Source organism: Paenibacillus sp. JT22N12 (assembly GCF_056269365.1).
Map to the genome: position 1 here is coordinate 1208418 of NZ_JBWDNU010000001.1, position 57671 is coordinate 1266088.

57 protein-coding genes and 1 pseudogene (2 of these 58 cut by a window edge) are annotated in these 57671 nt (G+C 52.9%); 5 read left to right on the forward strand and 53 right to left on the reverse strand.

The features are described from left to right. The 3 genes in view from AC0YOA_RS05015 to AC0YOA_RS05025 are tightly spaced (at most 21 nt apart) and all read right to left on the reverse strand, a layout consistent with a single transcriptional unit that may run on beyond the window. A protein-coding gene (locus AC0YOA_RS05015) for an AAA family ATPase (protein WP_475785675.1) crosses the window boundary here: on the reverse strand, nucleotides 1–2514 show its 5' portion. It extends 990 nt beyond the left edge of the window; only the first 2514 of its 3504 coding nucleotides appear in the window; it begins with the start codon at nucleotides 2512–2514; its stop codon lies off the left edge, out of view. Further along, nucleotides 2511–3857, reverse strand: a complete 1347-nt coding sequence (locus AC0YOA_RS05020; RefSeq protein WP_475785676.1) for a metallophosphoesterase family protein — start codon at nucleotides 3855–3857, stop codon at nucleotides 2511–2513. Before AC0YOA_RS05020 ends, AC0YOA_RS05015 begins: the two co-directional genes overlap by 4 nt. Before the next feature lie 21 nt (nucleotides 3858–3878). After that, nucleotides 3879–5021 carry a glycosyltransferase family 4 protein gene (locus tag AC0YOA_RS05025; protein ID WP_475785677.1) on the reverse strand — a complete coding sequence of 381 codons (1143 nt, stop codon included), beginning with the start codon at nucleotides 5019–5021 and terminating at the stop codon, nucleotides 3879–3881. Nucleotides 5022–5255: 234 nt separating this feature from the next. Between AC0YOA_RS05025 and AC0YOA_RS05030 the strand changes: the two genes are divergently transcribed. Together AC0YOA_RS05030 and AC0YOA_RS05035 are read left to right on the forward strand one after the other, a co-directional pair. After that, nucleotides 5256–6458 carry a GGDEF domain-containing protein gene (locus AC0YOA_RS05030; protein ID WP_475785678.1) on the forward strand — a complete coding sequence of 401 codons (1203 nt, stop codon included), beginning with the start codon at nucleotides 5256–5258 and terminating at the stop codon, nucleotides 6456–6458. A gap of 236 nt (nucleotides 6459–6694) precedes the next feature. After that, entirely contained in the window at nucleotides 6695–7954 is a 1260-nt protein-coding gene (locus AC0YOA_RS05035; protein WP_475785679.1) for a stalk domain-containing protein, read from the forward strand. 93 nt (nucleotides 7955–8047) lie between these two features. On the opposite strand, the gene AC0YOA_RS05040 is transcribed toward AC0YOA_RS05035, so the two are convergent. From AC0YOA_RS05040 to AC0YOA_RS05130, 19 genes and pseudogenes are all read right to left on the reverse strand, one after another. Further along, the gene (locus AC0YOA_RS05040) at nucleotides 8048–9370 is read right to left on the reverse strand and encodes an FtsW/RodA/SpoVE family cell cycle protein (RefSeq protein ID WP_475785680.1); all 1323 of its coding nucleotides are present in this window, start codon (nucleotides 9368–9370) and stop codon (nucleotides 8048–8050) included. Beyond that, nucleotides 9367–9699: a PadR family transcriptional regulator gene (locus tag AC0YOA_RS05045; protein ID WP_475785681.1), complete on the reverse strand. Its 333-nt coding sequence runs from the start codon at nucleotides 9697–9699 to the stop codon at nucleotides 9367–9369. The genes AC0YOA_RS05040 and AC0YOA_RS05045 overlap by 4 nt, the downstream gene beginning before the upstream one ends. A gap of 129 nt (nucleotides 9700–9828) precedes the next feature. Continuing rightward, on the reverse strand, nucleotides 9829–10551 hold the full coding sequence (locus tag AC0YOA_RS05050) for a metallophosphoesterase family protein (RefSeq protein ID WP_475785682.1): 723 nt from the start codon (nucleotides 10549–10551) through the stop codon (nucleotides 9829–9831). A 58-nt stretch (nucleotides 10552–10609) separates the two neighbouring features. Continuing rightward, nucleotides 10610–11410, reverse strand: a complete 801-nt coding sequence (locus tag AC0YOA_RS05055) for a PhzF family phenazine biosynthesis protein (protein WP_475785683.1) — start codon at nucleotides 11408–11410, stop codon at nucleotides 10610–10612. Between the two features lie 102 nt (nucleotides 11411–11512). Beyond that, a complete protein-coding gene (locus AC0YOA_RS05060; protein ID WP_475785684.1) occupies nucleotides 11513–11986 on the reverse strand; it encodes a GyrI-like domain-containing protein in 474 nt (157 codons plus the stop codon). Between the two features lie 190 nt (nucleotides 11987–12176). Then, nucleotides 12177–12674 carry a GNAT family N-acetyltransferase gene (locus tag AC0YOA_RS05065; RefSeq protein ID WP_475785808.1) on the reverse strand — a complete coding sequence of 166 codons (498 nt, stop codon included), beginning with the start codon at nucleotides 12672–12674 and terminating at the stop codon, nucleotides 12177–12179. 42 nt (nucleotides 12675–12716) lie between these two features. Further along, nucleotides 12717–13364: pseudogene (locus AC0YOA_RS05070) on the reverse strand (HAD family hydrolase); the annotation flags it as partial. Between the two features lie 17 nt (nucleotides 13365–13381). After that, a complete protein-coding gene (locus AC0YOA_RS05075) occupies nucleotides 13382–13684 on the reverse strand; it encodes an antibiotic biosynthesis monooxygenase family protein (protein ID WP_475785685.1) in 303 nt (100 codons plus the stop codon). Between the two features lie 42 nt (nucleotides 13685–13726). Then, a complete protein-coding gene (locus tag AC0YOA_RS05080) occupies nucleotides 13727–14491 on the reverse strand; it encodes a class I SAM-dependent methyltransferase (protein WP_475785686.1) in 765 nt (254 codons plus the stop codon). A gap of 25 nt (nucleotides 14492–14516) precedes the next feature. Next, nucleotides 14517–14765 (reverse strand): DUF2164 domain-containing protein, encoded by a 249-nt coding sequence (locus AC0YOA_RS05085; RefSeq protein ID WP_475785687.1) that lies wholly within the window; start codon nucleotides 14763–14765, stop codon nucleotides 14517–14519. Between the two features lie 53 nt (nucleotides 14766–14818). Further along, the gene (locus AC0YOA_RS05090) at nucleotides 14819–15622 is read right to left on the reverse strand and encodes a GNAT family N-acetyltransferase (RefSeq protein ID WP_475785688.1); all 804 of its coding nucleotides are present in this window, start codon (nucleotides 15620–15622) and stop codon (nucleotides 14819–14821) included. Between the two features lie 62 nt (nucleotides 15623–15684). Continuing rightward, nucleotides 15685–16182, reverse strand: coding sequence for an NUDIX domain-containing protein (locus AC0YOA_RS05095; protein WP_475785689.1), 498 nt, complete (start codon nucleotides 16180–16182; stop codon nucleotides 15685–15687). A gap of 12 nt (nucleotides 16183–16194) precedes the next feature. After that, nucleotides 16195–16977, reverse strand: coding sequence for a phosphoribosylformimino-5-aminoimidazole carboxamide ribotide isomerase (hisA, locus tag AC0YOA_RS05100; RefSeq protein WP_475785690.1), 783 nt, complete (start codon nucleotides 16975–16977; stop codon nucleotides 16195–16197). Nucleotides 16978–17044: 67 nt separating this feature from the next. Next, nucleotides 17045–17887 carry an HAD family hydrolase gene (locus AC0YOA_RS05105; protein WP_475785691.1) on the reverse strand — a complete coding sequence of 281 codons (843 nt, stop codon included), beginning with the start codon at nucleotides 17885–17887 and terminating at the stop codon, nucleotides 17045–17047. Continuing rightward, on the reverse strand, nucleotides 17884–18612 hold the full coding sequence (locus AC0YOA_RS05110; RefSeq protein ID WP_475785692.1) for an HAD family hydrolase: 729 nt from the start codon (nucleotides 18610–18612) through the stop codon (nucleotides 17884–17886). Before AC0YOA_RS05110 ends, AC0YOA_RS05105 begins: the two co-directional genes overlap by 4 nt. Beyond that, nucleotides 18590–19042, reverse strand: a complete 453-nt coding sequence (locus AC0YOA_RS05115; RefSeq protein ID WP_475785693.1) for a VanZ family protein — start codon at nucleotides 19040–19042, stop codon at nucleotides 18590–18592. The genes AC0YOA_RS05110 and AC0YOA_RS05115 overlap by 23 nt, the downstream gene beginning before the upstream one ends. Nucleotides 19043–19128: 86 nt before the next feature. Beyond that, a complete protein-coding gene (locus AC0YOA_RS05120) occupies nucleotides 19129–19914 on the reverse strand; it encodes a GNAT family N-acetyltransferase (protein WP_475785694.1) in 786 nt (261 codons plus the stop codon). A 98-nt stretch (nucleotides 19915–20012) separates the two neighbouring features. Beyond that, nucleotides 20013–21989, reverse strand: coding sequence for a dihydroorotate dehydrogenase (locus AC0YOA_RS05125; protein WP_475785695.1), 1977 nt, complete (start codon nucleotides 21987–21989; stop codon nucleotides 20013–20015). Between the two features lie 104 nt (nucleotides 21990–22093). Continuing rightward, complete coding sequence (locus tag AC0YOA_RS05130) at nucleotides 22094–22576, reverse strand: TcaA NTF2-like domain-containing protein (RefSeq protein ID WP_475785696.1); 483 nt, start codon at nucleotides 22574–22576, stop codon at nucleotides 22094–22096. A 315-nt stretch (nucleotides 22577–22891) separates the two neighbouring features. Here AC0YOA_RS05130 and AC0YOA_RS05135 point away from each other — a divergent pair, with 315 nt between their 5' ends. Continuing rightward, nucleotides 22892–25156, forward strand: coding sequence for a stalk domain-containing protein (locus AC0YOA_RS05135; RefSeq protein ID WP_475785697.1), 2265 nt, complete (start codon nucleotides 22892–22894; stop codon nucleotides 25154–25156). Nucleotides 25157–25298: 142 nt separating this feature from the next. Here AC0YOA_RS05135 and AC0YOA_RS05140 read toward each other — a convergent pair whose 3' ends face one another. Both AC0YOA_RS05140 and AC0YOA_RS05145 read right to left on the reverse strand, forming a co-directional pair. Beyond that, a complete protein-coding gene (locus AC0YOA_RS05140; protein WP_475785698.1) occupies nucleotides 25299–26498 on the reverse strand; it encodes a GTP-binding protein in 1200 nt (399 codons plus the stop codon). 161 nt (nucleotides 26499–26659) lie between these two features. After that, complete coding sequence (locus AC0YOA_RS05145) at nucleotides 26660–26917, reverse strand: AbrB/MazE/SpoVT family DNA-binding domain-containing protein (protein ID WP_210039594.1); 258 nt, start codon at nucleotides 26915–26917, stop codon at nucleotides 26660–26662. A gap of 305 nt (nucleotides 26918–27222) precedes the next feature. Here AC0YOA_RS05145 and AC0YOA_RS05150 point away from each other — a divergent pair, with 305 nt between their 5' ends. Next, nucleotides 27223–27471, forward strand: coding sequence for a type B 50S ribosomal protein L31 (locus tag AC0YOA_RS05150; RefSeq protein ID WP_210039595.1), 249 nt, complete (start codon nucleotides 27223–27225; stop codon nucleotides 27469–27471). Nucleotides 27472–27579: 108 nt separating this feature from the next. Here AC0YOA_RS05150 and AC0YOA_RS05155 read toward each other — a convergent pair whose 3' ends face one another. The 9 genes from AC0YOA_RS05155 to AC0YOA_RS05195 form a co-directional block, all read right to left on the reverse strand. Then, nucleotides 27580–28119 (reverse strand): NADPH-dependent FMN reductase, encoded by a 540-nt coding sequence (locus AC0YOA_RS05155; protein WP_475785699.1) that lies wholly within the window; start codon nucleotides 28117–28119, stop codon nucleotides 27580–27582. A gap of 3 nt (nucleotides 28120–28122) precedes the next feature. Beyond that, nucleotides 28123–29706 carry a nitrilase-related carbon-nitrogen hydrolase gene (locus AC0YOA_RS05160; protein WP_475785700.1) on the reverse strand — a complete coding sequence of 528 codons (1584 nt, stop codon included), beginning with the start codon at nucleotides 29704–29706 and terminating at the stop codon, nucleotides 28123–28125. Further along, entirely contained in the window at nucleotides 29703–30662 is a 960-nt protein-coding gene (locus AC0YOA_RS05165; RefSeq protein WP_475785701.1) for an AIR synthase related protein, read from the reverse strand. The genes AC0YOA_RS05160 and AC0YOA_RS05165 overlap by 4 nt, the downstream gene beginning before the upstream one ends. Then, on the reverse strand, nucleotides 30637–31803 hold the full coding sequence (locus tag AC0YOA_RS05170; protein ID WP_475785702.1) for an MSMEG_0565 family glycosyltransferase: 1167 nt from the start codon (nucleotides 31801–31803) through the stop codon (nucleotides 30637–30639). Before AC0YOA_RS05170 ends, AC0YOA_RS05165 begins: the two co-directional genes overlap by 26 nt. A gap of 32 nt (nucleotides 31804–31835) precedes the next feature. After that, entirely contained in the window at nucleotides 31836–32759 is a 924-nt protein-coding gene (locus AC0YOA_RS05175) for a methylenetetrahydrofolate reductase (protein WP_475785703.1), read from the reverse strand. Nucleotides 32760–32800: 41 nt separating this feature from the next. Further along, nucleotides 32801–33313: an MSMEG_0572/Sll0783 family nitrogen starvation response protein gene (locus AC0YOA_RS05180; protein ID WP_475785704.1), complete on the reverse strand. Its 513-nt coding sequence runs from the start codon at nucleotides 33311–33313 to the stop codon at nucleotides 32801–32803. 51 nt (nucleotides 33314–33364) lie between these two features. Next, on the reverse strand, nucleotides 33365–34321 hold the full coding sequence (locus tag AC0YOA_RS05185; RefSeq protein WP_475785705.1) for an amidohydrolase family protein: 957 nt from the start codon (nucleotides 34319–34321) through the stop codon (nucleotides 33365–33367). After that, a complete protein-coding gene (locus AC0YOA_RS05190; RefSeq protein ID WP_475785706.1) occupies nucleotides 34272–34763 on the reverse strand; it encodes an MSMEG_0567/Sll0786 family nitrogen starvation N-acetyltransferase in 492 nt (163 codons plus the stop codon). Before AC0YOA_RS05190 ends, AC0YOA_RS05185 begins: the two co-directional genes overlap by 50 nt. A 64-nt stretch (nucleotides 34764–34827) precedes the next feature. Continuing rightward, nucleotides 34828–35958 (reverse strand): MSMEG_0568 family radical SAM protein, encoded by a 1131-nt coding sequence (locus AC0YOA_RS05195; protein WP_475785707.1) that lies wholly within the window; start codon nucleotides 35956–35958, stop codon nucleotides 34828–34830. 249 nt (nucleotides 35959–36207) lie between these two features. On the opposite strand from AC0YOA_RS05195, the gene pdxR reads away from it, so the two are divergent. Further along, complete coding sequence (pdxR, locus tag AC0YOA_RS05200; protein ID WP_475785708.1) at nucleotides 36208–37641, forward strand: MocR-like pyridoxine biosynthesis transcription factor PdxR; 1434 nt, start codon at nucleotides 36208–36210, stop codon at nucleotides 37639–37641. A 114-nt stretch (nucleotides 37642–37755) separates the two neighbouring features. Here the strand turns inward: pdxR and AC0YOA_RS05205 are convergent, their stop codons facing one another. The 20 genes from AC0YOA_RS05205 to AC0YOA_RS05300 all read right to left on the reverse strand — a co-directional run. Beyond that, nucleotides 37756–38217 (reverse strand): NUDIX hydrolase, encoded by a 462-nt coding sequence (locus AC0YOA_RS05205; RefSeq protein ID WP_475785709.1) that lies wholly within the window; start codon nucleotides 38215–38217, stop codon nucleotides 37756–37758. Between the two features lie 113 nt (nucleotides 38218–38330). Further along, nucleotides 38331–38756 carry a GNAT family N-acetyltransferase gene (locus AC0YOA_RS05210; RefSeq protein WP_475785710.1) on the reverse strand — a complete coding sequence of 142 codons (426 nt, stop codon included), beginning with the start codon at nucleotides 38754–38756 and terminating at the stop codon, nucleotides 38331–38333. A gap of 167 nt (nucleotides 38757–38923) precedes the next feature. After that, a complete protein-coding gene (locus tag AC0YOA_RS05215) occupies nucleotides 38924–40720 on the reverse strand; it encodes an asparaginase domain-containing protein (RefSeq protein WP_475785711.1) in 1797 nt (598 codons plus the stop codon). Nucleotides 40721–40740: 20 nt separating this feature from the next. After that, entirely contained in the window at nucleotides 40741–41934 is a 1194-nt protein-coding gene (locus tag AC0YOA_RS05220) for an asparaginase (protein ID WP_475785712.1), read from the reverse strand. A gap of 508 nt (nucleotides 41935–42442) precedes the next feature. Then, nucleotides 42443–43006, reverse strand: a complete 564-nt coding sequence (locus AC0YOA_RS05225; RefSeq protein ID WP_475785713.1) for an NUDIX hydrolase — start codon at nucleotides 43004–43006, stop codon at nucleotides 42443–42445. A gap of 144 nt (nucleotides 43007–43150) precedes the next feature. Beyond that, nucleotides 43151–44167, reverse strand: coding sequence for an ion channel (locus tag AC0YOA_RS05230; protein WP_475785714.1), 1017 nt, complete (start codon nucleotides 44165–44167; stop codon nucleotides 43151–43153). Between the two features lie 111 nt (nucleotides 44168–44278). After that, entirely contained in the window at nucleotides 44279–44671 is a 393-nt protein-coding gene (locus tag AC0YOA_RS05235) for a DUF350 domain-containing protein (RefSeq protein WP_210039663.1), read from the reverse strand. Further along, a complete protein-coding gene (locus tag AC0YOA_RS05240; RefSeq protein ID WP_475785715.1) occupies nucleotides 44671–45357 on the reverse strand; it encodes a signal peptide protein in 687 nt (228 codons plus the stop codon). Before AC0YOA_RS05240 ends, AC0YOA_RS05235 begins: the two co-directional genes overlap by 1 nt. Next, the gene (locus AC0YOA_RS05245; protein ID WP_475785716.1) at nucleotides 45354–46559 is read right to left on the reverse strand and encodes a glutathionylspermidine synthase family protein; all 1206 of its coding nucleotides are present in this window, start codon (nucleotides 46557–46559) and stop codon (nucleotides 45354–45356) included. Before AC0YOA_RS05245 ends, AC0YOA_RS05240 begins: the two co-directional genes overlap by 4 nt. After that, complete coding sequence (locus AC0YOA_RS05250) at nucleotides 46556–47269, reverse strand: hypothetical protein (RefSeq protein ID WP_475765384.1); 714 nt, start codon at nucleotides 47267–47269, stop codon at nucleotides 46556–46558. Before AC0YOA_RS05250 ends, AC0YOA_RS05245 begins: the two co-directional genes overlap by 4 nt. A gap of 28 nt (nucleotides 47270–47297) precedes the next feature. Then, the gene (locus AC0YOA_RS05255; RefSeq protein WP_210039610.1) at nucleotides 47298–47513 is read right to left on the reverse strand and encodes a hypothetical protein; all 216 of its coding nucleotides are present in this window, start codon (nucleotides 47511–47513) and stop codon (nucleotides 47298–47300) included. Between the two features lie 340 nt (nucleotides 47514–47853). Next, entirely contained in the window at nucleotides 47854–48552 is a 699-nt protein-coding gene (locus AC0YOA_RS05260; RefSeq protein WP_475785717.1) for a cupin domain-containing protein, read from the reverse strand. Nucleotides 48553–48751: 199 nt separating this feature from the next. Continuing rightward, nucleotides 48752–49768, reverse strand: coding sequence for a Delta(5) desaturase DesA (desA, locus tag AC0YOA_RS05265; protein ID WP_475785718.1), 1017 nt, complete (start codon nucleotides 49766–49768; stop codon nucleotides 48752–48754). Nucleotides 49769–50071: 303 nt separating this feature from the next. Continuing rightward, on the reverse strand, nucleotides 50072–50710 hold the full coding sequence (gene thiE, locus AC0YOA_RS05270) for a thiamine phosphate synthase (RefSeq protein ID WP_475785809.1): 639 nt from the start codon (nucleotides 50708–50710) through the stop codon (nucleotides 50072–50074). A 4-nt stretch (nucleotides 50711–50714) separates the two neighbouring features. After that, nucleotides 50715–51530: a bifunctional hydroxymethylpyrimidine kinase/phosphomethylpyrimidine kinase gene (gene thiD / locus AC0YOA_RS05275; protein WP_475785719.1), complete on the reverse strand. Its 816-nt coding sequence runs from the start codon at nucleotides 51528–51530 to the stop codon at nucleotides 50715–50717. A gap of 332 nt (nucleotides 51531–51862) precedes the next feature. Next, entirely contained in the window at nucleotides 51863–52630 is a 768-nt protein-coding gene (locus tag AC0YOA_RS05280; RefSeq protein ID WP_475785720.1) for an SDR family oxidoreductase, read from the reverse strand. Nucleotides 52631–52651: 21 nt separating this feature from the next. Continuing rightward, the gene (locus AC0YOA_RS05285; RefSeq protein ID WP_475785721.1) at nucleotides 52652–54127 is read right to left on the reverse strand and encodes an acyl-CoA reductase; all 1476 of its coding nucleotides are present in this window, start codon (nucleotides 54125–54127) and stop codon (nucleotides 52652–52654) included. A gap of 22 nt (nucleotides 54128–54149) precedes the next feature. After that, nucleotides 54150–55289, reverse strand: a complete 1140-nt coding sequence (locus AC0YOA_RS05290) for a LuxE/PaaK family acyltransferase (protein WP_475785722.1) — start codon at nucleotides 55287–55289, stop codon at nucleotides 54150–54152. Continuing rightward, complete coding sequence (locus tag AC0YOA_RS05295; RefSeq protein WP_475785723.1) at nucleotides 55286–56641, reverse strand: uracil-xanthine permease family protein; 1356 nt, start codon at nucleotides 56639–56641, stop codon at nucleotides 55286–55288. Before AC0YOA_RS05295 ends, AC0YOA_RS05290 begins: the two co-directional genes overlap by 4 nt. 115 nt (nucleotides 56642–56756) lie before the next feature. Next, nucleotides 56757–57671, reverse strand: the 3' portion of a protein-coding gene (locus AC0YOA_RS05300; protein ID WP_475785724.1) for a thiazole biosynthesis adenylyltransferase ThiF. Its footprint extends 102 nt past the window's final position; only the last 915 of its 1017 coding nucleotides appear in the window; the start codon falls outside the window, past its right edge — the gene reads right to left on this strand; it ends in the stop codon at nucleotides 56757–56759.

The following is a 57671-nucleotide window of genomic DNA, read 5'->3' on the forward strand; positions in this document are numbered from 1 at the left end:
AGACGCGGTCCCTCTGACATCCGGAAATTTTGAGCCAAGCGTCCTGACCGCCGCATCGAAGTCCGCAAGCTGCGTATCCATATCGGCAGCTTTCGCTTTCAGGCGGTCGCGTGCCTGAAGCCGAAGCGCCGCCTGCTCAGCCAGATCGGCGGTTTCTATCGCCGCCTCCGGGGATAATGTAAGCGGCAGCGCCTGCGCGGCAAGCCAGCTATGCCAATTGGCGGCAGCGGCTTGCTCCTGTTCGGCGGCCTGCGCTTGCTGGAGCCGCAGCTCTGTTTCCTGCGCGGCAAGCGAAGCGAGGCGGCGCTGCAGCTCTCTTCTGCGCTGGGCGCTGTGCTGGCCCGCGCGCAGCTGATCGAGGCGGGCATCTATCGCCGCTCTGAGCTGCTCCAGCAGCGCTGAAGGACTGACAAGCTGGCGGTGGTGCATCCCGCCGCCGCTTGCCGCCCGGCTGACCGCTGCGCCGGCAGCCGCGGCTTCCTGGATGTAAGCCCGCGATGCGGCGTGCTGCTTGTCAGCGCCTGTGGGAGCCGCAGCGGCGGGGCTGTATGCTTCGCTGCCCGGAGCGAAGCTTCGCCCAGGGGCAGCTTCACGGTCTGCCAGCAGCGCGGCGAGCAGGGCCTCCGGCTCGCTGACGAGCCCGCGCAGCGCGGCCGCAACGCGGCGGTCCGCCGCGGCAAGCGGGGCCAGCGCAGCGCGATGCGGCCCGCCGCGGCGAGCGCGGGCCGGCGCTGCGCCGGCGCGCGGCGCAGCCTGCCGCGCTTCGCGCAGGCGCAGCAGCGCCAGCGCCGCGATAGCCAGCGCGGCGCTGGCGGCGGCTGCCGCGGCCGTGGGCCAGCCGACCGCGAGCAGCGCCGCCGCTGCCGCAGCCAGCGCGCCGGCCGCGGCCCAGAGCGCAGTGCCGCCGCGGTGCCCGGCGGCGCTGGCGCCGGCAGCCCTCTGCTGCGCTTGCTCAGCGCGCAGCTGCTCAAGCTCAAGCTCCCGCCACGCGTCCTCGAACGTCCGCGCAGCATGGCGCAGCCCCTCCGGCGTTGCCGGCAGCAGCTCAGCGCCGCCAAAGTCCGCCATGCGGACAGCAGCCACTGCCTCTTCACGGCCGCCCAAGCTTCCGTCGCTCCCATGCAGCTGCCCGCGCTGCTGGCTGCCTGTTACGGCTGGAGACCCGCCCCGCCGGAACAGTTCCCTTCCCCCAGCCGTCTCTTCAATCTCGGCCAGCTGCGCCTCCACCTCCTGCGTCTGCTCCCGGGTTGAACGCAGCTCCGCCTCCGCAAGATGGCTGGCTCTCGCCGCGTCCGTCATCGCGGCTCTTGCCGCCCTCACCGTTTCACGGTCGGCGACAGTGAAACGGAAAAGGCGCAGCTGATGCTCTGTCCAGTCCGGAGCAATCCGTGACAACAATCGGGACAACGCTTCGGAATGCTCGCGCAGCTCTGCCTCCAATGCCTTGCGTTCGAGACGAACCGCATTCATCCGTTCCACTGACATCAATAGAGCTTCAATCTCATCAACAGCCTCGATCAGCTTCTCATCATAGATCAGGGAGCTTGATTCCCGTTCATGTCCCTCGGTCTTCAGCTTAATGCCGCGAAGCTCAGCAGCCGTGCGGTCATGTTCAACCGTCCACAGCTCCCATCTTCTTCTCATATCCGAAGGCAGCCTTCCGGCCGCATTCAGATCCTCAAGCTCGCGCCCAAGCGCCATGCGCCCGATCCACAGCGGTCTTGTTTCATGGGCTCGTGTCAGCAGCGCCGCCTGCTCCCGCATTGCGGGCAGGCGGCTTTCCAATTCCTGAAGCTGCTGCTGCGTCTGTACAAGTTCATCCGCCAGATCATTATAGGAGCTGATCTCGTCTTCCAGACGCCGCAGCTGCGTTTCCGTATCGTCCAATTCCTTGAGCAGCCGGTTCATCTGCTGATTGCTCCCGCGCGGACGGAATAGTCCATCCAATTGTGCGTTCAACTGCTTCTCCGTCCTGGCAATCGCATGCCCTCCGCCCCAGCCTGCGTGATACAGCTGCTTGCCCAGCTCATCGCCTTCCAGCATGCCTACGGCCTGCAGCTCCGTCAGTGTAATAGCGAATAATTGACGGTATACTCTCTCATTGACTCCACCGAGAAACAGCTGCTCCCAAGCACCTTGGAGGAGCAGCTCCGGCAGGTCTGGCGCCGCGGGCATGTCCGTGTCATTCTGCTGCCCCTCTGCCAGCTGGCCTTCATAGGGACGGACAGACAGCTTTCCCCCTGCCGTCTTGGCAAGCCGTTCCAATACATACGCTCGCCCGAGCGAATCCCGGAACAGCAGCCTGCCGCCATGACGGCCTCCAGCGGATGGCTCCTGCCGTTCGGAGGGATTGGCCCTCGTCGCAAACCCGTACAGCATCGAGCGGATAAAACCCAGCATCGTGCTTTTTCCCGCTTCATTCGGCCCGTAAATGACCGTTACCGGCGCATCGAAGCTGCAGCGAAAATCGCTCAGCTTGCCGAAGCCTTCCACATGCATACCTATCCATTTCACTTCACAGCTCCTCCTTCGCTTGTCTCCATCACAGAGGATGAAGGAACCGCTTCATGCTCCTCTGTCAGTAAACCGGCTGCCAGCTCTTTCGCCTGCTGCAGCCAGGAAAGCGAATGCCGCTCCATGCGTTCCCTTACCAGCTTGCGCATCCGGGCATTGGCAAGCAGCGGCGCAAGCGCTTCCTCCAACAGCTCCAGGCGCCCCGCTTCGTCAGCTTCAATCCCTAACATGCCGCGCAGTAGTTCACCGGTAAAGCTGTCTTCACTTGCGGCAGCCTTCAGATCCAGAACGATCCCTGTCGCCAGATCAAAACCGGTGACCCAACACCACGGCTGCTCGCCTGTTTGCCAGCCAGCCGATCCGCTATCCATCCGCTGGCGCAAGCCGTCCAGCAGCTCTGCTGCAAAGACAGGATCCATCAGCTTATTGTGCATGGCCCCCCTGCCTGTAAGTCGCAGTCTGGCGACCAGCGGCCGGCCGCCGCTTCCGGTCAGACCGTCGAGAAGCGCCCGCTCCAGCAGATCCAGCAAAGCCTGCTCATGTTCAACCCCCTCGATGGACGCCTCCATGTGTTCCCATCGGACGGTATCCAGAGCCGCGAAGGTGAGCTCCGCTTCCCTGGAGGGCTTTACATCGACGATATAACATCCTTTGGCGCCTGTTTCTCTGGAATGACGCCCTTGTGTATTTCCAGGATAGACTATATGAGGATATGTATGCAGAACGGCACGGGTATGTATATGTCCGAGAGCCCAGTAATCGAAACCGGCTGAAGCAAGCTCATTGAGCGAACAGGGCGCATATGGATCATAGGCCGGGTTGCCGTCCACATTCCCATGGAGGAGCGCGATATGGTAGGGGCCATCCGGATCCGGACGATAACCGCGGGCAATGTTGTCTGTCACGGCGCGCGCTCCATACGACATGCCGTACACATATGCGGCAAGCTCGCCGTCCTTTCGGTAGGCCGGCGCGTGTTCCACTTGCTTCGAACCGAAAATGGTCATGGATTCCGGCCATTGCAAATTAGCTCTGCCGCCGCCCAGATGATCGTGATTGCCGTGAATGACAAACAGCTGCACACCATGGGTGTGCAGCCGCTGCCATTGTTTTTGCAGCGCCAGCTGCGCGCGCAAGGAACGGTCTGCCGAGTCAAACAAATCACCGGCGATCACCACAAAATCCACATCGGCCGTTATTGCCGTTTCCACCAGCTTCTCCACTGCCCTGAAGGTTGAGCCCGCAAGTGTTTCACGCACATGATGAGGCGCGTCCGGGAGACCCTGGAAGGGACTGTCCACATGCAAATCGGCAGCATGAATAAAACGGAACGGGACGCTCATTCGCAAACTCCTCCTGCGGTATTAAGATTTCACTTCCGGTTCCGGATTAATCTCCAGGTAAACTTCCTTCAATTGAGCGATGACGCGCTGCAGCGAATATACCTTCTTCGCTTTATTCCAGGCTGCCCGGGCCAGGTTGTAGCGGAAGCTGGGATCACTGATGACTTTCTCAAGCGCCTCGCAGAGGGCCTCCGGGTCCTCCGAAGGAACGAGCAGGCCATTGACGCCATCATCGATTTGCTCTGCGATGCCGCCTACATTCGTTCCGATCAAAGCCAGCCAGCAGAGCGCGGCTTCCGCGAACACTGATCCGAACGCCTCGGCACGCGACGGAAGCACGAACACGTCGAAGAACGGCATGAATTCCTCCGGATGAAGCATATAACCATAAAAAATAATATCGTCATATAAATCCAGCTGCAGGGCAAGCTGCTCCAGCTCCGTCCGTATAGGGCCATCGCCAATGATATGCAGGACAAACGTATGCCCCTTTGCCTTTAGTCCCGCACAGGCATGAAGCAGAATATCCAGACCTTTGGCAGGCACAAGCCGGCAGACAGTAATCAGCTGTACAACCTCGTTCTCATGGGAGATCGGCCGGAAGCGCTTCTCATCGAAGCCATTCGGTATGACCTTGATCGCATCGGGATTTTTGATATAGGGGCTTATATAGCTTCTGAAGGATTCGGATACTGTCAGAATCCGGTCAACCTTGGCTTCCAGCTCACCGTAGATCGATGTCAGGAATTGATGCTCCTGTCCGCCCTCCCGGATCCTGCCGTTCAATATGAGCTCCCGCTCATAGCTGGAATGAATCGTCATCATAAGCGGCATTTCCGGATACAGCTTCTTCATCGCAAGCCCCGCTATGGGATGATGCGCGTGAATCAGGTCGTATGATTTATTAATCCGCATTCGCGTCCACCACAAGTAGTCGCGATAGGTCTGAATATATTTATCAACAATCGGGTTGCCTTCGTACTGTCGTATATCGAACGTATCGAAGCTGACAGCGTCCTGCCCCTTGCTTCTGACCCTCTTGGGAATAGAGAACAGCTCCATCTGCCAACCCATCTTATTGAACCGCTCTTGGATATACGGAACCATTGAGGACACACCACCGGGCTGATCCGGCGGAAAAAACAAAGCTTGTAATATGTTCATTCTTGTCCTCCTCAAATGTATTCTGTTAAGAAAACATATCATCGCAAGCATAAAAATGATGGTTTCCGTCAAGAAAACATTTCTTCATACGGTCGTCCTCGACACTTTTCGACTGAACAAAATCATGATATACTAGAACATATGTTTCTGTAAAGTTTATTCCACCCGGCAAGTTTCAACCATACATAAGAAGTTTAAACGGGTATAACTTCAACCTCGCTAGGTGGGTATCATATGACGATTTTGCAGTGGATTGCCGGTCCGACCGGTCAAACCTTCGCTTCCGCTTGTGTTTTGACCATACTGGTCCTGACGCTCTTTATGTCGATTCGCCTGTACAAAAGCTACCGCCGGAACAAAACCCACCGGTTGCTGATAGTTGTTCTTTCTATTGTTATTCTACAGCAAGCAGCGCTTGTCAGTCTCGCTTTTCCCGGGTTATCCCAGTCGCCTTATTTGAACTTGTCCTATTCCGTTACAAGCCTGCTTTCCTTTATTATTATAAACTTTGTTTTCATGAAATTGTATACACAGCCTTCAACACGTCTGAAAGGAATGCCGTTTCTTCTTATGGTTATCGGCCTGATCGGGATTACGGCGCTTCAGATCGCATTGGACCCGGATATTCTCACTCATCCGGTAGGTGCTGAAGGCTTGTCCGCACTCGCTCTGGATTTCTATGGCCTCGTCATCAACTTTGTCATACTGCTGAATTTGCGCGGCATCGATCAACGCTTCAGCTACTCTGCCAGTCTGATTGTTTATTTCATTTATCAGCTCTCGGATCTCGCAGACAGCTATGTTTTTCACGGAAGCGAGCCGATGCTTGTGATTCTTTCCCACCTGCTTCCTATTGTCTATTATGCCCTGTTGTTTCTGCTTTTGTTTGACTGGGTGCTGGAGAGGCTGCTGATGACCTTTCAATCCTCCATTACGGACGGCCTGACCAGCTTGTATAATCGCAGGCATTTCAATAAGAAAGCAGAGCAGATGCTGCGCGAGGCAAGACGGATTGCCATTATTTTCTGTGACATAGATAACTTCAAGAAGCTGAATGACACGGAAGGCCATCATCGTGCCGACGGCGTACTCAAACAGGTTGCTGATATTATTAAAGAAGAAACCGCCGGTATCGGAGCGGCCGGGCGATACGGGGGCGAGGAGCTGCTGGGACTGGTAGCCGCTGCTGGCGTCAAGCCTGAGAAAGTGGCGGAAACCATTCGAAGCCGCGTTGAGAAAGAAAGCATCGTGACGATCAGCATAGGCGTGAGTTGCTCCCGCGACGGCGTTTCTGCCGAGGAAGTCGTGAAGCAGGCAGATGAAGCCATGTACGTGTCGAAGACGTCCGGCAAGAATAAAGTGACTCTCCATGCCTCGATGAAACGCTCGCGGAGCCGCTCTGCCGGAGAAGATTCCCAGCAAAACATCCACGCTTGAATTATCTCTGCTTCAGCAATTCAACTCTCTCGAAACAAACCGAAGCCTCTGCTTCGGTTTGTTTCGTCGATCCGCTAATCAACGGTCTGCATAGGCTGCTGTGGAAGCGCTTGTACCGCGATCGATCGGATTTAACAATTCTTTAGGTGCTGTTTTGGGCCATCTTCTTTGTTCTGTGAAAACGACCTGCTATACTTAATAGATTAATAGATTTGGACAGGAGACGAATATTCAAGATGAGAAAATCCAAAAAGATAGCCCTTATATTCTGCTCTTCCTTCATGCTTATCTCCGGCTACGGATTGGCTCCCAAGGCACAGGCCGCTTCTGCCGCGCCCGCACCTCTTTCCATAATGCTGGACAGCTATCCGCTGCCGTTCCCTGCTGATCCTGTCGTCATCCAAGGCACAACGATGGTACCTTTCCGGGCAATTGCCGAGGCCATGCAGATCTCGGTTCAATGGACGGCGAAAACCCAACAGATACAGGCAACCAAGTCCATTGCGGGAGCAAGCAAAACCGTGATTCTCCGCGTAAGCAGCAAGAACGCGACGGTTAATGGGAACTCGCTTCCTCTGACGGTTGCACCGCTTGTCCACAATGGATCAGTGCTTGTTCCGCTCAGCTTCTTCAGCAGCCAGTTCGGCGCTTCCGTAGGCTGGGATGCCAAGAGCAGGACCGTATCGATTGCTTCCCCCAAGGAAGACCTGTACACCATGGGCTTTTATGCTATTTCCTCGTTTGATGAGCGGAGATTTATCAGTAAATTCGATTCCGTCTCGTTTGGCTGGGCACGAATTGATGAACAAGGCCAATTAACGCTGCAGGGAAAAGATTATTACTGGCCCCAGGCTGCAGGCGACACGACGCCGGAATCCATTATTACGGGAGCATCCCAGGCCGGAACCTCCCCTGAACTTATGGTGGTGGCAACCGATGTCAAGGGAGAGCTGACCAGACTTCTTGGAGATCCTCAGCTGCGCAGCAAGGCAATCGATAATATCGTTGCGCTGGCTGCCGACAAGCAGTTCGATGGCATTACATTGGACTTTGAAGGTCTTGGACTGACAGGGGAGGCCAGTACGGTCCAGCAATCATTCACCGAATTTGTCCGTCTCCTGGATGAACAGGCCCAAAATCGGGATCTGAAGCTCACACTTGCCCTGCATCCGCTTAATGGCTCTTACAAAGGCTATGATTACAAGAAATTGGCCGCATATGCCGATCAATTCGTCATAATGGCTTACGATTATTCCTATGAGAAAGGACCTGAGCCGCTGAAGCGTGTGGATGAAGCAATTCATCTGGCACTGAATCAGGTGCCCAAAGACAAGATCCTGCTGGGCATCTCCATGGGCAGTGAGAATGCCGGCACCATCAACGGCAAAATCGGTTTGGCCAAACGTTACGATCTGAAGGGGGTTGCCCTCTGGCGGATCGGGATCATAGGTGATGCCGTCATTCAGAAGGTGGAACAAACAATCGCTTTAAAGTGAATAAATCTCAAGCCGTCTATTTGGGCTTGAACAAGGAAATGAGACTGCATGCGGCGGAAGCGCCCGCAAGCAGTCTCATTTTTTGGTTTCTGCCTACTGCCTGTTCCAGACTTGTTGGCTGCTTATCATGTTCTTTCGCTTGTATACCGTGAGAATCAAACCGACAGCGCCAAAATGAAGCAGCAGCAGCGTATTGCCGTAACTCAGAAACGGCAGCAGAACCTGGACATTCGGAGCTAGTCCCATTGCCATCAGCATGGGCAGCACAAATTCAATTCCTATGACGATCAGCAGCAGCCCCACTAAACGCTGGCCATATTCATCCCGAATGGAATGAGCAAGCGCCGCTATCTTCACAATAAATAACACGGCAACCGCTGCAATGATAAGACCTCCTGCCCAGCCGAAGCTGTATATCAAATACGAGAACACCATATTGCTGTGTTGATAAGGCAGATGCGTGTTGGGGGCTGCAAAGCCGTGCCCCCACCAGCCAGCGGCGTGAATAGCCTGCAGGGACTGATAGGTCATATATCCCGCCCCAAGCTTGTCGTCGGACAGGAATGACGTCAACTTGGCGAGAAAATAACGGGAATACATCTGATTCAGCATACCAATAGATACAGCAGTAATAACATACCCTCCGATAATAAACATAAATTGGTATGCCGAACGGCGATACAGCCAGAAAAATCCGAAGGCTGCGCCCAGATACAAGATTCCTGCGGATAAGCTGTTTCCTTTCATATACATCACGGTAGGAATGCCGAGCAGGTAGATGCTTCGCAGAAAGGTCTCCCGCACGGTCCAATATTTTGGCAGTTTCATTCCCGCAAGCGAGATGACCAGCATAAAGGTGCAGATGGTCACCACATCAATGCTTTTTCCATAAAAGTTTAAATAGGGCATACCGTTAATCGGTCGGCCTGCAGCAATGCCTGCCGCCAACACCGTCAGCGTCACCGGAAATAAAACGAGCGAAAACCGGTTTAGCCTGCGGTAATCGAAAAACCATAACGCGGCAAGTCCAATTGAGCCAAGCCCTGTAAATACCAGCTTCTTCTCAACATAACGGCCTTCATTCATATAGGAATTATCTACAGCTTGAACCGCGCAGATCGCAATTATGCCCATTCCCGCTATAAGAGCCAGAAGGCAAATCAATCCCCAATCCAGCTTTGGTCTGTGAATATGGTGCAGCTTGTCCCCAATTGACGCCGCAGAGCCCATTGCCTGAACGGCCTGCTCAACTGCCTGTGCTCCCTCTTGTCCTTGAAGTAACAATTCCTCCGCCCGATCAGCGATATGTACGATTAATTCTTCTTTAATCTCCTCATGCAGTTCAACCGCTTTCACCTGCTGACAAACCGCTTGCAGAAATTTCTGCACCTGTGGATAGGATTCAATAGACCTCATGCTCCCCCCTCCCCAATCATGCGGTCCAGAGCGGTACGAAATACGACCCATTCCTGTTTCTTGTCCTGCAGCTGCCTACCGCCCTTATCGGTTATACGGTAATATTTTCTCTTGCGGCCATCATGCTCGCTCCAATAGGCCTCTACCCAGCTCTCCGCTTCGAGTGAATGCAGAATGGGATAAAGCGTACCCTCCTTCAGACTGAAGATGCCCCCCGACTGCTGCTCCATTTCCTTAATCATTTCATAGCCATACATGGCTCTGCGATTCAGCATCGTCAGAATCATGATGACCGTGCTTCCCTTTAATAATTCCTTGTTGATCTTCATGGATTTTATCTCCTTCCATACCTAGTAAATCTATGTATAGATTTACTAGGTATTATACAGAAATATACAGGAAGAAACAACTGATCTCCGGCGCATAATTTCTATATTTAACAAAAAGAGAGCCTTCACCTAAGAGTGAAAGCCCACTTTGTACGTCCGGTAATGTCCACTTGCGTCTATTTCCAGGGCGTTAAGCTGCTGCCCAAAAGCACATCCGCCGTCAATGCCGATCTTCCCCTCGCCAAACCATACGTCCGGGCTTCCATGAATATCTTCCGCTTGGGTATGACCGAAAATAACCGTCTTGCCGACAACGGTCGGCTTGCTCAGAAAGGGTTCCTTGATGTACATAAATTCACGCTGCGGCTGCTTCTTCCAATCCGGGTACTCCGGGTTCAGCCCTGCATGAACATAAATATGATGGCGGTCCTCCGCATAGTAGGGGAGACTGTTCAGAAAAGCGATATGATACTCATAATGCTTGCTTATTGCAGCAATCATTTCGTGCACGGTCTGAGTCGTCACTTCCTGGTCACTCAGATCTGTTTGAAGATAGCTTTTCACAGTTGCCCTGCCCTCATGGGACAGAAATTTCCTGATTACAGCCTCATCCTTGAATCTCATCAGATCGACAAGCCTCTGATCATGATTGCCTTTGAGCACAACCGCTCCGTGCACATCGTGCAAATAAATGAGATGCTCGACCACTTCCCTGCTGTTAGGTCCACGATCCACATAATCGCCGAGAATTAATAATTGATCCCTTTCTTTATCGTAATCCACCTTCTCCAACAAGCTTAACCATGCTTCATAGCAGCCGTGGATATCGCTAATAACCAGTTTTCGCTTCATGATGGGATTGCCGCCTTTCAGGAAAATGGATCAACTCTTAAAGATAATCACTCATTACCTAAGACAAGCTTCCTCTCAGCACAGTGACGGCCTGACCTGTTATAAACACGCGGTCTTCCGCATTCCGAAGATGCAGATAGCCTCCCCGATCCGATGCCTGATAACCGCGAAGCTCCGTTTTGCGGAGCCTTTGCTGCCAGTAAGGAGCAAGCGCACAGTGGGCGGAGCCTGTAACGGGATCCTCATTCACACCCTGGGCCGGGTAAAAGGCACGGGATACAAAATCATATTCCTCACGCATATCCTCTGATGAGCGGCTTGTTACGATGACTCCGCGCGCGTCCACTCTGGCGATCAGGGCAAAATCAGGACGAAGCGTCCTGACGGTCTCCTCGCTGTCCACTTCAACCAAATAATCCATCCGGTTGCGGCCCACATAACAGGGAATCAGGCCCAAAGCCTGTATAAGCTCGTCTGGAGCTGCCGCTTGAACAGCGGGCTCCGCAGGGAAATTCATCATAATCCCTTGCCCGGAGCGCTCTGCAGTCAGCAATCCGCTGCGGGTATGAAAGCGTGCTTGCTCAGCTTCGCCCAAATGACCGGTTTCCCAAAGATGGTGGGCGCTTGCCAGTGTTGCGTGACCGCATAGATCCACCTCTGCCTGAGGGGTAAACCATCTGAGGGAGTAGCTGCCGTCTGCTAGAGGATGCAAAAAGGCGGTCTCCGCAAGATTCATTTCTGCCGCGATTTGCTGCATCAGCATCTCCTCCAGCTCCGCTTCCACCAAACATACCGCAGCCGGATTGCCTTTAAACATTATATTGGTGAAGGCATCAATAATATGAATGGGAATGGGCATGGGTACCTCCTAAATAAAAATGGGCCAGTGCGATCCGGGACATATTCATTCCCTAAAATCACAGCACCCACTTAAGTTTGAGCTATACGAAACCTCTCACGTTTATTCAAAAACTCCCAGTCCACCCTGATCTTCTATGGGAATGAGCAGGTCGACCGCTTCTTCTTCCAGATGCTCATCAATATAAAATATTTCGATGGATACGGCATTGTCCCGCTTCTTCAGCTGCTGCTCATTCATCCAGGCGGATAACTGTTCGTAGCCTTCGCCAATGCGCTTGTTCGTGCATGTCACCATGGCGTACGTATGCTCCGGAATAATAAACTGCACCATTCCATCCGGGACCGTTTCCATATGCGCGGTTTCGAAACTCGCCCAATAAGTGGCGAACACTTCGTTGCCGAAATAAGGACTGTACAGCGCGGTGGATCTAACCTCTCCGTTTAATTCGTGCTTTCTCGAGAGAAACTCGCTCTGCAAAAGAATGGCTTCATCCGGAAATGTCGAATACGGTCCGCAGTAACTGATTCCAACCAGATTTAACGCTGGTTTTGTAACCACTGTACAATTATCCATCGCGAATAACCTCCCGCATAAATTGGTGAAGAGACTACGCTCGCTGACAGGCGCCTTCAATGAAAATATATCTTTTTCAGTGTAACATGTTCATGCTCCAATGGGATATATATTATTTTACCACCATACTTATGGAAAGAAAAACCTCCTGATCCCTGTCGGATCGGAGGTTCAGTTTGTTTATATGCGTCTATTCGCCGTACAAACTTTTCAACATATGAATATCTTCAGGCTCCAGCATGAACAATTCGTCATCGATATGTTCTGTGAGCGAGCTTCCGAGACTTTGGTAGAAGGACACGGCGGATTCCGTCTCGGTAGAGGAGATATACAGATAGCGGGCACCCTGCGCTCGTGCCTTCTCTTCCATCAGCCGCATGAATCGTGAGGCGATTCCCCTCCGCCGGTGACTGCGGCTGACATACATCAGATCCACTTGCAGTTGATCCCGCCGCTCGCCCCTTCGTTTATGCCCGAGTACGGCGAAGCCGACAAGCTGCTCTCCGTCAAAGGCGCCCCATGCCGTTCCACCATGCCGCATTTCGCTCAGCATCCTGTTCTGCAAGTCCTTCAGCTGCTCCTCATCCCACCCGGGACATTCATGAGCGGCTGGCTGATGAATCAAGACCCCTTGTTCCATCCTGTAAATCCGTTCAATCCATTCAGAACGGTCAACCTGATGAATCATCTCAATTTCATCGGGCCGGAGAATCAGAAGGGATATCGGATCGCATAAGGCTATTACCGCATTCACCGTTGGTGCAAAATACGAAGCGCCTGCATTCATCAGCTCCGTCTCAGTGCCATACCCGTAACCGACTCCTATTCCAGCAACGTCGTTATTAACGGCGCCGATCATATCATGCTTGCGGTCCCCGATCATGACCGTCCGGGACGGATCAATGCCATACTGCTGGATGATAGAAGCGATCAGCTCGGTTTTGTCAGAGCGTGTTCCATCCAGCTCACTGCCGCAGATTTGTTCGAAGTATAAGTGCAGACCAAAGTGCTCCAGAATCTGCCGGGCGAAAACAATTGGTTTCGAGGTAGCGACAAACAGTCTCTTCCCCTGATTGGATAAAGTTGACAAAAGCTCGGGGATGCCAGGGAACAGCTTATTCTCAAACATGCCCTGACGGGTAAAATATTCCCGGTAATAGGCAATAGCCCGGTTCGTATCATCCGCAGAAAACCTGTATTCCTCCCGAAACGTTACCGCAAGCGGCGGACCGATGAAGGGAATCAGCGCATCTAGATCATCAGCGGGAATACCGAATCTCGATAATGCATATTGGACGGACTTGGTAATCCCTTCCTTGGGATCCGTTAGGGTGCCGTCGAGATCAAACAGCCAGTTTTCGCAGGTCCGGAATTTCACAGCAAGCCGCAGCCCCTTTATAGAAGATCAAGTTTCTCGTAATGCTCGACCACTGGAAACGGCTCATAATAATGATGCAGCAGCTGCTTCCATTCCAGATATTGGGAAGAAGTGCGAAAGCCTGTCACATGATCCTCCAGCGTTTCCCACCAAACCAGCAGCAGATATTGATTCTCCCGGTTCCCGTCAACACACTGCTGCAGCTCATGGTTGATATAGCCGGACATGGAGGCAATTATCGCCGAAGCCTGCTTGAAGCTTGAGAGGAAAGTATTATTCAGTTCTGGTTTCACATGCAAAACGGCTGTTTCCAGTATCATGCCGGCAACCCTCTCTTTCTGTGGCGCGGATCGCTCTTCGTGTTAAACGGCTCCGTAAAAAACCTCTGTCTTGTATTTAAAAGCAACCTTGCCATCCTTCTGATAATCATTAAATAGCTGCTGAAGCTGCGCTTTGAAGGATGCATGGTCGGGATGACCCGGCAAAGGCGTGTATGATGAAGAAGCCGTCCGCCCCTCCAGTTCTTCCATATTGAAAAGCTGTTGATACGCAAAAAGCTCAAGATTATATTGGCCGTCCCGGAAAAAGGAGGCATATTGCTCAGGTCCCAACCGGGTATGCTTGACTTTGTCATAATCGCTGGCATAACGCATCAGCAGCTCATCGTAAGCGGCGGCAAAGTCATCGCTGTCCGTCCGGCGCCTGTTCCAGATCAGCGCCGCGATCCCGCCGGGCTTCATAATCCGCGCAAATTCCAACTTTGCCTGACCGATGTCGAACCAATGGAAGGCTTGGGCGGACACAGCGGATTCGACGGATTGATCCGGCAGGGTGGTATGCTCCGCCGAGCCTTTGACGGCAATAAATCGTTCACCAAGCGGACTGTCCGCCAAAAGCTCCAGGGATGCTTGTCTCATCTCGTCATTTGGTTCTATTCCATAAACCGTGCTGCCTCTCTCCAGCAGAAGACGCGAGAAGATCCCGGTTCCTGAACCAATATCCGCTATTTTCCCATCCTGCGGGATGCCTGCTTTCGTATACAGAAAATCCAGCGCCTCGCTTGGGTAACTAGGCCGATATTTCACATAAGCTTCCACCCGATTGGAAAAACGTGTTTTACTGTCCATTCCTCATCAACCCTCTCTCACTCAGTTACCTGGTTCTTCGCTCCAGGGCATACAATTCCTCTTCAATGGAAGAGCTTTTCTCCATAACGACTTTTCGTGCATCCTCTATAGCTCGATTATACACATAGGGAGCAATCTCGCGCAGCATAAAATCGATAATCTGCTCCGCTCCGATGCTTCCCAGCTCTTCTGACCTCTCTTCCGCATAGAAATTCACCAGTTGCTCGATGATCTGCTCTTTCTCTTCGCGCGGCAGCTTAATTGGAATCATCATCCCGATCTCCTTTCTTGCAGCTGTTACCTGCCTGTTATTCCACATCCATTCGTCTACAACCGGGTCATAGCGACCCTTGTATAAGCAAGCTTCATGCCCAGGCGCTCCATGTTCCGGTGGCTGGGAGAAAGATACGCCGCCTGACCAACAGCCAAACGGCAGCTGCTGCGCGCGGCTTCCCTGAGGCGCTGCTTCAACAAGGCCAGCTGCAGCCCGCGGGACCGGTATTCAGGCAAGGTAGCCGCGAAGGTGAACGAGGCAACGTCATCCTCCATATGCATAACACCGGCAGCAGCAGGCTGCTCGTCCACAAATCCAAGAAAGAAACGCCAGCCTGGCCGCTGATCCAGCACTAGATTGTTTGCCGCGATGGCCGGAATGCCATTCTCCCCGAGTCCAAACCCCAGACAATGGATGCGGGCATAAATATCAAATTCATCGCTGGTTAGGGCTCTTATCCGGATATTTGGGTCCTCGGTGAAATCCGGGAGCTGCGGCTTCATATAAAAGGAAGCATGAAATCCGCTCGCGGCAAAGCCGAGCTCGCCAAGCCGGCGCAACAACGCAGTCGTGGTCTTGGCTGGAACAATCTCGATCTGCGGCGTCCGGCCCTGCTCTTCATAGAAATCCAGGATTTCGGGAAGCAACGGCAGTTCTTCCTCCCCCAATCCTTTGACGCTGTTGAATGCCGGCCATGGCATCGTCCGGCTGCAGAATGCGGCTGCCCGGCCAAACCGGCGGATCCGGATCCCCTCCGGGTTGCCATCACGCTGCCGGATCGCGGTCATCCGGTCGATCATATAGCGGATTTCAGAGCCTTCGATTTGATCTGCAAGCTCTCTTGTCAAGATCGGCAAATTAGTATCCTCCTCTGGAGGTCTGGAAATATAGTGAAAAAGACGGGCCCGCCTTTACATCACTACGCTTTCTGTATTTTATGCTCATAACATTCAAGCTGATGATCTTCGATCAATTCGATGGATCGCCGTTGAGCCGCATAGTGAATGATTTGCTCTTTAATATTCGGGAAAAGCATAATGGAAGCCAGCTCCGAGAGAGGAACCCAGCGCACTGCGGATTGATCGGGGTCCGGATTCTCCGGCAGCCCCGGAACGGAGCCCGGCTTCAGCGTACACTCAAAAATTAAATTCAGCGCATGCGGCGTATCAGGCGGGTATTCGCCGGATTGCTTGTGGGGCGCGCACTCATATACAAATGCAAGCGGACCCACGTCCGCTTCCGCCTTCGTCTCTTCCATCAGCTCGCGGAGCACCCCGTCGATAACCGTCTCTCCCGGCTCCGCGCCGCCTCCGGGCAAATTATAATGAATGCCGTCCTCATCCTCATATTCCACCAGCAGGATGGCATCATTTTCAATAATAAGGGCAGTTGGACGAACCCGAATATGATAAGTCATGACTTCCCCCTGTTAATTGATTTCAATCGAACCGCTATCCAGCCGCTCGCAGTAGGCGATCACTTCGGAATACGGAAGATTGCCGCCAAAAATGTCGAGCGCGCTGCCGATAGTGATATCCAGACGCCCCGCCGTCAGGCGGTGAAAGAGCGCCAGATCCTCGAACGATCTCGCCCCGCCGGCATAGGTTGTGGGCAGGGTTACCCATTTCGCCAGCTGTTCCACCAGACTCTCCAGGATCCCGGTTCGTTTGCCCTCCACATCGACGGCATGAACGAGAAATTCACTGCAGCAGCCGGCAAGCTCGTTAAGATTGGTCTCATTGACTTCAAAATCACTGAACGTTCTCCATTGGTTGGTAACGACGAACCACTTATCTCCCTGCTGCTTGCAGCTAAGATCGATGACCAGCCTGTCCTTGCCAACCTCAGCGACAAGACTGTCCAGACGGTTCTTGTCCAGCTTGCCCTCTGGAAATATGTAGGAGGTGACGATAACCTGCGAGGCTCCGGCTTCCAGATACCGCAGCGCATTATCCGTTGTAATGCCGCCGCCGATCTGCAGCCCGCCGGGGTAAGCACGAAGCGCTTCAAGCGCGGCTTGTTCATTCCCGCCGCCCAGCATAATGACATGACCGCCCGTAAGTCCGTCACGTCTGAACATCTGGGCATAATAAGCCGAGTCATGATCCGAGACGAAATTTTCAACGACCTGCTGCTGGTCTGTTCCCAGAGTTTCGCCCACAATCTGCTTTACTTTACCGCTGTGCAAATCAATGCAAGGCCTGAATTTCATGAAAAATCCCTCTTCCTTCTGGCATTCTATCCTACCATTGTAGCAGATATCGGTAAGCTGATCGAAGCTATGGACGGATCGTTTGCTGGAGAGAATTCAAATAGACCGCCACTCCATGCTCCATATTGGATAAAATCATGCCCGTTGCCGCCGCTTTAACCAGCTCATGGGCGTTGGCGACTGCATATTTCTCATCCGCCGCTTCAAACATGGGAAGATCATTCAAATTATCGCCAAAGCACACAAGGCGCTCCGCCTTCAAGCGGCGTTTAACGAATTCTACGGCTTCACGCTTGTTCGCGCGGCTGTTGGCGATTTCCAGCCAATGATAGCCTGGCGCGTAGATATCCGGCCCATAATGGCATATTAATTCGGGATGTTGATGAAAAGCCATATAGGCCGGGTCCAGCTGCTCCAGCGTGCCAACTGCAATGACATTGACAATCGACTCCTTCAGCGCGTCCCGGTAATGATCCACAAGCCTGAATCTGGAATCTCCTGCGCTCAGACGGTCGGAAATATACCGGTCCTCGCTCGGATTAAATATACCCTTGTAATAAACATGCGAGCTGCCCGCGCTGTCCATCGTATAAACCAGCGGATGAAGCCCGTCGGATTCGCAAGAGGCGATGATCTGCGCAGCAGTCTCCGCTCCAAGCAGATTGGATTGTATCAGCCTGCCGCCTGCCGGATCGTAAATGAACACGCCATTGAAGAATATCATCGGTAATTTGAAATGAGTGCCCTGCAGCAGCCTGGCGGCCGAATCCTGCGACCTTGCGGTGGCAAAGGTGATCCACATCCCTTGACTGATCAGCTGATTGAGAATATCCCGGCTCTCATCGCTTATTTTCTGATGCTCGTTCAGCAGCGTTCCGTCGAGATCCGACACATACAACGTAGCGCTCATGTCAGCGGCACCCGCTTTATCCATTGATTATGGACATCCATCTGGGTAAGCTCGGACAAGCTGTGAATCATATAAGCCGGCTTGAATGATTCATCGAGCCGCTTCGCCAGTGGATTGTAATAGCAGAAGTCAATCCCCGCGCCGGCAGCGCCGTAGTAATCATCCTGCAGGGAATCGCCGACGAACAGAACCTCTGTGTGATCCACGCCAAGCGTCCGTACCGCTGTATCAAAAATTTCTCTCTGCGGCTTGTAATAGCCGACTTCATCGGAAATGAACAGATGGTCAAAATAGTGATCCAGCGCGCCTGTCTTCAAGCGTCCCCGCTGTGCTTCACCGATTCCATTGGAGATAATCCCCATCCGGTAGCGGCCGTGAAGCTTGCCCAGCAGCTCATTCGCACCCTCCATAGGATGGCAAGAGGCGCAGAACAACTCCCAATACGTCTTGGCAAGAGTCGAGGATATGCGATAGTCATGTCCCAATTGCTCCAATGTGTCGCGGAACGAATGATACAGGACATCCCCAATAGTCAAATTGCGCTGCACCCGTTCGATCCAGTAGGTCCAGTTAATGGGGGCAAATATGCTCCGGAAGCTATCCCATTCAAAATTCGCAATCTCCGGCAGACGATGATGCTCTACCGCTCTTTGCATCGCATCCCGTTCGCTGAAATCATAGTCCAGCAATGTATTGTCCAGATCAAAAAGAATCGCTTTGTACATTTCTTTTGCGCCTCCTCTGTCCATTCAAGCCGCCAATTCTGTAAATAAAAAAGCCTGCCATGACGCCCAGCGTATTAAGCAGGACGTCGTCAACATCGAAGGTTCCGCGGCGCAGAGTCAGCTGCAGAGACTCCAGGATTACAAGTCCCATTACAGTGACCATTAACAATGGGAGCAGCCGGCATCGGAATATATAGGGCAGGGTAATGCCAAACGGTACAAAAACCGCCACATTGCCAACCACGTTGACAAGCCAATTCCGGACATTAAAATTGTCGGCGTATTCCATATACATTTTGATCGTTTTCAATGGAACGAGATTATAATGATAACCGTCCGACAGCTGCTGGGAACGGCCAAAACCGATAAACATCCAGTAAATCAGCAGAATCGTATAAAGCAGCGTGATTAATGCAACAAGCGGTTTCATGTATGAATCGACTCCTATCGGACGCTTAAACCTTAATTATCTATCGTAATAATCCCCCGCGTATATCGATTTCCGCAATATTTAGATCAATCCCCGCCGGAGTCTGCCGGTGCTCCTCGTTTGACTCTGTACCAGTACGTATAAATGTCCTCAAAGCCAAATTTATCGTATAACCGGTTCGCCGGCGCATTGCTCTGGACAACCTGCAAATAACAGGCGGCGGCGCCCTGTGCTCCGCCCCATTGAAGCAGCCGGGCAACAAGCTCCATCCCCAAGCCCCTGTTTCTGTAATCCGGATGCACCGCGATATCATACAGCCCCATATATCCCCGCTCTGCAACGGCGAGTCCGCATGCGGCAGGCCGGCCATGAACGGACAAAGTAAGAAAGCCCTGCTGGAGCTTGCTGTTTTCAATCAGACTTCGGGTGGTCTGCACAGCTGCTGCGGAAAGCGAACTTACGTGCGCCAGCGTTTGCAGCCAGCGATCCGTCACTGTTTCCTCAATCCGGATATCAGCCAGTACCGGTAATGAGCCGGGCTCGGGGAGCTTTTCCAAATCAAGCAGCCTGACACTGGAGGGTTCCACCTTCTCATAGCCATCCTGCTCCAACAGCGAATCAAGAATGTCCGGCTGCACAAAAGGCGTGATTTTGAAGATCACATCCAGTCCGGCTGATGTATAGAAATGCTCCACATCCCGGATTCGCTTCCAGGCTGCTGCAAGCGAATCACCGTCACCGGAATAGATCGGACTGACGGAGTTGGAGCGTTTTGTATATCCATCCGCTGTGCGCAGGAGCCAACCGTCCATCACCAAGGTCTGCAGCGCCGGCCAGCCGTTGAGGGCAAGCTCTTCTATTTTTCTGTACATATATTCGAACCTCCCATTCAGGTGTATTTCGAATAAATATACAATCATATGCAATTTTATTCAATAGATAAGCTATTGCAACGAGATAATCTCCAGTATCAATCGGCTCCTTCAATTGCAATTCGGCGGCTTCCTGCAGAAGGAGACGCAGATTTCACCATATAGGGATAAAGCAAGATCAGGCCCAGGACATAAAGCAGCAGTGCCACAATGGCCGGCGAGAGATGCAGCAGATCTGTATAGCCAATTTGCAAATGCACGCTGAAGCCGGCAATAAAGGCGGGCAGACCCGCTGCAAGAAATGTCCACCACAGCCAGCGCTGCCCTTGGCCGATCCCCCACAATGCCGCAGCCAGCAGCGCGATGGCATCGGACAGCAGCGCCCCTCCGAATCCGGCGCGGTCATGAGCGATCAAGGGAAGCAGATTGCCGTTCGCGCTGCTAAGCGAAGCGGAACTTGTCATCAGGAACTCCAGATCTTCGGGAACAAATACATGGGTTACACCGATTACGGATATCGTAATGCCGCCGATTGCCAGTGCAAACCCGAGCGCTACCATCATCAGCTGTCCCCGCTGGGCCATACGCCAGACCCGGTCATTGCGGACATTCGTTGGTTTGCGTGAAGGCCACTCGATCCGGTCGCGCATGGAGAACAGGAACATGGGCAGCAGAAGTACAGCCGCAGCGGCGTGAAGCGGATCGAAGAAACCGTAGCCCAGGAACAGCAGGAAGCTGCTGAAGCCGACAATTCCGGAGGTCAGGAGCGCTGTCCGCGCCCAGTGAAGCCTGCTGCGGAGACCATGCCAGCCCAGCTGGCCATAAAGGATGCCGATCGATATCATCGTCCCGGCCAAGGTCACGCGGTCATGCGACATAAACGGCAGCAGCCGGTTGTTTATCGACTCCATCGTCGCCGGAGTGATGCATAGAAAAGCCGTATCATAAGGAAGAACAACGGTAGTCGCCGCGATGATCCAGGCGATGATTCCGCTGATAATCATTCCCAGACCGAGCAGACACATCCAGCCCCAACCGGACCAGAAGGAAGGAGCTGCCTCTGCTTCTTCCGCTGTGACAATGCGGTGAAGCAGCGCTTCATTAATACGTTTGGGAAGGCCCGGCCCGGAATAGACAAGACCGCTGTGAAGCTGCACCAAATCCGCTCCGGCATCCACACAATCAAGCGCATCCTGCGGCTCGTGAATGCCACCGGCAGCTATAAGCGTAAGACTGTCTGCGAGCTCACGCTTCAACAGATTCAGCTTGTCTATGGTTGGCGCCTTGGCGCTTGCTCCAATTTCATAGCCTTGGGCTGTACGCAGCCCGTCACCAAGGACGATACCCTCGCTCAACAACCCATGCTCACCGAGCAGATGAACCAGCGCGGTCAGCTTCCCATCCGGAAGCGCGAGCGGAATATATATAAATAGAGGCTTGCCCGGCACAAGTGACCGGGCGGAACGCATGATCTCAAGCGTGCAGCTCCCGGCTTCCCCATTCTCCTGCTGCAGCCGGCCCTCATCAAGGAAATCAAGGTAAAACCCCGCAGCATAAGGCCCCAGTCTGTCCATGAGCTGCCTGAATTCCGTCAGCACTTGGTCTCTTGAGGAGCCAGGCATCGCACAGATGCGAAAAAAAACAGGCAGCATATGACCCTGTTTTCGCTTCATTCTGGCGGCTATTGCCTCCAGTCCGTCATTCTCCAGTTTATCGGGATAGACTAATGCTTCACGTGCGGTATCTCTGCTGATCGCTTCCTTATGCAGAATTGGCTGTACAGTAACAGGTCCAATCTCAAGGAAGCCCAGTCCAAACTGGGCCAAAGCGCCATGGGCGGTTACATGGGGGTCAGTTCCCCCGCTGAGCCCAACGGGATATGTAAAATCAATAGCATTCAGCCGCCGCCTGAGAAGCGGTGAAACTTCCATATGTCCCAGCGTACGGATAACAAGTGATCCGCCGGGTATTGCGCTCAGCCCTCCCATTGCACGAAGCGTGACGGCACGCGCGACGCGTGCCGGAAGCTTGAACAAGAGGGGACGAAAGAGGGATTGATAGGACCAGTCCGGCATAAGGTTGAGCTCCTTTTCCAGCAGCAAGGGGGCTTCTTCGCAGTTCATGTATGGACTGTGCCCTGGCTACCGCAGACAAAGCAGGGGTATCAATATTCCCTTGTTCAGCGCGTCCACTTTTCAATGCTGTAAACCTTGGCTTCGCCCTTGGCGGCATTTTCCTTCACTGTATATACCCATTCGTATTCGAACACTTCCGGAGCCCTGTCAGGATGATACAGCTCCGTATTCTCAACCACATAAAACTTGTATACGCCATTCGTTCCCTGAATGCTTCGAATTTCATAGCGGATCAGCTTTTCTTTGACCTGCTTGTCGTTCAGGTGCGCAACAAGCTTCTTCTGGTCCTGATACAGCGGCCCTTCCTCATCAAGCAGACCTTCTACAAGAGAGAATTTATTCTTGTTTATCGCTTCTATAATAGATTGCTCGTAGGCAATCATCACTTCATGCGCATAATAGCCGGCAGGCTTTCCCGGCCCCCCGCTATCGACATTCACAGAACCGGCACCGGTCTTCCCGTCGTCGCAGGCTGACATGAGAAGGAGGCATAAGGTTAATAAACAGAAGATTACAATTCTGTACATCCTTGGGATTCTCCAGTCTTCTTTTTAATTAGCTCATTACTATTATAAAGCTTAAATGATGGATTAAGCCATTAAATTAAGCTTAAAATATTAATTTTAGATTAGCGAAGTCAGCGATTGCGAATTGTAAAATATCACCTCCGTTTTCCCTTATAAACCGCCAAAAACCTGACAGGTCCGTCCTATGCCTATGCGGATTTTTCCAAAAAAAAGCCGCGGTACGAAAAAAAGTTTGAAACCCGGAAACATTAATCGGCCCCTGTACGTCTGAGACTCGAAGAGAAAAAGACAAATAAATCTGGAGGGTGAGTATAGTTGAAAAAATTATTGGTTACATTGGCAGCAAGCTTGCTGTTGTTCTCATTGGTACTGCAGACGCAAGTACAGGCCGCGGCTCCAACAACAACCATTTATATTAATGGTACGAAGCTGGTAACGGATCAGGCGCCGATAACAGTCGGAAGCCGCATTCTTTTGCCTTTAAGGGCTATTTTCGAAGTATTGGATTCAACGGTGGACTGGAATTCGAGAGCAAAGACAGTCACCGCAACCAAGGATGACACGACCATCGTTCTGAAACTGGGCTCCAAAACGGCGACCATCAACAATGAAGCCGTGACGCTGGATGTTGCCGCCCAATCGATCAATGGCAGAACCATGATTCCGGTCCGGTTTGTCAGTGAGGCCATGGGCGCGGAAGTGGATTGGAACGCCGGGTCCAAGAGCGTATTCATCAAAACTTCAGGTGAAGTAAATCCGGTTCCGAATGTGTATGCACAGGTTGTCGGACATAAAGGAAACGGCAGTGATCTGGTCGTCAGCTTTATCAAATCGCCAAACGAATCGACGATCGATCATTATCGCATTCTGATCGTAAAGGCAGCTAACGTACCAAGCTTTCACCTGGCGGCTGCACAAGCCGTTACGTCCAAAAATTATACAACCGCATTGACCCAAAGCGGAGATCAAACCATCTCGTTGTCTGCGCAAGCCCGGGATGTAAATGGAGAATTGATCCGGGCTGATCAATCCTATGCAGCCTTTGTATTGGCGGTAGGCAAAGCAAACGGCCAAAACGCGCTGTCTCAACCTTCCTCGAAGGTTACGATAACTGTAAACGCGGTTGCGCCGGCCGTAACGAATGTAAAAACAAGTGACATTAATGATTATGGTGACGGACGCGATCTGCAATTCAGCTTTACAAAAGCATCCGACGAATCGAAGATCAGCGCCTATCGCGTGTTTGTTGTCAAAACGGCAAATGCCGGCACTTTCAATCTGGCGAAAGCCAATGCCACAGCAAGCTCCAACTATACGTTGGTCAACAAGACAGGCAGCAGCATTACCCAGACTCTTGCTTCCGGTACACGCGATGTGGACGGAGCAGCCATAGTAAGCGGTATGAGCTATCAGGTATTTGTCCTGTCGGTAGCAAGCAACAACAATTCCGGCAATAATACGTTATCAGAGGGCTCTGCTCCAATCGTGTTGTCCACTAATACAGGCAATGCTGCAGCAAGCAATGTAGTTGCATTCGATGTCAGCGATTATAATGACGCACGCGACCTGAGGGTTAACTTTAATAAAGCAAGCGATGAAAGCAGGGTCAGCCAGTACCGTATTTTCGTGGTAAAAGCCGCTTATGCGGACAGCTTTACTCTTACGACAGCCAATGCTCTTCCAAGCTCTTTCTATACCGTTGCGAATAAAACCGGCAATAATATTTCGCAAGCTCTGGCATCCAGTGCCAAAGATACCAGCGGGGACAAAATCAAGAACGGCGTCAGCTACCGCGTATTCGTTGTTTCGGTTGGCGCCAACCGTTTATCGGCTCCGTCCCCTAACGTTGTTTTAACGAATAGCTCAAGCTTGCTTGCAGCAACCGATGTTAAAGCAAGCGACACCAGCGATTATAATGACGCACGCGACATGCTGGTTACTTTCAATAAAGCCTATGATGAAACCAACATCGCCCATTACCGCGTGCTGATCGTCAAAGCAGCCAATGCAGGCAGCTTTACACTGGGCAAAGCGAATGATGTTTCAAGCTCCAACTATACGGCCATTAACAAAACCGGCGGCAATCTCAGCTTGAATCTCGCAGCCGGCTCCCGGGATGTGGACGGTACAAAAATTTCAGACGGCGTCAGCTACCGCGTGTTTATTCTCTCTGTCGGCGGCGGCAGCTATAATGGAAACAATGCCTTGTCCGCTCCATCCGGAGAGGTTGTATTGACAGACTCCATCTCTGCCGCAACCAATGTATCGGCGAAGTTAACAGACAGCGGCAGAATTGACATCAATTTTGACAAGCCGCATAACCAAACCGGGATTTCGTATTATGCCGTGATGATCGTGCCGGCCGGTGTTCCGTTTGATGTGAAGGCAGCAAACAATGCCGCGTATTTTATACAGGTTAACGGAGGCACCGGAACAACGACCAATGACAATGACAAGGATATTACAGGCGCGCCCCTGACCAGAGGCAGCTCGTATAAAATCTATGTCCTCTCGGTTGCGGCCAACGGAAATACGTCTTCCAACGCCCTGTCCGATCCTTCCGGCACAGTAACGCTATAAACGACTCCAAGGGCAGTCTGTAAAATGTTCTCCCAAACAACCCCTTATAAAGGATTGTTTGCGAATAGCCCGGCTTGACGAAAGAAGCCCCGGAAACCACTATTGACGTGGATTCCGGGGCTTTTTTGAATGTCAGGGGATTCTATTGAAAGCGGGGCAGCGGATCCTTCAGTGTACGCCAGTTAGCAGCCATCTCTTCATCGTCAAGCAAAGCTTTGTCCAGTGAACGGGCGATTTCCCCGCGGTTCATCTCGATTCCGATAAAGACAAGCTTGGTTACGCGGTCTCCCCACTCCTCATCCCAATCGGGCGATTTGGGATATTCGCTGCCGAAGTAGGCCAAACGTTCCTCCTCGGATAAGGCCGATACCCACAGTCCGGCAGGCGACAGCTGCTTGGAAACACCGGCCTGGCTGAAGGAAACTGCCATGTTGTTGCGGGTAGCCAGCCACATCAATCCTTTGGAGCGGACCACGGAAGCAGGCCATGCACTTAGCCATCTGGCTAGACGTTCGGGATGAAAGGGTCTTTTGCGGGTATACACGAATGAAGCAATGCCATACTCCTCCGTTTCCGGTGTATGCGCTTCTTTCTGCAGCTCACGTATCCAGCCGGCCGATTGGCTCGCTTCCTCAAAGTCAAACAGATGGGTGTTTAAAATTTCCTTCGAATCCACCTTGCCATGGCTGCTGCGGATGATTTTGGCGCGCGGCTGCAGTCCACGCAGAGCAGTTTCCAGCTTTTGCAGCTCTTCCCCGGAGACCATATCGCATTTATTCAACACCAGCACATCACAGAACTCGACTTGATCAATAAGCAGGTGCACGACACCTCTCGTGTCCTCCTCTCCCGCTTCCTGTCCGCGGTCCAGCAGACTCTCAGACGTATTGTAATCCTTCCAGAAATGAAAGGCGTCAACCACAGTCACCATGCAGTCAAGCCGCGTAAGCTTGGACAGGTCAACATGATTATCCTCATCGATGTAGGTGAAGGTTTGGGCTACCGGGAGAGGCTCCCCGACCCCTGTCGACTCAATCAGAATATAATCATACCGATTCTCCCGGGCAAGCCGCTCCACCTCCAGCAGCAAATCATCGCGGAGCGTGCAGCAGATACAGCCGTTCGACATTTCAATCAGCTTCTCATCCGTACGGCTAAGACCTCCGCCATCCCTTACCAAATCCGCGTCAATATTAACCTCGCTCAAATCGTTGACGATTACAGCCACCTTCATGCCTTCGCGATTATTCAGCACATGATTCAAAATCGTTGTTTTCCCCGCACCTAAATAACCGCTTAATACGGTTACCGGAATCTTTTTATCCAAGACCTCAATACTCACCGGGCACAACCTCTTTCTTTATTCGTAATTTTTACTATTTAAAATCAGAATAACTCTTCCTCCATCGCAAAGTCAACTCGAATCTGATCCGGCACAAAAAAACTCCAAAGAGGAGAGGACCTCTTCAGAGCCATGAAGGTTATCTTATTATTGTATAATGGCTATGCCCTGTTAAAGACATCAATGAGCTCGCCCAAAACATCCTTGCTGACCATCTTGCCTCTAAAGAATACCAAATTATCCCCATTTCCGGTAAATATGCAGGTTGGCTCATATTTTCTCAGAATGATTCTTCCTTCATCCACAAAAATCTCCATCGCGTCTTTTTCCTCGATCCCAAGCGTACGGCGCAATTCAATTGGCAGCACAATTCTTCCCAGCTCATCCACTTTCCGGACAATTCCGGTTGCTTTCAACATGTTAACAACTCACCCTTCAACAAGTGTGATGCAATAATTATCGCATTCTTATCATCCAAATTTCGTAATTATTACATTTTGAGTTAATTGTAACCTTTACGATATTCAGTGTCAATTTTTTTCGACAATATACGATAAATTCATTTTTTTTCGACAAATAAATAATCCTCGATTTGGAATACTAATATTAATTCATGCACAGTCAACCTTGCCTTAGTTTGACATACCGGATACATATCTTTATTATAGGAAGAAGAAAAATCCGTAAAAATTACTAAAAATATCGAATAGATGGGATGATTCAAATGAAACCAGGCATACACCCTTCGTACCAGCGTGTTATTTTCTTTGATACGAGCAGCGGATTTAAATTTCTGAGCGGTTCAACCAAAAGCTCCAATGAACAAATGGAATGGGAAGACGGCAATTCTTATCCGGTTCTGCGGATCGATACCAGCTCTGCTTCACATCCTTTCTTTACCGGCAAGCTTCGCAACACGGAAGTTGGCGGACGGGTTGATCGCTTTAATCAACGTTTCAAAGCCAAACAATAAGCAGCAAGCAAAAAGCAGCGGCCGCCGAGAGATTCGGAAGACCGCTGCTTTTGTTATACCCTCTGCATCGCGAAATCCAATGCACTGCGCGCTGCGCTTTCAATCGCATTAACCGGCCCGCAGCCCTCTGGACATCCGAACGATCTGTGACGCCAGCGCTTCAATCCGCTCCAGTATGCCGGCATCGACAATCTCGTTCCGTTCATTGAAATGCTCACGATGTGCATATACGTAATCTGGCGCTGTAAATGCTCTGAAATAGCCGGCAATGGGCTTCAGCTGATTTTCGATCACAAGAAAATGCTGATACGTTCCGCCTGTACCGATAAACCCGATAATCTTGTTGCGGAAAGCGGTTATGGGAAGAAGATCGAATAAGTTTTTGAGAGCGCCGGACATAGAAGCCTGAAATATCGGAGTTCCAATCACAAAACAATCGGCAGCGAGCACAATTTCAACCGCCCGGCGCGTATCATCGTTATAGTCGGCGAAATTGCGCCCATCACAAAATTCAATCGAACAGGTTTTTAAATCCAGCAATTCCGTCTTAAGCTCAGGATCCAATATTGACGCCTGATCAACCACGCTCTTAACAACGGATAATGTCTTGTCGCCTATTAACGTTCCGGAAATCCCGAGCAGCTTCATTTCTCATCTACCTCTCCATCGGACTTGCACCAAACGATCGTACAGATGTGTATTCAAACGTTTCATAAAGGGCCGGCTGCGCACAGCCTCCAGCATTTCCGGATGAAAGGTCTGGCCAAAGTGTTCCTCTCCAGTGTCTCCCTCCTGATGGACCTGGCGGTGCAGGAACAATAAGCTTTCCTTCGAACCCCAGGGAGCCGCTGCCGCAATGATCGCGTCGTTCTCGAACGCCCAAATGCGGCGCATCCAGGTTGCTCCAGCCTCGGATCCGTTACTGCTGACCGCAATGATGTCTGCGCCTTGCTTGGCGAGAACGCGATACGATTCCGGGTAGCGGGCATCTTCTCCTGCCAGAATGCCAACTCTGCCGAATGGCAGCTCGAAGGTACGGAATAGATGAGGATCAAGCCGGTTTCCATGAACAGAACCGGCTTGACCGACGATACCGTCCGGACCGATCAAATAAACGATCCTCTGGTCTCTTCGCGTATCCTTCTCAGCCAAAGCTGCGACGATAAACCCAGATACATCCGCCGCCAATTTCTGCAGCTGTTGTATAATTTCTTCCCCAAGCGCTATTCCCTTACCGATTTCCAGCTCCGGAAGCACATAAACACGGTTTGCTGCCGCTTCTTGCGGCGGTTCGAGCGTCTTAAACGCTGTTGTCAACCGTTCCGGGAGCGGGCTGTTATCCGGCTTGCAAGGAACAAGGATGATCTCAAAGGATGCCGGGGCCGGCAATTTTCGGGTTTCCCCTTCTTTCCATAGGTAGGGGTGAAGAAGCAGCTCCTGATATGCTTGCGGCCGTCTCGAATTCAAGATATGAAGGCGTTTCTCTGCCTTTAACATGACTGATCCGAAAATAATTCCTTCACCGGCGATCAGCATGTCCTGAACATCCCCGTCCGGACCGATAATACCGCTGCCGCCGGTAAATTGCGCCCCTCTCTCCCGGTCGGACCGGTTAGCCGCCACCCAGTACAAGCCATTTTCTTTGGCTCTCAGGCACCAGGTCCTGCTAGGCGGGTTGTTCCCGCCGCCTACCCAGTTCGTCGGGAACGCAATGATATCCGCTTCCTTCAGCGCCGCGATCCGCGTTGGTTCGAAATACATCGCATCCATGCAAATCAGCAGCGCAATTTTCCCGATCGGAGTCTCGAACACCGGAATTTCTTCCTTGCCCTCACATGCCCATCTCGGATCGGCAGCAAACAAATGCGTTTTACGGTATGAGCCGATGATGCCTTCCGGTCCAATCAACACGGCACTGTTATAATAAGCTCCGCTTGACGGGTCAATTTCCGCCAATCCGGCGGCAACATAGCAATTGTATTGGCTCGCCACGGCGTGCAGCCTGTCTGTCGTCGGCCCGGGTATCGTTTCCACGAACGGCCTGATTTCCTCCCTGCTGTCCCACACGTAGCCGCTTGACGCCATTTCCGGGAATACAACCAGCCGGGCGCCTTGCTCGGCAGCTGTTCCCAGGTAATTGGCCATACGCGACCGGTTGAGCATTACATTGCCATGTTCGGGATTAAATTGTACGGCAGCGACAATAATTTCCTGCTCATGATTATTTATATTCACTCCCGACCGCTCCCAACCAATGCTTCCTTGCTCCAATCAATCAGCACCGCTTCTTCTTCATCCTTGAAGACGCGGATACGGGAATCCGCTGTAAGCTCCCCGACGATACTCGCCGTAATGCCCTGGGCAGCGAACATGGAGATGATCTCACCACACTGCTGCGGATCCGCGGCGAGGATGAAGCCATAGCCGGGAAACATGCGCAGCCACCATTCCCATTCCACCGATTCCGGCTTCGGAATGTGGTCAAGCCTGACGGTTGCTCCGCAGCCTGCATTCTCCGCGAGCATGGCGATGGTACCCAGCACGCCTGCATTGCTGATATCCCTCGCGGCTGAGGCCGCTCCCATCTCCGCGATCCTGGGCATTAGCTCCAGCCTGGCACGAAGGGATTCCGGCTCGCGGAAGCTGGTGCAATCCCATTGGGCGTAATGCTTCACCGGCCGCCCATCCAGGTCGATCGCCGCAATCAGCGATTGCCCAGGCTTCCCCTGCGTCCCGCGCAGAAGATGCGTCGCCTTGCCCAATATGGCGGTTCCGACCCCTTCCGCCTCACCGGGGAGAAAATGGCCTCCAACCATCGGAACATCAAGCTTCCGGCAGCCTTCGGCCATCCCTTCGGCAATCAGGGCGGCTGCTTCATCTGTGGGAGCGCTGAGCAGATTAACCATGGCCGTAGGTCTTCCGCCCATCGCATAAATATCGCTGACGCTGACCAGCACCGCGCAGTAGCCGGCCCAGTACGGTTCGGCCCGCACCAGCTCTGGCATAATGCCGTCGCAGGACATCAGCAGATAGCCGTCCGGTACAGACAGCACAGCCGCATCATCTCCAATGGGATCCAGCATGCTTGCCCGATCCCAGGGAAACGTCTGGAGGAGCGGCTTAATGTCTTTTTTTCGGCTGATGCCGGATGATTTCACCAGTCCTTCAATCAGCAGCGCCAGCTCGCCCATTCTGCACCATCCTCTCGTATAAAGCCAGATGTTGGTCTGCCGCAGACTCCCAGCTGTAGGCCTTTGCGGCTTCCTTCCCATTCCGGCTCAATTTATGGCTTAATCCGCGATCCTTCACGATGCGGGTCATGCTGGCGGCAATGGAGCCTTCATCTTCCGGATCGGCAAGAAGCGCATGATCTTCATGGATGAGAAACTCCCGGAACACCTCTATCGTGGAGGCGACCACCGGCGTTCCGGCAGCCATCGCTTCCATAATCGCAAGCCCCCATCCCTCCTTCATGGACGGCTGCACGAAGCAATCGGCCAATTGGTAGTAGTCCTGAATCGTGTCCGTATCCGGAGAACCGGCTATTCGAATATCATCCCGGACAGCTTCGTCCAGGCCGTTCAATTCCCGATGAAAGTCATCCAGATAATAGCGGTAATCGAACAGCGTTGTTCCACCAGCAATGACCAGGACCGCATCCGGTATTGAGCGCTTTACCTCGGCGAAGGCGCGCAGCGTCCGAATCGTGTTTTTGCGGGGTTCGATGCCGCCCAGCGTAAAGTATACCGTTTTGTCAGCCAAGCCATATTTTTTCTTTAATTCCCTTTTATCGTCGTAAGGTTTGAAGAAACGATGGTCCACGCCGTTGTGGATGACGGTTGAGTTGCGACCGATATCGTCGCTCAGACGTTTCCGCCAGTAATCGCTGACCGTGATTAAGGCTTCAGGGCGGATAACCGATTTCTGCTGGCAATCCACCAGAGCGGGTGTCGTAAAATCGTCCAGGTGATGAACGGTCCGGATGAAGAAGGGGACTCTCCCCTTCTCCTTCAACCGGCTGAGACTGTTTGCGCTGATGCAATCCTGCACATGATGAATATCGAACTGCTCAAGCGGTTCTGCTTCCAGGCCTGCCGTATAGGTCTCGATGTACCGGATAACCCGGGACTCGAACGTCTCGCCGGCCCTTGCAGAGAACGGTATAATTCTCTCTTCCGCTTCTATCGGCCGATAAAATCCGCTTGTGCCGCCAAGACCCAGAGCGAAAACCTTGACCTGGCACCCGCGCCGGTTCATGGCTTCCGCCAGAGCCAGCGTGTGCACGACACCGCCGCGAGGTTTGGTATTATACGTATAGAGAGCAATTTTCATCGGTGGCCTCCTTTTCTTCAGGAAGCATAGCGTTATACGCCCGCATCCATCAGATAAGCTGCATTCAGCCCAACCAGTCGAACGACTTTGTTCACGCTGTCTTCCGCCCCTCCGATGGGACGTATATGAATGCCCTTGATTCCTTCAATTTCCCGCAGCTTTCCGATCAACTCAGCGGCGATCGCAAGCCCTTCCTCCTTGGACTCGGTCTCCGAAAGACGAGCCTTGAACGAGTCGGGAATAACGATGCCGGGAATACGCAGGGCCGTATCGATATGCGCCGCATCCCGCAGAGGCAGAATGCTGGCCATAATGGTGATGCGTTTATGAAGATCGCGGCGCCTTGCCTCTTCCATCCATTCTCCAATCAGGTCCATATCGAACACCAGCTGGGTACGCACGAAGTTCGTACCCCCGTCCGCCTTAGCCTCCAGGCGGTCAATCAGCTCCTTGATTGGCTTACCCGCGATATTTTCCACCGTACCGATCGTGAATACCGGTTTCTCCTCCATGAGCGTGCCGTCGAAGAGTCTGCCTTCATCGACAAATTTACGCACATAGCTAACCAGCTCCATCGTCTGAAGGTCATATACCTCTTTGGCATCAGGCTCGGTCCCGACCTTCGCCGGGTAGCCTCCGAGGATCGCAATATTCTTTACACCGATGGCCGCAAGGCCCAGCAGATCGCTTTGTATAGCCATCCGGTTCCGGTCGCGCAGGTTAATCTGGACAATCGGTTCAACTCCGACCTGACGCACGAAGTATGCGCCGACTACGGGTGACAAACGGGCGATTGCCAGGAGATTGTCGCTGAGGTCGACCGCATCGACGGCACCGCGGTACCGGATCGCCTGCTCGACGAGGGGCTGCGGATTCCAGCTGCGGGGCGGGATCAATTCAGCCGTAACGATAAAATGCTCCGGCGCGAGCTTTCCTTTTTCCAATAATAATGTCATATCGTACCTTCCCTTTCTTCATGCTGCGCGGCATGGAGCTGTTAAATTTGGAATGTGCTCAAGATGAAGGCGCCGGCGCGGGAATATTCGATCAGGCAATCCTGAAGGTCGAGCGGATGGCATGGGATAGAGCCTTCAATCAGGTCTTCCTCGCGATGGCCGTGCAGGCCAAGGCCAAAGCGGCATACGTATACTTTTCCGCCCTCCTTGATGAAGGTGGCCAGACTGTCGTTATGGTTCATTTGCCCTGCAAAAGCGGAGCTGCCGACTGCCGGGAAGCCGCGGGTGGCTATCGCATTCATCGCCCCGGTGCCGTAGAAATAAATCGCCGTCTCGAAGCCTTTGCGCTGCGCGCGGATCGCCTGAAGAATGGCAACGTAGGACAATGAGGATTCATGCGCGATACCGTGGACGAGAGACAGAAACTTGTCGCCCTCATTCGCCTTGTAATCCGGGAACACCTTCGTTTCTCCGTAAAGCCTGGAGCCGGCAGACAGAGTCGGGTGGGGAATCTCATTCATCGATTTCAGTTCAAGTTCTGTAAAATTAGCCATTATACATCATCCTCCAAAAGATATTTTTATATGGAAAAGAGCGTAAAGCTCTTATGCCAGCTTGCTGAAATACTGCTGCTCGGCGTTGCCCCAGAAGATTCTTTCCTTAATTTCGTCCGATACCCTGGCGCCCTGTATTTTCCAGAATTCACTTTCAAAATCGCTCCAAGGCTCATCACAGCCGAACATAACCCGGTCCAGACCGATTCCTGTCCGATCCAGCTCCTGCAGCAGCTTGCGGACCGCAAATCCGATGGCCCAGCTGGTATCAAGATAGACGCGGTAATGCCCTTCGATCAGATCCTTCCACTGCGACAAAAGCCGGATATGACCGCTTACTCCGCCGCCCATATGAACCAGATGAATTTTCAGCTCCTTGCCCCAGCGTTTGATGATTTTGAAAAATCCCGTAATATCGGAGCTTTCACCTGGGCTTGTGTGAAAATGAATCGGGATATCCCGCTCGATCGCTGCCTGGAAAATGGCTTCATGCTGCCGGAGCGTCGGCTCATCCCATTTATCCGGATCCGATGTGCCTCCGAGCAAATAACTCATCTTCATGGCGATGATTCCCGGTTGATCAAGCATTTGCAGGGCCGAATCGGTCAGCCCGCGATTTCTCGGGAGGCCGGATACCCACAATGCTCCGGCCACCCTGCCGCCTTCCTCCCCCGCCAGCTTTACGACCAGTTCATTATGGCTGAACGGCTGCTCCTGCACGGGTATGCCATAGTTCGGGATAATCAGCGTCTTCTCAATTCCCCGGCATTTCATAAAATGGTCCAATTCTTCCCTGGTTTCCGGGCCCGGATCAGCCGGCGAAACCGGCACCTCCGATTCATAGAAGGGCCATGGGTCCAAACAACCGACGTGATTGTGCACGCTATATACTCTTCTCCCAATCGCCATCGTAAGCGGCTTCGCCTCTTGAATCAGAGGCTCGCCCATTCCCTGGCCTTCAGCTGCCGGCAGTTTGCCGGCGCTTGCGTGATTGTGCATCATGCACATCTAAATCCGCCTCCATTCGTTGATGTGGATGGTCCCGGATCGAATATAGAGCCCCGGCCTTGCGCCATCCCAGCTTCTCAAACAGCTTCACATTCTGCTCCTGCACCTGGGCCAAAAACCGCTGGACACCACGCCGTCTCATCTCTTCGACCGCAGCCTCGATAAGATAAACCCCGATGCCTCTCAGGCGATAGGCTTCATGGACAGCCAGTCTCCCTCCCCACCAGACTCCCTCCTCCTGTCTGTCGGGATAGCAGCGGACAGTCCCGATCAGGACAGACTCGCTGCCCCAGGCGTTCAGATAGATGGAGGAGGAGTCTTCGTCATCCTCGTCGGTTTGCTCAAACATGCCCTGCTCGTCTACAAAAACCCGGCGCCGCAGCAGCAATGCCGCTTCCATTTCCTCGCCGCTGGCAGCCAGCCTCACATCGCAATTTCTCATGGACTCCTCCTCTTTAGACCACCAGACTATTTCCGCCTGCTCCGCCAGTTAATCACCTTGGTTTCTAGACCTGCAGCTTTTCAAAGGATGGCAGAGCGGAGCAGGCGCCGCACTTGGCGCAGCCTGCCATGCTGCTTGCGGAAGTCAGCTCGGCCTCGGCTAGCAGACCGGCAACATTGCGGTACATCTGCTCCATATACACCGATGACGGCGGTTCCGCGTGCTCAAGCAGCGTGCCGCGCAGAGGGCGAAGCGGCACGACAAAGGGGTACACGCCCATAGCTGCAGCTCTCGCGCAGCCGGCAAGCGTAAGCTCTGGGTCCTCCCCCATCCCCAGGATGACATATGTGGTGACCTGGTTCTTGCCGAATACCGCTACCGCTTTTTCAAATGAGCTGAAGTAGGTCTCCAGCTTTATGGCGGATTTGGAGGGCATCATCTCACGCCGGACCCGCTCATCGAACGATTCGACATGAAGTCCGATCGTGTTTGCGCCGGCATCCTTCAGAACCTGATACAGCCCATCGTCATCAGGCGGCTCGCACTGCACCTGTATAGGAAGATTGCTGATCTTACGGATGGCTCTCACGCAAGCGGCCAGGTGAAGCGCCCCCCTGTCCGTTTCATTCGGGGTGCCGGTCGTCAAGGTAATCTGCGTGATTCCATCCAATCGTTCGGCTGCCTGGACGACCTCTGCGAGCTGCTCCGGACTTTTTTTGGCAATGGTAGCGCCCGCCTCCAGCGAATGACCGATGGCGCAGAATTTGCACCGGTCATTCGGACTCCACCGGATACAGCTCTGGATGACCGTACTGGCCAGCACATCCGAGCTGTGGCGCACCGCAATTTTGTTATATGCAATGCCGTCTTTCGTTGTCAGATCATAAAACTTCGGACGGCTTACGGGATCGAGATACATTAACGTCTTGCCTTCAAACTGCAGGGCGTATCCATCATCCCCTTCCACCAGCGTATAAGGCGAGCTTTCCGCCGGTCCATTAAAGGCGGGCAGCATGACCGTCGTGCTTCCCATGCGAAAGGCTGCATCATCCGATGGCCCCGCTCCTCCCCGGCGGCCGGCTTCTATCCTGCTTTCTGTTCGAATGCCCTTATTCTGAAGATCGACCAGCCGCCAGGCAATCTCGGAAGACGGAAATCCGCTGCCGTCCCCTGCCCGTTCCAAGGAATCCTTCATATTCATCCACCTTTCCTGCTGTTGGTCTTCTGTATGAATAATTGTTCATGTGACTTTATATAACAAATCATAGAGGAAAATTTGCGTGTGTACCTCATCCACTGGAGCGTTAATTTGCTCATCCAGCTTGTTATGTCAGGTCTGAGACGTATTTCTATGCTATCATGGTCCATATATGGTACTTTTGTTCACATAATTATCAGATGTTGACCAAATCGTCATGTTATAGTCGGAAGGGAGCAAAGGGGCATGGAGTGGAAACCTGCAAAGTCGTCCGGCATAGCCGTTTATAAGCAAATCGCGAATGATATCGAGCACCGGATTATAAGCGGCGAGTTTCCATCTGGAAGCTGGCTGCCTTCCGAACGGCTGCTCGCCGCCCGGCTTAATGTCAACCGAAGCACCGTCATTTCCGCCTATGACGAGCTTCACGCGGCAGGGCTTGTCAAACGGGTGAAAGGCACCGGGACTCTTGTCAGTACGGAGTTATGGAATGATGCGGATAAGCGCCTTCCCGATTGGGAGAGTTACGTCAAGGGCGGATTCTTTCAGCTGAACAATCCGATCAACCGGCAAATCTATCAGCTCGTCCACTCCGGGGACGATATTGTGAATTTTGCTGTCGGGGAGCTGAGCCCCGATCTGCTTCCGGTTTTCTTCATGCAGCATATACAACATACAATGGAGATCAGTCAGTATTTGGGGTATGAGCATATACAAGGAAATCTCAAGCTTCGCGATGCCATCTGCGCGCATCTGAAAGCTTACCGCAGCATTGATTCGGCACCCTCTTCGCTCCTGATTACATCGGGGGCCCAACAAGCCCTGCACCTGATTATCCAAAGTCTGCTGAATCCGGGGGATGCCGTTATCATTGAGGATCCTTCTTATGCCTTTTCTTTGCCAATCTTCCATTCTGCGGGACTGCGGACTTTCCCCCTGCCGACATTCGAGGATGGTATTGATCCGGACGAAATCCTTGCTCTTCACAAGAAACACCGGATCAAAATGATTTTTCTCAATCCGAACTTCCAAAATCCGACCGGCACCCTGATTAGCATGGAAAAAAGGCGGAAGGTGCTTGATATTTCAACCAAATACGGAATACCCATCGTGGAGGATGACCCATACAGCCTGACCGAATATGAAGGCCGCAGCGTGCAAACCTTGAAATCCATGGATAAAGACGGAACTGTCATCTATATCAGCTCCTTGTCCAAAATCATCGCCTCAGGCCTGCGGATCGGCTGGATTCTGGGGCCGCGGTCGATCGTCAACCGAATGGCCGACGCCAAACAGCAGATTGATTATGGACATCCCAACTACCCGCAGTGGATTGCCGCCCAACTGCTCTCTTCCGAGCAATTTGATGCACATATCCAGAAGCTCCGGCATGGGCTTAGGAACAAACGCGATAGGATCATCCGCTCATTGGACAAATTTTTTAAGGGCAGCGCCGATTATTTCGTGCCCGAAGGAGGAATCCATCTTTGGTGCAAGCTCGCCATCGAAGGAACTGAACATCAATTGTTCAAGGAGGCGGTCAAGCAGGGGGTTGTATTTGCGCCGGGCACCACGCTTGGCTCTTCTACACGTCATATCCGTCTGACCTTTAGCCGCGCGGACGATAATGAGATTGAGGAAGGAATACGGAGACTGGCAGAGGCAGCTTCAAGATTATAATAAAAAAAAGCCCTGATTCCAGGACTTAAGGATAATCAATATTGGGCCAGCACGAGAACGAATGCCAGATTCGCATAGGAAGAGCTGTTCGGGCGATGAAGGCTCTAAGCCGGCCTATGCCCAGCCTGACTTGATATATCCCGCTTTTCTAAGCGTCAACTCGGCATACGGATTAATCCCGTCAATGCGCCGGCCAATCGAAAAATAGCGCAGCTCCAATCCCTCGTCGTCCTGAATGGACGGAGTTCCTGTGACATCCAGAGCTTCATAAACGGCCATAACGTTATAAATTTCATCGCCATGAGGGTATTTATAATACATATCTTTGCCGGACAACAAGGTTATAAAGCGAAAAGAGCCCGCCCTTAATCCGGCTTCTTCATATAATTCGCGTGCCGCCGCATCCTCCAGGGATTCGCCGAGCTCCAGCGCCCCGCCAAGGGTTCCCCAGTCCAGACTGTCGGTTCTTTTCTGCAGCAGCAGTTGGCCTTGCTCATTAAATACCAGCACGCAGGCACCTGCCATAATCAAAGGCTGTGTGCCGACATATTTTCTCAAATCCGATATATATCCCAAGAGACCGTACTCCTTCTTCTTTAATTAACTATGAATCCCAGAATTTAATCCATAATCCGAGTCCTTTGCCAGCGTATACGAGGTCAATCAAGTCAGCCAACGATTCCTTTCCGTTACTTTTGGGCCCTTAGTATATCAGGCGCTCTTCTCATAAATCTCTCGCTGTCCCTCACAAAATCATACTGCTCATATAATTCATGCGCATCCTTTGTTCCCAGCAACCCCATTAAATTTTTCAAACGGTTGGACGCCGTGATATGTTCAATCAATTTCTTGCCCAATCCCAGTCCACGGAAGCTCTCATCAATATATACATCGCATAACCAGTACATCGTCGCATTATCTGTCACCACACGCGCAAAGCCAACCTGGCGCTTCTCTTTATAGATCCCGTAGCACAGCGAATGATGGATAGATTGTTCAATAACTGATTCCGACCGCTTATTGGCCCAATAGCTTCTCGCCAGAAAACCCTTGATTACTGCCAAATCAAGCAGTTCCTTATCCTCGCTGATCAGATATTCATTCTCCACAAGCATCCCTCACCTTCCCATTTACGCTCCTCTATGGAGAGCAGCAATCCGTTATTCCAGGAATGGAATACACTCCCTATTGTAATATATCATAAAAGAAGACCATGCCCCTTTGCGGAAAAATCCGCGAGAGGCATGGCCTTTCAATCTACCAGTTCGGTATGAATCCGGCTTTAGGAGGCAGCCGGAAGCTTGACGAGTATGGCCACGGCTTCCGATCTGGTTGCCGTATCGTTCGGAGCGAACATGCCGCCGCTGCGGCCTCCGATGATGGCGTTGTCCTTGGCCGCTTTTACCGCGCCTTTGGCCCATGCCGGGATTTTGGCGTCATCCGCGAATCCCGTTGCTGTGCCGGCACTCGTGTCCAGCTTCATCGCTTTCGCAATCATAACAGCCATCTCGGAGCGTGTAATTGTCGCGTCCGGCTTGAATGTACCGTCGGAATAGCCACTGACGATCCCGGCTTTTACCGCTTGAGCAACAGCGTCTGCTGCCCAACCCTTGATCTTGGCGTTATCTTTGAAAGCAAGCTCCGCCCCTGTTCCTTGAGGTTTCAGGGCATTGATCAGCATAACCGCAAATTCAGCACGGGTCAGCTTCTGATTCGGTTGGAACGTGCCGTCGCTGTAGCCGCTGACGATGCCCTCAGCAACTGCCTCCTCAATGGAAGCCATTGCCCAATGCCCGGCAATATCCTTTAATGCAACAGGCACTGGCGGAGCAACCGGCGGTGTAGCTGGAGGCATATCCACTGGACCTGCTGTACCCTCGACATCCGCCGTGCTGATATCCTGCCTGCCATATGTGGCGAACCAGCTTTTAATCGTTTGAAAATCCTTGGAGAAAGCCAGTGACACGAGCAGCATCATCCGGGCATGCTGGGCATTCAGATTATCCCCGGCAATAATGCCTTCGCTATCCGAAGGATACATGGTTCCCGAACCCGTTCTCGTTGTTGTGACGAAAATAACACCCTGTTTGATGGCCTCGGTGCGTGCAGCGCTCATTTTCGGCGAGATTCCGCCTGCACCCGTACCGGCCGTAACAATCCCCTTCGCGCCGTCAGCTACCATTCCCTTGATACCCCCGCCGTCGGCATCCTGGTAAGCGAATGCGACCTCGACCATCGGCAGATCCGTCTTCTGGATCTTGCTCAGGTCAAAAGGCGTCTTCCAGTCTGGCTTGCCCGCTTTCAAAGCTCTATCATTCAGACGGTAGATGGAAATATTGTCTTGATCGATATAGCCCAGCGAGCCGAGTATCGGCGTCTTGAACGTATCGAGACGCTGCGCGTTTGTTTTCGTAACTTCCCGGGCAGCTTGAATCATATCGTTAAGCATAATCACTGTGCCGTACCATTTGGTCTTGCCGCTTCCCGCCAGTTTAATGGCGTTGTACAGATTGGCCGGAGCATCGGTGCCAATAACGTCCCAAGGACGCATTGCACCCGTTACGACCACCGGCTTCTCGCTTTGAACGGTCAGATCGAGGAAATAAGCGATATCCTCCATCGTATCCGTACCGGATGTGACGACAACGCCGTCATAGGTTTTCAGCGCCTGATCAACAGTCAGCGACAGATCGTACAGATCGCCGATCGCATAGCTGCCTGAACCTTTATTGCCGAATTGATACGTGGATACATCGGCAATTTTATCTTTTCTGGGCAGTTGGGCCACCATATCTTCAATTTTGTAGGTGCCCGACTTGTAGTTTTGCAAATTGGTAGGATCTCCGTCGTTGGCCTGCCCGGAAATCGTACCGCCCGTCCCGATTACAAGGACGTTTGGCATTGCAGAAGTTTTGGACGCATCGCTGAGAGCAGGAAGCGGAGGCAATGCGGCCGGTTCGTCTGCGGCAGAGGCTGTAGAAACCAAGCCTCCAGCCGGAATCGACAAGCTGAGAAGGAGAAGTGCAAGAAACGGAAGAAGCAGTCTTTTTCCAAATAAGCCGCTAGACATTGATATCATGTAGCCTTACCTCCTGTGTGTTATGCTTTCGGCGCATCAACAACAACATTTTGCGTGCCGTATGTGGCAAACCATTTTTTAATCGTCGGCTGATCTTTGGAGAAGCCCATCGAAAGCAGCAGCAGCATACGGGCATGCGTCGCGTTCAGGCTATCGCCGGCGATAATGCCGTCGCTATCGGAAGGATACATCGTTCCCGAGCCTGTTCTTGTCGTCGTAACGAAAAGGATACCTTTTTTGATCGCTTCGCTGCGCGCTGCGCTCATTTTCGGCGAAATTCCGCCTGCTCCTGTACCGGCTGTAACGATGCCTTTCGCTCCGTCGGCAATAAACCCATTAATTGCGCCTGCGCCGGCATCCTGATAAGCGTAAGCAATTTCAACTTGCGGCAGATCCGTTTTGCTGATTTTGGTCAGGTCAAACGGTGTTTTCCACTCTGGTTTGCCCGCTTTGCTCACTCTGCCCGGTGCGCGATAGATGGAGATGTTGTCTTGATCGATATAGCCCAGCGCTCCAAGAACCGGTGATTGGAATGTGTCCAGGCGCTGCGCGTTGGTTTTCGTTACATCGCGGGCTGCTTGTACAATGTCATTAAGCATAAGCACTGTACCGAACCATTTGGTTTTGCCGCTAGCCGCAAGCTTAATGGCGTTGTACAGATTGGCAGGAGCATCTGTGCCGATAACATCCCATGGACGCATTGCGCCGGTAATGACAACCGGCTTCTCGCTTTGGACAGTCAGATCGAGGAAATAAGCGATGTCCTCCATCGTATCCGTACCGGACGTAACAACGACGCCGTCGTAAGTCTTCAGCGCTTGGTCAACCGTCAGCGACAAATCGTACAGATCGCTGATCGCGTAGCTGCCTGATCCTTTGTTGCCGAATTGGTACGTGGACACATCGGCGATTTTTTCCTTTTTCGGCAGTTGGGCCACCATATCTTCGATTTTATATGTTCCGGATTTATAGGATTGCAAATTAGTAGGATCTCCATCGTTTGCTTGTCCCGAAATGGTACCGCCCGTTCCGATAACAAGAACATTCGATTTCGTTGAAGCATCTTTAACTTTTACATCAGGAATAGAGAAGGTAGTCCCGGCTGCTGGAGCATCCGCTGCAAAGGCACCTACTGCCGTCACGCTTAGCAAAGCCATTACTACGAAAGGGACGAGGAACAATCTGGCCAATCTTTTTCTGCTGATTAAAGTCACTTAAACTACCTCCTAATGTAATATATGAATTTCCGCAAGCTCATTATACGTCCATGTCATATTATATTACAAGATAAATTTATCGTGCTAAAGAAACCACACAAGAAATGGAGTTCTCAGCAATATTTATGTTAGTTTTTATTACGTTTAAATGACGCAATTTCTAAGCATCCTGTAGATGCTTAGTTTCATTATTTGGTTGCTTTTGTCTTTTATTTTCCCAAAACTTGTCATGTACTCCTAGCACTTTGATATGAATCTTCCTTATAGACATTCAACAAGTGGAAAGTTATCTAAAATTATGGATATGAAAAAAAGATACGTAAGGATACACACGCAAACACTGTGTATGCTTAAGTATCTTTTATCTAATCTGTAATCACTGTTATCTGCTAACCGGCACTCTTTCAAGAAGGAACTCTCTCAGCTTATTATCTGACCACTCATACATCTCCAGCAGCTCCTGATAAGGATCGCTTGACTTCTTCAGATATGCCGCCATTTTGTCTCATTCCGGAGCATCCGATCGGATCAGATGCGCCAGCTTGTACAGCTCCGCGATATCATGACGATCAGAGGCCTCCAATCTTCGCACAGCTTCTTCAATTTCCACAACATCTACGACGGCAATCTGCTCGGCATCCGGTGGATTAAGCGGCTTTCCGACGAGCTGAACCTCCCCATATCCAACCAGCCTGATGAAATGGGGATGGGGAATATGGGCTCTGAAAGGGGTCTCTGCGAATGACCGGCATTTGAAATGACCGAATATTTCATAATTCAGCAGATTGGCCCCCAGCTCCTCCTGCACTTCCCGCCGCAGGGCTTCCCGGTAGTGTTCATTCGGCTCCAGCGTCCCGCCAGGCAGCTCCCATCTGCCGTTATCCAACTGGATCATGACATATCGATTTCCGACGGTAGGGATAATGCTGATATTGCTGATCAACGATTCATCGGTCGGAGATTCTACGGTAAACCGGGACTTCACGATGTCCCAATCGATCCATCCGGATAAGGTTGGCAGACCGCTGAGGTATGCTCGTCTCTGGTTCGTGCCGGGGATGTTCTCCACTGGATGATTCCACTCATTTGCTTCTATGCGTATCGCCCGCCCTCTCTTACAAAATAAGGGTGCCTTCTTTGGCCAATGAATTGTCTAATTCTGCATCGCTGCGCCATCCCTTTTGCTTCACTTGGCTTTCGTTCTTGTTCCGTTTTATTTCCCGGTGATAGCCTGGTAGGTAGCAGTGTCAGCGATAATATAAAGCCGCGCCCCGGCGGGAATCGGCGTGTTCAGCTTGCGGTTGACACCCAGATCGCCGCGATCCGAAATCAACGTCGCTCCCCGGCTCAACAGATCCTGAAAAGCATCCCCGTATGTCCGCCAACCTGCTTCTACAGGAACCTCATAGATATCATCGCCATGCTGACGGCTGAGCAGTTGGCTGAAGATTTCCGAATTCCCCTCCTGAAGCGCAGCCCGGACAGCGAGTCTGGATATGGCGTCATGGGACAGAACGAACTCGTTTACATTGATATAGCGGAAATTCAGAATGTTTTTCTCCTGGACGATCTCCACCGTCGTATGGACATGCGGAGCAGTCCTTTCTATGCTCGAGGTAATCAACAGTGACTTTCCGTCAGCCAGCGCCGCCTCGTCAATCCGCGAATCCGCAAACACAATTGCTGACCGCGCCTTCTGCAGCATAGCCCGTTCCAGCACTTCATCGGATGCGGGATCGCCGCTGATGAAATGGACATTGCTGCGGTTCAGCAGCGGATGCTTGTCGGTCTCGTCGACGATAACAATTTCCGCACCCGGCAGGTAGGTCATAATTTCCTCTACAGCGTAGTGCGCCTTTTTGCTCCAGTTGATAATGATGATATGATCCTTGCCCTGAAAATTCAATTGACCGGCCTCCCTCTGCCGTTGAATGCCTGCGACGGAATCGATGACTTTGCCGATCAACAAGCTTAGCAGGCCGATTCCGAAAATATACAGAAAGATCGTAAACACTTTGCCCAGTACCGTCTTCGCAAAATAATCGCCGTAGCCAACCGTAGCCATCGTCGTCAGCACCCAATACAGGGAATTAAACCATGAGGTGAATGTTGAAGGTTCCAGCAAGTAAGCGATGGAGGCGCTGATCAGAATGAAAATGATAACAGTCAGGATAATCGACGTATTTTTGAAACGCATGGTTTTGTTAAGCACTCTAAGAAAGAAATACATGCTGATCCTCATCCTCTTCCGCTCAGATCGGCGAATGCCGCATAAAAAAAAGAGATTGCCCTGCCGGAATGGGAACGGACAGAGCATCATGCAAGCTATATAGGATCTTGGCTATACGATCAGGCTGCTTACGGCGAAACTCGTACCCAGGAATACGAAGCACAGCAGAATGCCGATGGCAGTGTTGCCCTTCTGCAGATGCTCGGATACTTTCAGCCCCGGTGTGACAAGCTCGAAAATCCAATAGGCGGCGATCAGGCAGACATAGCCCACCGCAAACCAGATCATCATAAACCAAATGGACGTATTGGTATAGGCGGCAACGCCCAGAATAATTGCCGTTGCCAGAAACTTTCCGCCCAGCGCCAGCCCTACCGCCATATTCCCCTTGCGCAGCTCATCCATGTCGCGGAATGGAGTCATCCAGCTGAAGATCAGCATGCCGAGCGTCTGCAGCAGGATAATGACAGCAACACTTACCACAATATTGATCACAATGGTCATCATGCCCACCCCCTGAATTTTGCATAGACCATATCATAGTCGCTGTAATCATGGACTTCTTCCACCATGATCATTACTTTTGTCACACTCTTGAGCGCCTTGTACCGATCATCGTCGATCGGCTGCTTGAGCTGATTGCCCGATGGCAGCGTCAGGACCGCAAAGTTCCGCGTCTTGCCCTGGTACTCCGTCTTGTATACCCCGACGAGCGGGACATTCGTCTTCAGCGAAATCTTCAAATTGTCGAGATCCGCCTTCGCTTTGGTCTGATCCGGATAGGATTTGAGAGTATTCCAGGCAGACAGCTTGACTTCATTGCTGCCGGTTTCGTTGGTCACCATATCCGCGCTCATGAACTGCAGCGTCCAGATTTTGGCGCCTGTTGCGTAGTTCCCGTCATTGGGCAAAAGTGTATTGTCAGGCAGAACGGTCATGTCGCTGCCGATCAAATCGCCGACCGTACCTTCAACAATCCGGTAATCCCACGGAATCCGCTGTGCTTCTCCGCCGGAAGCCGCAGCTGTATCGGAGGTGGTATGGAATACGGACGGTTGATCGGTCGAGCACGAGCTGAGGAGCAGACTGGCGAAGACGGCCAGCATCAGGATGCCGATCAGCTTCACGCGGCCGCGGCGGCGCATCATTCCGCGCTCTGCTGCTGAATCGCTTGCTCTGTTTTCTATCATTCTCTTTCTTTCACTCCCAACGCGATAAAATGGCTCGTATTTCCGGTAATCGGCCCTCCGGCTCTGCCGAGCAGCCCGCAGGGGGCGCCATTAAGCATGAACATGCCTGTCAGCAGATGAAATTCCCCTGCCGCCGTCTCGATGCGGGCAAGCTCTGCTCTTTTCTGGTACACCACAGGAAACAATTCGCTTGTATCATAACCGTGTTCATCTGCAAGCTCCAGTTTGCCCTGCGTGTCGAACAGCCTGACCGAGCCACCCTCGCGGCCGAACATTGATTTGGATACAAAGCTGCCTTCGAAGACCGGCTTGTTGTAGGTCGGGAGCATATACCGTCTGATCGCTTCCCGTTCCTCTTCATTAAACAACAGACCCAATTCGTACAGCCCCCATGCGGCGGCCTGCAGCCCCTTGGACTGGAGAATAATGCTGTGCGGGGAATTGAACAGCGTAAGGCTGCCGCTCTCAATCGCATAGGCAAGAGCGTCTCCGCCCTCATCGACAGCCATCCACTCTTTCGGGTACAAGGCGAACAACCGGTTGATCGGGGCTCCTTCCCCATCCTTCAATACCCCGTCGTCCACCCACAATTCCAGACAATCCGTACAGCGGACATCCAGTCCACTGTGCCGCACAAGCGCTTCGATGGTCCCGGAATCCTCAATATGGACCCCATAGCCTACACATGCGGCAGCCTCCGGCTGCTCCTCCGCCCAGGCAGCGGCAACCAGCTGCGCCATGCCTTCATTAGGAGATTCGAGCCCGGCAAGCTTGAACAGCCAGGGCGTCGCTATTGCAGCTTCCACATAACCTGTCGGCGTGTCCGCATTGAGCTCCAGCAGCTTGATCGTTCCATCGTGGGAGATGGCAAAGTCGAACCTGGCATACCGGCTGATCCTGCCTTCGGGAGGAAGCGGCAGCTGATCGATCGTATCCCATAATATCTCGGGGATGCCAAGCAGTACATAAAGCTCGCGTTTGCCTGCCAGATAACGCGCTGTCTTGTCAAGAACGAGCCACAGCATTGCGGATGCGCTCGCAAGCTCGCTGTATAGTGCCTCCGGCATGACAATCAGCTGGTCGATCCAGTAGGCCTCATCCTCGAGATCCGCCCAGGCGAAGCCGATTTCCTTCAGCTGGGCAACCCGGGCGGCTCGGTCGGAATGCGGCTGACCCAGCACCTCGAATATCGAAGAGGTCAACCGCCGAACCCTCCGGACGAACCGGAGCTTTTGCTCGATGATGAACTGAAGCCGCTGCTCGACTTGCTGCTGGACGAGCTTGAGCTTCCGGAGCTGGATGAGCTCAGCACGCTTGACTTGCCGCCGATTCCGCCGGGCTTGGAGGATGTGCTGCGGCGGGTAACGGAACCGGTCGTATTGGTCGTCTTGGGCCGGATGGTGGAGCCGACCACCGGCTTGTTCTGGAAGGTATCGCTCGTATAAGTCTTGGACTTATACGGCTTGGTCGTTCCGGCGTAATAGGTCGTATGCGAGGAAGACCATCCGGAAGCCGAATAAGAAGAGCCTCTATTAAAGAGCAAATGATAGAGAATCAGATCATCCCAGCCAAAGCCGGATGTCGCCCCGTTATTAATGATGACCGTATCAGGCGAGTTGCCGCCCAGCGTTCCCATGCTATCAGTTCCCGCAACAGCGCCGGCTCCCTCATCCAGCAGCGGGATGTTCCAATCGACCGCCGGGTCGAAATATTGCTTCACTTCGTCTGTCGACCACTCTACCAGCTTGGGCTGCCCGCTGCCTGTATCATCGGCCGCAAAAGCAGCAGAGCCGAAGGCCGCATTAGCCAGCAGCGCGATCCCAAGCGAGGTCGACAATATCCGAAGCGGCTTGCCGTCTTTGGTAAAAAGCTTGAATTTGACCGGTTCATCCGGTTTCTCTTCCCACTTCAACTGCTGTTCCCCCTGTCGCTGACATTTCTTATATGTTCTGCATCGGTACGACCAATATCTCCAGTTTTCCGTTATCCAGATTCAATCTGCCTTCCAGCGTCTCGTACTCGCGGCCGCTCACCGTTATATAATTAATATGCTCCAGCGAGGCGATCATGCTCGTCGACCATGTCCGTTCGTCGATCTGGCGCAAGCTGCCTTCGGGTTCTTTCTCATATAAGATGACTGCTATTCCGTTGTCCACATCTGTACACCCTTTCACTATGGAGTGTCTTCCATATTTTACAGTAACTGAATCCGGAAACACTTGTCAATCCAAGAATTGTCATAATTTGTTGAAAAACAGAGCATGCATCCTATATCCATTTTTCTTCGCTTTCATAAACAAAAAGAGCGGAATCCTCATTCTTGTTTATACCCGGTTTATAATAACACTCCTGAATCCTGTGGTATATACTGGATTTCCTTCCTTTGTTATCGGTATGCCGCTTTCTGAAAGTACAGCCGATATCGATTGCAGAAATTTTACAAAAAAAAGAACCTCAGAGGTTTAAAGACTCCCGAGGCTCTCGTATGGCTCATATTTAATAAAAATTTCCCCCATTGCCGATGACAGGCCGCGGCTGCGGATAGTAGCTTGGAAGTCCTTGATGGACGAATCCCTGGTTATAATTGATCTGCTGCTGGGCTGGCTGATAGGAATGATCCGGCTGGTAGGCTGACTCCGCTTGTTCCCGGGATTGATTCTTATTGCAATTGGCAGGGGGGCCGATGACGACTGTTTCTGTGATAGGCGCCAGTGTAGCCTTTACTGCAGCTTCATCGAGACAATAAGTGTGCGCGAATACATTCGCAGGCGTCAACCGCAGGAGATCGGAGCCCGGAATGAATTCCGGAATCGGCGCATCGAATATTGCCAGCAGATGGGTGTCGTCGACGGTCGCAACCTCGTAATGCCACCATCCCTGCGGCACATTCGCCACCTGCCCGGGCTGTATCGGAAAATTGCGCAGCTCCTTGGTGAACGGATTGATCAAGGATACAACGGCAGCACCAGAAATGCAGTAAACCAGCTCCGAAGCGTTTTGATGAATATGCGGCTCTATAACATTCCCCGTACTCAAATAGATATCAAGCAAAGAGGTATTTCCGAGTGTGTTCAACTGCTGGATGGATAATGCGTTGATTAAATTCCGCGAATCCTTTGTGAAGAAATTATTCTTGCTTACATCGTAAGAAAACTGTGCGGTAGGTGAAGCATAGTCCATATACGAAATCGCCAATATAAGCCCTTCCCTTCATGATCGTTCTAGACATTTGCCTTATTGGATAGGGTATGTGAATGCCTAGAACCGGGTGCGCCCATTATTCGTTACTTCCCCTCCTTTTCAATCCGATTACGTTGCGCTCAACCTCCAGTTATGCCGGCCAGCCTCACTGGCGCTGCGCCCATACTCGTCGTTTGTTAAATGTGATTCCCGCCTACCGGTATTGTTGATCGGCAGAAACGCTCCTTGCAGCCTCCTTGAAATTGACGAATTTAACATTTTTCTCATCCCAGAGCCGGTAACGGAATGCCTGCAGGCTTGCAGCAATATTGATCGTCGTGGCCTTTTGAAGCGCCGGTGTGTGAACATGCGCGGCTTCCAAATAATAGTTGGGCACTTTGGGACTGAGATGGTGGACATGGTGAAAGCCAATGTTTCCTGTAAGCCATTGCAGCCACCCGGGAAGCTTGTAATAGGAGCTCCCCTCCACAGCCGCGCTCACGAAGCTCCATTCCCGCTCCTTGACGAAGTAGGTATCCTCGAACTGGTGCTGTACATAGAAGAGCCAAACGCCCGCAGCCCCTGATATGAAAAATATCGGTCCATGTATCAGCAGAAACGGCTGCCATCCAATCGTAAAGCACAGCAGGAGCGGAATCCCGATGACGGCCGCATTGGTGAGATAGGTGTTGAGGCGTTCTTTCAGCTTGGCTTTCTTCTTGTTAAACCGATTGGCAATTATGAAAATATAGAACGGACCCAGGCCGAACATGACTAACGGATTGCGGTACAGACGATAAGCGAGCTTTGTCAGAGCTGGACTGGCCCTATATTCGTCAACCGTCAAAATCCACACATCACCCGTTCCCCGCTTGCTCAAATTGCCGCTGGTTGCGTGGTGTATGGCATGCTCGTGCTTCCACTTATGATAGGGGAAGAAGGTCAGAATTCCCGTCAGCGTTCCGAGGATCTCATTGGCCAACCGGCTTTTAAAGAACGAATAATGGCAGCAGTCATGAAACAGGATAAACGTCCGGATCAGAAATCCCGAAGCTGCAATGCTCAACCCGAGCGTAAGCCAATAGGAAACGCTGAGGCTGGCATAGGCGAGATACCATAGCAGAAAAAAAGGAATGACCGTGTTGCAAATTTGCCATATGCTGGACCTGAGATTTGATTTTTCAAATGGAGCCACGTCTTTCTTCAACTGCAGCTTAACCTGTGCGCTCATAGCAATCCTCCTGATCATGCTTCAATTATTGATGATTGAATAATTCAGTCAAAATTTAAAATACAAACTCCCTTTTTATTACCTTTTCCTGAGTCGCTGTATCTGTGATTACAGCCCCAATCGCTTACGTCTTCTATGGCTAGCTCTACTATAACGAAATCCATGAACGCGACAAACTGTCTGCAGAACGAAAATCACTCATCCGCTGGGCGGATCATTTCCCACGACTTATGGTTGTTTACATATTCCTGAACGCGAAGAAAACCGGACAGTGTTGTCCGGTTTTCAGTACACTTCTATTCATTACACAGCTGTCATCGCAAGCAGCAGACGGGCAGTCTCTTCCACGTTCGCTGCCTGGCTGACCGCCGAGATTACGGCAATTCCATCTGCACCCGCCTGCAAAACCGGGGCCGCATTCGCTATGCCGATACCGCCAATGCCAACAAGCGGAGCGGTTATTCCGGCATCCCTGATCCGGCGAATCATCTGCGGCCCCTGAACCTCCCTGGCGTCGAGCTTTGTGCTTGTAGGATACATCGGTCCCACGCCGAGATAATCGGCTCCCTGCTCCAATGCAAGCCGTGCTTCCTCCACATTATGCGCGGATACCCCAAGCAGCTTGCTTCCCAGCCTGCTGCGGATCCTGGGCACCTCTCCGTCTTCCTGGCCGATATGGAGGCCGTCCGCATCGAGACTGAGGGCAAGCTCAACGTCGTCGTTAACGATGAAAGGAATGCCGCTCTCCCGGCAAAGCAGCCGCAGCTGGCGGGCCAGCTCCAATTTGGCTAGGCCCGTCAGACAGCCGGTTCCTTTCTCCCGGAGCTGGAACATCGTGACTCCGCCCCTGATCGCCGCCTGCAGCACTTCAACCGGATTTCCTCCCGTGTTGACGCTCCCCATTACCAAATAAAGCCGAAGCTGCGGTCGGATATCCGTCATCCAGTTATTCAAGGACAGCCCCTCTTTCCTGCCGGTAAGCCCAATGATTCGTCGGGCCGTTACCGCTGCCCAAATCCAGTGAATGGGCAATGGCCGCCTGGATGAAGGCTTTGGCGGTACGCACCGCTTCGCGTACCGGATTACCCTTGGCCAGCTCCGCGGCTATGGCAGCCGAGAAGGTACAGCCGGTACCATGCGTATGCCGGGTCGCAATCCGCTCTCCGGTAAATTCCTCGCAGTATTCCCCGTCCGAGAACAAATCCACCGTGTGCAGCGCATCCTCCTCATGCCCGCCTTTGATCACCGCATAGCTCGCGCCCATAAGACAGATCGCTCTTGCGGCTTTCTTCTTGTCTTCTTTGCTGCTGATCCGGATGCCGGTGAGCGCTTCAGCCTCCGGGATATTCGGCGTTACCACCATCGCCAGCGGAATCAGGTGGCTGATCATGGTCTCGATTGCTTCCGCCTGCAGCAGCGGGGAGCCGCCCTTCGCCACCATTACGGGATCAACCACCAGCTGCAGCCATTCGTAATGCTTCACTTTATCGGCAACCGCCCTGATCAGCTCTGCGCTGAACAGCATGCCGGTCTTGAGTGCATCCGGCCTCAAGTCCGCTCCGATTGAATCCAGCTGCCGCGCAACAGCCAGGGCGTCCAGCGGAAATACTCCTTGAACACCAAGAGTGTTCTGCGCGGTAACGGCCGTGATCGCCGACATGCCGTAAACACCAAGCTCCTGAAAGGTTTTGATGTCGGCCTGTATGCCGGCCCCTCCACCGCTGTCCGAGCCGGCAATCGTTAACACCTTGCGAATCGTCATTGTCCAATCCTCCTCTTCGTCGCTGGTCTAGAACTCCGGTGAAAAAGACCGGCTGCGCATGCGGAAACGTCTTCCGATACTCGCAAGTGCTACAAGCGAGTTAGCCGCTTGTCACTTGTCGTGGAGCTGTTGTACGCTTGAATTTTTTAATTTTGGATAGCTTTGGTGCAAAACCATCCACGGTATGGATGTGGATGGTTTTGCACCCTGTTTGTTAAATTCGGGGTACAAAGGCCGTAAGTGGATGCTAAGAAGCAGCTTTCTTACGAAAGCTTTCAGCTTACGCTTCTCCAGACTATTTCCGCCTGCTCCGTCTGTTATTCAACATACGTCTAGACCATAACCAATCCGCCATCGACTCTCAGACATTGTCCGGTTATGAATGAGCCCCAATCGGACGCCAGCATCAAGACGCCTCCGGCAATATCCTTCGGCACAGCCAGCCGCCCAAGCGGGGTCAGCCGAATAATCGCCTCGCGCACATCCTCCGGTGTCTCGCGGCTGGAGTCGGCCCCTTGCGTCAGGCCGGCTGCCACGCAGTTGACGTTGATGCCGAATGCCCCAAGCTCCGCAGCGAGATTCCGGCTGTACCCGAGCAGGGCGGCCTTCGCCGTCGTATAATCGTGGTAAGGCACAACGGGGAAATCAATCAGGTTCGTCACGATATTAATGATCCGTCCTTCACCCTGCTGCTTCATTATCGGGATCACGGCCTTGCAAATATGAAAAGCGCCACCCAGACTGCCGTCCAGCTGACGCTGATAATCCGCCCAGTCAAGGCTCCATGCGGTTTGGCGCGTCTTCGGATTGAAGGAATACTGGCTGAGCGCATTATTCACCACGATATCAATGCCTCCGAAGCCATCCGCAATGGCTGCTACCATCCGCTGCACTTCATCCCCATTCGTCACATCCGCCTGCATCGCTGCCCCATCGCCGCCGCTCTCCCTGATTCTGGACACGACCTCTTCCGCCAGCTTCCCGCTGCGCAAATAATTGACGACCACAACTGCGCCCAAAGCTCCGAAAGCCAAAGCGACAGCTGCACCAATGCCGCGGCTGGCTCCGGTTACGAGGACGACTTTGTTCCGGAAATCCATATCGCTCCCCTCCTCTGCTGCTTATTCCATATCGGGATCATACAGCTCCGCTCCCTGCTCTGCGCTCCACTCCATATCTGTCCAGCGCAGCAGATCCAGCAGATTGTACCGGCCGTCATGATGCCAGCCGGCAGGCGTGCGCGTCATTTGGCCCAAGGCGCAAATCCGGTTGATCCCTGCTGCGCCAAGGCGTCCCGCAAGACGCTGAAGCCGGGCCGGCCCCACTGCTATCCCCACAGATTGGGAGTATTGCCGGTGAAGCGGCATGGCCGCTATCGTTTCTTCGAGCGACAGACAGCCAATGACATGAACCGTCCGGTTCAAGGGAGAAGCCTGCAGCTCTCCGGAGGGATGATAGATCACCGTCCATTCCGTGCCTCGCTTGCTGCCGTAAACGGCGGTTCCCGCTCCATTCAAGGCTGCCAGCTCGTATTGGTTCCGAAGCGCATGGATAGCCTGCGCTTCTTCCCTGGTGACAGCCGCCCGCGGCTTCCTGAGCTGAAAGCGCTGAAGCTCGGCTGCGAGCAGCTGGGCAAACTGCTGCGGCGGCACCGAACCGCCCGACTCCACAAACACCGAGTGGGGAGACAGGCAGCTTTGCTGATCATAGGTGCTTACGTCCTGAGCGAGCCGGTGCACCGTATCCTGATAACGGTCGGGGGTCAGCGCCTCCCTTCCCACCATGGCAAAGCTGATTTTATGTCCGTAGCTGACCAGCCTTTTATACTCCGGCAGCCTGCCGCGGATTTGCCGGACCGCTTCATCCGAGCCATAGGCGACCACGACCTCCGCTGCCTCCATTGCCGGAGCCTCCAGCTCAAGGCTGCCGCCCTTCCAGGGAAGAACGGCAATGGAATCAGCCAGCTTCGGGTCGATTTGCCGCAGCGACTCGGTGAACAGAACAGCCATGACAGGTTCGGACGAGGCGGTCTTGGAGAGGATGGCAGATTTGACCAACAGCCCCATGACCAGACTCCAGACCGGCAGACCCGGAACATTGCCCGAGCTTACCTGATAGATGAGCTCCGGTCCATAGGCTCTGCTCATCCCGCCGGTTCTGCGGGGCCGGAATTCATCCAGCACGTCGCTTGAGTCCAATTCCTCCTCCAGGAAACGGAGCAGCTCTTTCCTGCGGAACAAGCGCATGAATCGTTTGAGCTCCAGCCTGATCATATCCCGGTCATAGCCGGTCAGAGCCGGAAGCCAGCTCTCCGCCTTCCTCCGCAGCTCATAATCCGGATTCGTCCACAGCTGCACGGCGGCATCGATAACATCCACAATCTCGCCGGTTCGCAGACCAGCCAGGTAAGCGGTGCGATTCATTGTCACCTTCGCGGCAATTTCTTCTATTTTGGACCGGCTCAGAATTGGAAATGACAGAATGACGGTTCCCTCGGATGTCTCAAGCCGCCGTTCCGTGAAGCCGTCAAAGATAATTCCGCGGGGCACCGCGTAGGCCGGATAGAAAGGGGGCTCTGCTGCTGATTCCCGACTCACCCACCCCACGGCCCCTTCTTCCCTATCCATTCCACGCCGCCTGCTTCAATTGATCGACAGCGATCGAGCAGCCGCGCGCCTCCGAGCCCTGAAGGCGGCCCTCCAGCATCAATCCCCTGTCGGTCATATAGCCAGTATCCTCGGTCAATATAGCCAGACTCGAATTCCAGTTTGCCAGATCGAAATGGGCCAGAACACCGGATTCACCCTGGCTGACCGGCTCCAGCGTATCGGGATCAAGCACCAGCGTTCTGATCCACGCCGGGCCCGATTTCACGTACATGGGCTGCGCATCCGAAACACTCGAGCTCACCGTCCGGTCATAGAGCTGGGAACTCAGCTCCGTCATCCCGTACATATTCACGAACCGGCTGCGGTCCAGACAAAAGGCAGCTGTAAAAGCCTGATGCAGCTCCTCCACCGACACTTCCCGCGCCTGCCCTTTCAGGCCGCCGGTATCGAACACGAGACTGCCTGCGGGCAAAGTGAACTGAAGCGAGCGAGCCTGGCAATAATCAAGAAAATGAACATAGGAGAAGGTGGTTCCCAGGATCAGAACCGGCTCCACGCGGCCCTGAACAGCCTGCATTGCCGAAGCCAGCCCCTCTATATCAAGCCCCGATCCGGCATGATAGAAGTTACGGCTGTCCTCACTCCCATACAGCTCTACGGCCCGGCTGACATAACGGGACAGCGAGGAATTCGGATTCAGATCGCTGCCTGGCGAGATAACCCAAATCGTCATCCGCCGGGGATCCGGCAGCACGAAGTCGGCAAATGACAAAGCCATCGACTTGTCCCACACCTGAAGGGTCGGGTGGTAATTGCGCCCCTTCTTGTCCGCATTCGTCGTTCCGCTGGTCATGAATACCGCTTCCGCCTCTTCCGGCGGCTCGCAGGACAAGGTCAACTCCTTGAAGCCCTGAATCGGCAGCGGCGGAATTCCTCTCCATTCCCGGACGTTGAGCGGTGATTTCCGGCGCGCCTGGCAGTACTTCCGGTAAGGGATATTATATTGAAACTGGTACTGAAAAAGCTGCAGCGCCAGCTTATTGTAGGCTTCCTCCAGTGCAGGTTCGCCGCTCTCGGCAACCGATCGGTCACCGAACCGCTCCATAAAAGCCAGAATTTCCTGTACAATGACTGCGGATTCGTTTCTCATGAGCTCAGCTCCCTTGGCTTGGGCCTGAATATCCGGAACCAGCCGGGTATGTTGACAAGCAGCAGCTGCAGAACAATGGCGGACAATGCGCCAACCATGATCGTGTTGGACAGGAACTTACCGGCAAAGCCTGCGGCGCCCTCAAAAATAGGTGGCAGTGAAATTGCCAGCAGGATGGAGAGGCCGGCAATCGTGAAATTCGCTTCCGTCTTGGCCATACGGCCCAGGATGCCGACACCGGAATAGATCAGCGAAGCGGCGGCCGGCAGGAATAAGCCTCCCACGACGGCACCAGGCGTCACGACCAGAATCGCCCCGGCTTTAGGCACAAAACCGAGAATCAGGAAGATCACGCCCGCAGCCGTAACTGCATGCCGTGAACCGATTCCCGTAAGACGCAGCAGCCCGACATTTTGCGCATAAGCGGTTGTCGGGAACCCGCCAATCAGCGTGGATACCACCGAGCCTGCCGCTTCTCCGGAGAATCCGTACCGGATCCGCTTGGCGGTCAGCGGTACGCGCACCATATCCGAGGCGGCGTGATAGACGCCCATCGCTTCGATGACTGCAACCACATACGCGAAGAAGAAGGTTGCGAAGGTTGGCAGGTCCAGGGTGAGAGAGCCGTAAGGGAGAAAATGCGGCAGTCCGAACCAGCTTTTTTCCGCAACGGAGGAGAAGTCGATCTGGCCCCATCCGAACGCGATCAGATCGCCAACCAGCAGCGCGATCAGGAAAGCGAAGGAACGCAGAACCCCTTTTGCAAATACAGATAGCAAAATAACGACAAGCGCCGTTGCAATCGACATGCTCAGCACCGGAGCGGTCGCGAAGGTGTCCGTGCCGGGCGACCCGCCCAGAAATTCGGAGAGCGTAAAGCCTGAGAGCGCAATCCCGACAACCAGAATCACGGAGCCAGAAACCACCGGAGAGAAGATCGATTTCAACCGGCCCAGCACGCCTGTAACGGCCAATGCAAAGACGATAAGTCCGCTCAAAATAATGCCGCCGCCCGCCGCCGCCAGTCCGTTATCCTTGCCTGCGGAAATCATCAGGGAATCGAAGGCGGCCGATGGCCCCTGTACAACCGGAAGCTTGACCAGGCGTGTCGCCTGGACCAGCGTGACCAGCCCTGCCGCGATGAATATCGCGTTGACCATATTGGCGGCAAGGGCCATCGGCAGACCGATCAATGCGGCCACAAATACGGGATCCAGCCATACATTGGATACAAATACATGCTGCAAGCCATAAAGAATATTTTTATGCGCCGGAAGCTTCTCTTCCACTCCGACACTCAGATAGACCGGCTCCTGTTCGGGCAAGTCCTGCGCGCTTTCTCGTTCCTGCATGCTCATAATTCTCCCTTTCCTGCATTAACCTTGGAATGACACTTGAAGCTTGCTTCCCGAACCAGACAGGATTCGTCTGAAGCGCTGACGATAACTTGTTCATCGCCTTCTCAGGCTATCCAAGATAGCGGTGGTAAAGGCTTTTGGCTTCGGCCTCATCGCTGGTGCCGTGCACCAGCGCCCTTCCATCCTGGAAGAGCACAAGCCGGTGAGGGGCAATATGCAGCGTGACCAAATATCCGTTGAACTCTACGCGCCCCTGCTGCGCCAGCTTGGCTGCTTCCGCTTCCAGGTCGCGTTTCACGGGAGCGGGCGGACGAATCTGAACGGTATCTCTTCCGCATAACACCGCCGTTCTCGTATGGTTCGATGCCGACAGGAACGGGTAGGTCGGCCTGCTCCCGCAGGAGAGGCAGTGCTCCTTCTTCAGCTTCTCCACCGCGATGGAGGAATGCTGGTTGTTCCACAGATCGAAGGAAGTCAGCTTGCCGCGAAGCGCCTCGCGCCCGCCTGTGAGCAGCTTGAGCGCCTCCGCCGTCTGATAGGCGACTACCATTTGCACCGCAGGGCTGATAATGCCAGCCGTGTCGCAGGTCGCTCCCCCAAGCGGGACGGTTTCGAGCAGACAGTTCAAGCACGGCGTTTCGCCCGGAAGGATCGTGTAGGTGATGCCGTAGCTGCCCACACAAGCCCCGTAAATCCAGGGGATACGATGCTTCTGGGAAATATCATTGATAAGCAGCCGCGTGTCGAAATTGTCCGTAGCATCGATAATGACATCCACTCCCCGGACCAGCTGCTCAATGTCGCGGGTCGTCACATCCATGATCAACGCCTCGATCTCAACCTCCGAATTAAGCGACTGGAGCCGCTCCTTCGCGGCAATCGCTTTGGGCATCCGCCGCTTCGCGTCGTCTTCGCTGAATAATTGCTGACGCTGGAGATTGCTCCACTCCACATAATCGCGGTCCACAACCGTCAGCTTCCCGACACCCGCGCGCACGAGCGCTTCGGCGTTGCCCGTGCCCAG

What these genes read in the sequence shown, in the direction of transcription:
- AC0YOA_RS05065 (WP_475785808.1), bottom strand. Translation starts at nt 12,674, where the DNA reads ATGATTCATCAGGTTGACCGTTCTGAATGGATTGAACGGATTTACAGG.
- AC0YOA_RS05150 (WP_210039595.1), top strand. Translation starts at nt 27,223, where the DNA reads ATGAAACCAGGCATACACCCTTCGTACCAGCGTGTTATTTTCTTTGAT.
- AC0YOA_RS05235 (WP_210039663.1), bottom strand. Translation starts at nt 44,671, where the DNA reads ATGACCATTGTGATCAATATTGTGGTAAGTGTTGCTGTCATTATCCTG.
- AC0YOA_RS05060 (WP_475785684.1), bottom strand. Translation starts at nt 11,986, where the DNA reads ATGGATAATTGTACAGTGGTTACAAAACCAGCGTTAAATCTGGTTGGA.
- hisA (WP_475785690.1), bottom strand. Translation starts at nt 16,977, where the DNA reads ATGAAATTCAGGCCTTGCATTGATTTGCACAGCGGTAAAGTAAAGCAG.
- AC0YOA_RS05210 (WP_475785710.1), bottom strand. Translation starts at nt 38,756, where the DNA reads ATGCTTGTGGAGAATGAATATCTGATCAGCGAGGATAAGGAACTGCTT.
- AC0YOA_RS05045 (WP_475785681.1), bottom strand. Translation starts at nt 9,699, where the DNA reads ATGAAGATCAACAAGGAATTATTAAAGGGAAGCACGGTCATCATGATT.
- AC0YOA_RS05170 (WP_475785702.1), bottom strand. Translation starts at nt 31,803, where the DNA reads ATGAAAATTGCTCTCTATACGTATAATACCAAACCTCGCGGCGGTGTC.
- AC0YOA_RS05175 (WP_475785703.1), bottom strand. Translation starts at nt 32,759, where the DNA reads ATGACATTATTATTGGAAAAAGGAAAGCTCGCGCCGGAGCATTTTATC.
- AC0YOA_RS05105 (WP_475785691.1), bottom strand. Translation starts at nt 17,887, where the DNA reads ATGAGCGCTACGTTGTATGTGTCGGATCTCGACGGAACGCTGCTGAAC.
- AC0YOA_RS05195 (WP_475785707.1), bottom strand. Translation starts at nt 35,958, where the DNA reads ATGAAGGATTCCTTGGAACGGGCAGGGGACGGCAGCGGATTTCCGTCT.
- thiD (WP_475785719.1), bottom strand. Translation starts at nt 51,530, where the DNA reads ATGACGATTCGCAAGGTGTTAACGATTGCCGGCTCGGACAGCGGTGGA.
- AC0YOA_RS05040 (WP_475785680.1), bottom strand. Translation starts at nt 9,370, where the DNA reads ATGAGGTCTATTGAATCCTATCCACAGGTGCAGAAATTTCTGCAAGCG.
- AC0YOA_RS05185 (WP_475785705.1), bottom strand. Translation starts at nt 34,321, where the DNA reads ATGTGCATGATGCACAATCACGCAAGCGCCGGCAAACTGCCGGCAGCT.
- AC0YOA_RS05080 (WP_475785686.1), bottom strand. Translation starts at nt 14,491, where the DNA reads ATGGACAGTAAAACACGTTTTTCCAATCGGGTGGAAGCTTATGTGAAA.
- AC0YOA_RS05130 (WP_475785696.1), bottom strand. Translation starts at nt 22,576, where the DNA reads ATGTACAGAATTGTAATCTTCTGTTTATTAACCTTATGCCTCCTTCTC.
- AC0YOA_RS05025 (WP_475785677.1), bottom strand. Translation starts at nt 5,021, where the DNA reads ATGAACATATTACAAGCTTTGTTTTTTCCGCCGGATCAGCCCGGTGGT.
- AC0YOA_RS05110 (WP_475785692.1), bottom strand. Translation starts at nt 18,612, where the DNA reads ATGTACAAAGCGATTCTTTTTGATCTGGACAATACATTGCTGGACTAT.
- AC0YOA_RS05190 (WP_475785706.1), bottom strand. Translation starts at nt 34,763, where the DNA reads ATGAGAAATTGCGATGTGAGGCTGGCTGCCAGCGGCGAGGAAATGGAA.
- AC0YOA_RS05050 (WP_475785682.1), bottom strand. Translation starts at nt 10,551, where the DNA reads ATGAAGCGAAAACTGGTTATTAGCGATATCCACGGCTGCTATGAAGCA.
- AC0YOA_RS05215 (WP_475785711.1), bottom strand. Translation starts at nt 40,720, where the DNA reads ATGATATCAATGTCTAGCGGCTTATTTGGAAAAAGACTGCTTCTTCCG.
- desA (WP_475785718.1), bottom strand. Translation starts at nt 49,768, where the DNA reads ATGAGCGCACAGGTTAAGCTGCAGTTGAAGAAAGACGTGGCTCCATTT.
- AC0YOA_RS05120 (WP_475785694.1), bottom strand. Translation starts at nt 19,914, where the DNA reads ATGTACAGAAAAATAGAAGAGCTTGCCCTCAACGGCTGGCCGGCGCTG.
- AC0YOA_RS05180 (WP_475785704.1), bottom strand. Translation starts at nt 33,313, where the DNA reads ATGGCTAATTTTACAGAACTTGAACTGAAATCGATGAATGAGATTCCC.
- AC0YOA_RS05085 (WP_475785687.1), bottom strand. Translation starts at nt 14,765, where the DNA reads ATGATGATTCCAATTAAGCTGCCGCGCGAAGAGAAAGAGCAGATCATC.
- AC0YOA_RS05055 (WP_475785683.1), bottom strand. Translation starts at nt 11,410, where the DNA reads ATGCCCATTCCCATTCATATTATTGATGCCTTCACCAATATAATGTTT.
- AC0YOA_RS05095 (WP_475785689.1), bottom strand. Translation starts at nt 16,182, where the DNA reads ATGACTTATCATATTCGGGTTCGTCCAACTGCCCTTATTATTGAAAAT.
- thiE (WP_475785809.1), bottom strand. Translation starts at nt 50,710, where the DNA reads ATGACGGATATCCGACCGCAGCTTCGGCTTTATTTGGTAATGGGGAGC.
- AC0YOA_RS05155 (WP_475785699.1), bottom strand. Translation starts at nt 28,119, where the DNA reads ATGAAGCTGCTCGGGATTTCCGGAACGTTAATAGGCGACAAGACATTA.
- AC0YOA_RS05125 (WP_475785695.1), bottom strand. Translation starts at nt 21,989, where the DNA reads ATGCCGGACTGGTCCTATCAATCCCTCTTTCGTCCCCTCTTGTTCAAG.
- AC0YOA_RS05295 (WP_475785723.1), bottom strand. Translation starts at nt 56,641, where the DNA reads ATGCAGGAACGAGAAAGCGCGCAGGACTTGCCCGAACAGGAGCCGGTC.
- AC0YOA_RS05075 (WP_475785685.1), bottom strand. Translation starts at nt 13,684, where the DNA reads ATGATACTGGAAACAGCCGTTTTGCATGTGAAACCAGAACTGAATAAT.
- AC0YOA_RS05230 (WP_475785714.1), bottom strand. Translation starts at nt 44,167, where the DNA reads ATGTATTTCTTTCTTAGAGTGCTTAACAAAACCATGCGTTTCAAAAAT.
- AC0YOA_RS05035 (WP_475785679.1), top strand. Translation starts at nt 6,695, where the DNA reads ATGAGAAAATCCAAAAAGATAGCCCTTATATTCTGCTCTTCCTTCATG.
- AC0YOA_RS05290 (WP_475785722.1), bottom strand. Translation starts at nt 55,289, where the DNA reads ATGAGAAACGAATCCGCAGTCATTGTACAGGAAATTCTGGCTTTTATG.
- AC0YOA_RS05280 (WP_475785720.1), bottom strand. Translation starts at nt 52,630, where the DNA reads ATGGATTTCCGGAACAAAGTCGTCCTCGTAACCGGAGCCAGCCGCGGC.
- AC0YOA_RS05020 (WP_475785676.1), bottom strand. Translation starts at nt 3,857, where the DNA reads ATGAGCGTCCCGTTCCGTTTTATTCATGCTGCCGATTTGCATGTGGAC.
- AC0YOA_RS05115 (WP_475785693.1), bottom strand. Translation starts at nt 19,042, where the DNA reads ATGAAACCGCTTGTTGCATTAATCACGCTGCTTTATACGATTCTGCTG.
- AC0YOA_RS05240 (WP_475785715.1), bottom strand. Translation starts at nt 45,357, where the DNA reads ATGATAGAAAACAGAGCAAGCGATTCAGCAGCAGAGCGCGGAATGATG.
- AC0YOA_RS05145 (WP_210039594.1), bottom strand. Translation starts at nt 26,917, where the DNA reads ATGTTGAAAGCAACCGGAATTGTCCGGAAAGTGGATGAGCTGGGAAGA.
- AC0YOA_RS05165 (WP_475785701.1), bottom strand. Translation starts at nt 30,662, where the DNA reads ATGGGCGAGCTGGCGCTGCTGATTGAAGGACTGGTGAAATCATCCGGC.
- AC0YOA_RS05030 (WP_475785678.1), top strand. Translation starts at nt 5,256, where the DNA reads ATGACGATTTTGCAGTGGATTGCCGGTCCGACCGGTCAAACCTTCGCT.
- pdxR (WP_475785708.1), top strand. Translation starts at nt 36,208, where the DNA reads ATGGAGTGGAAACCTGCAAAGTCGTCCGGCATAGCCGTTTATAAGCAA.